The following is a 57,671-nucleotide window of genomic DNA, read 5'->3' as shown; positions in this document are numbered from 1 at the left end:
GCCCTTGAGCAAAATGTACCTGTGTCAGGGCGCCGGCAGCGGCGCAGTTTTTGCCAACGAGGGATTGATTACCCCGCACTTGCTCGGTTTTGTGCCTGTGTCGGAAAACCCTTGGGACGGCACCGAGGTTGCATTGACCATCGACAGGAACCCACTGGACGCGATTGTCGCGACGCCCGCATGGGGTGACCCACAATCATTGGACTCGCCATGGACGCTCGATTGCCCGTTGATCGATGATCAGGTACACGAGTTCACCCTGAGTTTGCGCAACCGTTACACCGCGCAGGCCTTAGAGATCCCGGTATCGCTGGGCAACCACCGGCTGATTTTTCGTGAAGTGCTCGAGGCCGCTTATTACCCGTTGGTTGGGCAAAGTGTCCGCTTGGGTGTGCAAGTGGCGTCGTACTACACCGGCCAGCCGGTCGCCGGGCTCACAGTGAACTGGTCAACCAAAGAGCAGGGGGTGTTGGCGGCTGCCTGTACCGATGAACTAGGGTGGGCTTGTTTCACTTACGAGGCGAAGGCTGCGGCTGAGGTCGTTATTGAGGCATCGGTTATCAGCTGTTATTACGAGCTGGGCGTATGGACGCAGACGTTTGAAGTGGTGGTACTGGCCGAAGACCCGTGGGCAACGTTGATGGTTGTTGAAAACAACGAAGTCAGAGAGTGGATTGAAAACAGTTATCCGAACCGCGGTTCCACACATGCCATCGGTGTAATGCTCACCGCTGACAGTCGTCTGCGAGGCAGCGATTTCTTCCTGCATTGGAGCGGCGACAAACCTGAGCCACTGGGGGTGGTTGTCAGCCCGCCACTGGAAACCGCGGTGCCCATGCCTATAGGCGGGGACGGCACTGCAGCCTGGACACTGGCCTGTGAAGACCGGCGCGACGGGTTGTTCGAGTTGTCATTGCGCTGCTCGAAACTGTTGCTGCCGTCGCCGGGAAAGCGTATGTCGCTGGCCCGCAACAGGATCAGGATCAAAGAGGTGCGACAGGCCGCCAACAGTCCGGTGGTGGAGGATCATGAAAGTGCGTTTCTGCGATTGCAAGTGGTGCATGTCACCGATCTGGGCGACGGCGAGCCGGTGATTGGTGCGCAGGTCGAGTGGCTAACCGATGATGGCCTTGTGCGCAGCGAAACGGGAAGCGGTGGCTGGGGCAGCCTGAAGTTTTACACCCGCGAATCCGGGACTCACACCATCACCGCGACGGTGCGTGCGCACGAAGCGGGCGAGCCGCTTGAGTGCGAGTTTACCGTGAACACGATTGCCAGGAGTTCGTGGAAAGACAAAGTGAGCATCACGCTTGATGGCAGAGAGACTGACATGAAAAACGGTCTCTTCTGCGTTCGAGGTCGAAACCATGTCCTGGAGGTCACGGCTCTTGCCGATAGCCCCCTGATTGGCGAAAAAATCACATTGACATGGGGCGTTGACGATCCAGGCATCGGTCTGGAAGTGAGTGACCTTGGTGTGCCCAGGGAGTTGCGTGAAAATGAGCCGCTGATCTGGACGCTGAGTTCTGAATTCGCAACGAGCCACAGCAGTATGTTTGGACTAAGGCTCGAGACCGAGACACTTGAAAATCGAGAGTTGCTCGCTCGCTTGTTTTCACCGGATATTCACGATGAGTTCACGCTGGTCCTGGATCAAGTGAGCACCACGCGAGGCCAGTCGCTGTATCCCTGCCTGGGCGCCGTACATCGGTACACTTTCAGAACCCATGCGCTGAGCGCTTTGGTGGGTCTCGACATGGATTTAAACTGGAGAGGAACACCAGCGTCAGAATTGGACATCGCCCTAAGCCCTCCTCCAGAAAGCACCAACGTTATTGATGAAAGTGGCATGACCTGGACTCTGGATTGTTCACAGAGCCGGGTGGCCGGGAAGTTCGGTCTTGATTTCTCGACTCGTGCTGGTCCGACCGATGTCACCGAAATGCACTTGGGCCACAACAAACTCAGCATCGAAGCCGTGCGTGAATCCGCGGTGTACCCGGTCGTGGGTCAGGAACCGGCATGGCTGTGGGCGAAGGTACGTTCGGATTTCTCGGAAGATGCCATGGTTCAAGTGCCAACGCTGTGGACGGTTGATGGCAACACTGAATCACATGTCACCGCTGAGGATGGCTGGGTCGGCTTTGCGTATAAGGCAACTACGGACGGGCCGGTAACGGTTGAGGTTTCCGTGACCAGTCCGTATGACGCGGGTACGGATGCTCGTTCGATGGAGATAGATTCGCTGGCCAGCGACCCTTGGGCTCGATTGCAGTTCAGTATGGACTACGGGCCGGCACAGCCATTCGGCCAGGACACCGGTTTTCCGCGTCGCAAACTGACCCACACAATCAATGTGACTGCCCCGGGGGATACCTTTTTGTCCTCCCGCAAATTGACGCTGGGCATGGTCGGGACCGGGCCTGAGGCCCTGGGTGTTCGCTTCACGCAGCCGGTACTCGGTCTGCCAAGGGTTTTCAGTAGCGAGGCGGGATTCTCCGACTCCTTCACGGTCGATGACAAGAATAACGGCAGTTTTGGCTTGTTTCTGGCCTGCGACCAGTTGGCTCGATGGTCACCTGTCAATGCCATGTCGGTGGGCGAAGGCGCGCAAGTGGTGAAAATCGCCGAGCGTTCACGGGTCAGCCAGACGCTGCTTTGGGGCGAGGCGGTGTCTGAACAGATCACCGTTGTTTCGGCCATCAGCGGCAGGCCGATGGTGGGGATGAACGTTGTCTGGCGCAGTCCGGATCTTGGCGAGGTGATCACCACTACCAACTTTTATGGTGAGGCACGGATCCGGTTTGTGCCCACGATCCCCGGGGCGGCGCAACTGACGGCGACGGTGGGGGATGCGCAGTATTCGGAATCGATTTCGCTGCCGTACGTGCTCCATGAACCTCGAGAGATCAAAGAACTGGTCAGCGATGATTTAACGGGATATCCGGGGCAAGAGATTACTGCGCAGGCCTTGGTGGTTTCGGCTGAGACCGGGGAGCCTTTGGCCAATGTTGAAGTGATGTGGGAATACGACAACAGATCGTTACCGACAACGCTGACGGATGCCGAGGGCAAGGCAATGTGTCGTTTTACCTTGGGTGCATCAATCGAGTCTGCTTTATGGGCGTCGGTAAAGGGCGGTTTGGCAGGTTGGGATGTGAAAGCGTTGTGGTTGACCGTCAAAGAGCGTCCGGCGGCGGTGGCGTCCGTCGTTGCCTCGCCGAATCCGGCTTTCGTGAACGACTTTGTAACCATGACTGCATTGATCGTAGACAAGGCTTCTGAAGAGCCGATGCCGAAAAGGAAAATACTTGTCTCCATTAACGGCAGGCCCTCTATTCAGGCCAGTACAGATAACAACGGTGAATACAAAACCTCTTGGAGGGTGATGGACCTGTCGGATACCGTTTCCCTTGACGTCGAAGTCGAGAATCCTGACGGTACCTCGAGCCGCGGATCTGTGCACGTCCGGATCGAGAGATGATCAAAGCGCCGCACTTCTTTTCCAACTGAGATACCGCGTCACCAGTTCGGCCCCCAATTCTGCGGGCCGGACATCCACCACTGGAACGCCATGAGCACTCAACCGCTCATGGAGTTCTGCGCGCTCATTCACGTAGTTCACTGTCCCGCAATAAGCCAACGCTTCGGGCAGCGTTTGCACTGTGGTCTGGCGCAACGTATCCAGGGTTTCTTCGCGCAGACTGGCGACCAGCACCCGATGTTGTGCGCTCAGGCGTTTGACCGCGTTCAGCAGTTCCTCATCGTCCTCATCGCGCAGGTTGGTTACCAGCACCACCAGTGCCCGGCGCTTCTGTCGCGCCAACAGTTGATTGGCGCCAGCCTGATAATCGGCAGGACGCTGCGTGCTGTCGAGGTCATAAACCGTGTTGAGCAGCACGTTCAGTTGCCTGCTGCCCTTGACCGGCGCGAGATGGCGCGGCTGTTCGCTGGCGAAGGTACTCAAACCCACTGCATCACCCTGGCGCAACGCGACATAACTGAGCAACAGGCAGGCGTTGAGGGCATGGTCGAAATGCGACAGTTCATCATCCTGGCTGCGCATGCGTCGGCCGCAGTCGAGCAGGAAAATGATCTGCTGGTCGCGCTCGTCCTGATACTCGCGGGCGATCGGTGTGCGTTGACGGGCGGTGGCTTTCCAGTCGATCTGGCGCAGGCTGTCGCCTTCACGGAATTCGCGCAGTTGATGAAACTCCAGGCCCTGACCGCGACGTTGCCGCTGGCGTACGCCGAGCTGGCTGAGCCAGTTGTCCACCGCCAGCAATTCACCACCATAGAGCCGGGCGAAGTCGGGGTAGACGCGAGTCTGGTCGCTGCCGTTGAGCAGGCGTCTGCCCGACCATAATCCCAAGGGGCTGGGCAGGTTGATTTCGCAGTGGGCGAAGCTGAAATGGCCGCGCTTGAGTGGGCGCAGGCGATAGCCGAGCAGGCTGCGCTGGCCGGGTTGCAGTTCAATCGCCAGCGGCAGATTTTCGAAACTCAGGCCTTCTGGCGGATGGTCGAACAGTTCAATGTGCATCGGCTCAGTGAAGTCATGTTCTACCTCCAGCCGCACCTCACCCCAACGGCCGAGCGCCAGACTGCCGGGCATCTGTCGTGTGATGCGCGGTGTTGGCAGGCGTTGCAGGCGCAGCGCATCAAGCATCGCCAAGGCCAGCAGTGCCAGCAGCAGACCCCAGTTGATCGCTATCAGGCTCGCCGGGATGTCGACTTGCAGTGCGTGCAAAGTGCCCAGCACAAGACTGATGACCAGCAGCAAGGCCAGCCAGATCAACAGCAGGCGCGAGGGTTTCACAGACGTGGCGCCGGAATCTGTTCAAGCAATTGCTGGAGCACTTGATCGACCTGCAGGCCTTCGATGTCCAGCTCCGGGGCGATGCGTACACGATGGCGCAGCACGGCCAGCGCGCAACCCTTGACGTCGTCGGGAATCACGAACTCGCCGCCACGCAGCAACGCTCGGGCACGGGCGCAACGCACCAGGGCAATCGAGGCGCGCGGCCCGGCGCCGAGGGTCAGCCCCGGCCAGGTGCGTGTGCTGCGCGCCAGGCGCACGGCGTAATCGAGCACCTGATCGTCGAGCGGCAAGTCACTGGCGATGCGTTGCAAGGCTTGCACATCCTTGGCCTGCAGCACGGTGCGCAGCGGCTGCACATCGAGCATGTCGGCACGGGTCGAACGGCAGACCTGACGCACCATGTTCAGCTCCTGATCAGCGTCGGGGTAGTCCATGCGCACCTTGAGCATGAACCGGTCGAGTTCGGCTTCCGGCAGGGGATAGGTGCCTTCCTGTTCGATCGGGTTCTGCGTGGCCAGGACCATGAACGGTTGCGCGATCGGCAGGGCGCGACCCTCGAGCGTGACCTGCCGTTCCTGCATCGCTTCGAGCAAGGCTGCCTGGGTTTTTGCCGGCGCGCGGTTGATTTCGTCGGCCAGCAACAGATTGGTGAACAGCGGACCCTTGCGCAATTTGAACTGCTCGGTTTGCAGGTCATACACGGCGTGGCCGGTGACGTCGCTGGGCATCAGGTCCGGGGTGAATTGAATCCGCGCAAACTCGCCACCGAAGCAACGGGCCAATGCCCGCACCAGCAGGGTTTTGCCCAGCCCCGGCACGCCTTCGAGCAGCACGTGACCACCGGCGATAAGCGCCGTCAGCACGTCGTCAATCACCTGGTTCTGGCCGATCAGGGCTTTCTGCAATTCGCCGCGCACTGCCTGCGCCAACTGGCTGGCACGCTGGCGTTGCTGGGCGGCGTGGCTGGCGCTGCCGGGCTCGATCTGTTCAGTCATAGCGTGTTCCTCAAGGTTTGCAGGTGGGCGACCTGGCGGCAGAAATCGGCACTGGATAAACGCCGGTTCGGCACCGGGCTCAGGGCCTGGCTGATAGCGCGGGTGGGTTGCCGGGTCAGGCGTGACAATGCCAGCCACTGTTCGGCAACGTTCAATTGGTCAAAGCCGGGGTGGCGGCGGCGGGCGCGACGCAGCACATCCTGTTGCAGCGCTTGCAGCAACGCTTGCTGGCCGTTGTGGCGCAACAGGAAATCGGCGCTGGCGCGCAGGTGTTCCTGCAATTGTCGCCGTCCGCTAGAGGCCGGCGTCTGAAGTGGGCCGTGGCGTACGCCGACGTGCCAGAGCCACAGGCCGATCAATGCGAGCAGGGCGACGATGGCCTGCGGGAAGTAACGCCAGAGCAAGGTCAGCAGGCCATCATGCTCGGTGTTGTAGATCAACGTGACGTCGGTGTCGGCGCTCAAATACCAGAGCAGCCAGGCGTTGTCGTATTGGTTGATGGTTTTGTTTTTCCACAACTCGGCGTCGGTGACCACGGTGATCGAGCCAAGGCTGTAGGGCAGTTGCATCATATGCGTCGCCTTGGCGCTGTTGGCCCAGGCTTGCGCGAGGTTCTTCGGGTCGTCGAGGTGGAAGTCGGTGTCGAAACCGGCGTAAGCCGGAGCGTCCTCGTCTTCCAGATAGAGTTTGGTCAGTTTCGGGAACCGGTCTGGCTCAACGTCGGCGGGCAAGTCTTTCAGGTCTTTGCTCAGGGATTGATGTATTTGCACCCGATCAAGTAACAGGTCGTTGCTTTGTTTGCTCTGCTCGTCCCACAGCGATTCGGCGACGAACACCAGCCGCCCGCCGGCCCGCGTCCAGTTCAGGATCTGATCGACCTGACGCGGAGTCATGCGAGAGCGGTCGTTGAACAGCAGAAGCGTATGCCGGCGCGGATCGATATCGGGGAGCACCGCAAGGCTTTCGGCATGGCTGACGTTGAGGCCACGCTCACGCAAGAACAGCTCGGCTGCCAGATAAGGATTGGCTTGCGCAGCGGGCGAGGGGCCGTGATCGACTTCTTCCTGATAAGGCTTGGCCTTGAGATAGAGAAAAACGCTTAACGTGCCGAGCAACAGCACGACCAACGCAGCGAGCCAGCACAATGTACGGCGGCTCAACGGGCGGCTCCCTGGCCGAACAAACCGCGCCAGCCATCGCACAACTCTTGTTGCAGAGCTGCCGCCGGTACGCGATGACCGTAAGCCATGTTTTGCCAGTGGGCGGTCAGGCTGCGGCTGAAGGCGAGCAGTTCGGGACGCTGTAATTTCTCGATGTGCGCCAGTACCTCAAGTTCAGTATCGGCGGGCTTCAGGCTCAGATCGAAGTCGTGGAGCAGATGGCTGAGCAGCCCTCGATAGAGCAGGCCCAGCGCTGCACGAGGCTGGCTTTGCCAGAGTTGTTCGGCATGGGCGGCGATGTCGTCAGGCAAGGTATCGCGGTTCAAATCCAGGCCGAAGGCTTGCTGCGGCAACGCTCGTTTCGCCTTGGCAGGCTGTTTCGGACGGTGGCTGACAAAGGCTTGGAGAAACTCGCGATATCGCCAGATCAGCCAGCCCAGCGCAGCAATGACCGCGCTCCACAACAGCACTTCAATGATCTTCGCCAGTCCATTCAAGTGTTGTCCGTCGAGCCAGCCCAGCAGGGTTTTCAGCCACTGCGGCGCTTCACCGGGTTTTTGCGCTTCGGCAGGTTTCGCCGGGTCGTCGCCAAAGCGATAGCGGGTGACGACTTCCTTGTTCTTGAACGGCGGCTGTTCTAGCAGCGCCTTGATATTGTCCCGGGAGGCCTGACTGGTCAGCGGCTGATTCAACAGGCGCGGCGCCAGTGGGCTGTCATCCGGTTCGGCCGCCCAGGTTGACGGCATATTCGGCAGCACCAGACAGACCGCCAGCAGCAACCCCAACACACTGTTGCTCAGACGTTGACGCAAGCGGCGGAACACCAGTTCGATATCCCACGCTTCCAGTTGCGTGCGCCGGTTCAGATAAAGGCTGAAGCCACAGGCGACATAGATCGGCTCCCACACCACCAGCACCAGCGCGTAGAAGGCATTGGTCAGATGTTCGAGCCAACGCCACTCGTTACCTGTCGAGAGAATCAGCGACTGCCAGTCCCAATCCGTTTCGATCTGCTGCGGCAGCAACATGTAGAACAGCACCATCAGGCCGATCCACAGCGCGGTCTCCAGATGCACGCCGATGATGGTCAGCCATTGCGCGGCGCCGGCGTTGCGTTGCAGCAGCACGTGCAGACGTTGTTGCCGGGCGCTGCCGTCGAGGCTTTCGAGTTGCACCACCGGCAGTAAAAAACTGCGGCTCAAACTCAGTCGGCGCCACGTCAAGCTGGCCAGCAGTTGCGGCTTGAGCAGGCGTGGCCATTCGCGCAGGGCTTGCTTGAGTGTTGGCGTTTCGCCAAACAGCGCTTTCGACAGGATGTACAGCGGCAGGCGTTCATACGCCGGTTTCAGCCACCAGAAGATAAACACCGCCAGTGATGGCGAATCCCACAGCAACAGGCTGAGCACGGCGAACAGCGGCAGAGTGACGATTGCCCAACTTGTCATCAGCAGACGCCGATGTTGCTGGCTCATCAGCACGCCGAGGTCCATGGCTTCCCAGGTCGTGCGCGGACGGATCACCACGGTGGCGTCACTCAGGCGCATGACGGGTCCTTCCGGCGAACAACAGATAGACCGCGACCAGTGCCCAAAGCCCGGCGCCAACCAGATATTTGGTCAGTGGCGTGACGCTGGTTTTTGACGACCAATAAGCTTCGATAAACGCCGCAATCAACAGGAACAACATCACCCCGCAGACCAGCAATACGCTTTTGCGCGCCGCCCGCTTCAGCGCTTCGCTGCGGGTCAGCCGTGCGGGCGCGATCAAGGCCCAGCCGAGTTCCAGGCCGGCCGCCCCAGCAAGGGCGATGGCGGTAAGTTCAAAGGCGCCATGGGCGATGACGAACGACCAGAAGGTCTGGCCGAAACCGATCTCGCTGAGATGCCCGGCTACCGCGCCGATGACCATGCCGTTGTAAAACAGAAAGAACGCACTGCCCACGCCCAGCAACAAGCCGCTGGCGAAGGTCTGAAAGGCAATGCCGATGTTGTGCATCACGTAGTACCCGAACATCACCCAGTCTTCGCTGGCCGCGCGTTCGGCGGGGCGCCCGAGGTGGCCGGCGACCGGGTCGTACATGCCTTGCATCTCGCGCACCTGATCGGCGGGGATCAGGTTGTAGACCAGTTCGGGAAACACATACACCAACACGCCGACACTGATAAGGCTGCCGAAGAACAGCAGGCTGGCGACCAGCACAAAAGGCCATTCGGCGCGGACCAGTCTGGGGAAGTCGGCGAGGATGAAGCTCAGCAGATTGGCGCCGAGCCGACTGCGGTGACGGTAGAGCTGTTGATGCCCGCGCAGCACCTGTTGCTGCAATGAGTCGATGAGGAAACTGCTGTAGCCGCGTTCCTCGGCCAACGCCAGATGCTGGCAAAGCCTGCGATAAGCCTTGGGGAAACCGGCGACTTGTGAGGTGTCCTTGCCACGTTCAAGGCGTTCGAGAGCTAGCGCAAAACGCTCCCATTCGGCCTTGTGGTGACTTTCGAAAAGGCTCTGCTTCATGTCGGGCCCAACAAGCCGCGAGCGATGCCATTGAGTTCAACGACAGCTTTGGGCGCGGAAATATGCAGTGGCTGGGCGAGCAGAGCCGCCAGTTCATTGACCCGTGCTGGCGATAATTCACCTTGGCGCTCGGCAAAACCCAATACGGCGCGTTGTTCCGCGAGCGTCAGGGGGACGGGCGAGCGCCGCGGTTCGACTTCAGGTAATTGCGGGCGAGTCAGCGGGCGTTCGCTGTAGACCACCAGTGTGCCGGCAGCGATGTCGCCGAGGCGTTTGAAGGCCGGGTGGTGCAGGCAACTGAGTGTGCCGAGGAAATAGCCGAATGGCAGCAGATCGACAAAACGCAGCAGATTGCGCAGCAACGAGGCCGACCAGCCAATCGGTGTGCCGTCGTCGTGCACCACGCGCAGCCCCATCCATTGTTTGCCCGGCGAGCGGCCCTGACGCAGCACTTCAAACAGCACCATGTACCACCAACTGATCGCAAACAGCAGCAGCGAACCGAGGCCCATACCGAGCTTGCCGAGAAATGCCAGGGCGATGAACAGCACGCCCATGATTACGCCGCGCAGGGCCAGATCGATCGCGAAGGCCACGGCACGCACCATCAACCCGGCGGGACGCAACGGCAGGTCGATGCCTTCCGGCGTTTCGACCTGATGCCGCGTATCCAGCGGCGGGGCCAGCGGTGCTTTCCTTGGCGGTGCTGTGGGCTCGAGCATGGGCTACCTGATGTTCGCCTGTTCGGGGTGCAAGTGAGGCCGATGCTAGCAGCCTCTCGGGGGAAAACGACATAACTATGTATTGCACAGCGAATGCCGCAAGGTATTTGAATGTTTCAAGGCTGGCCGCGACGGCGGTCGAGCGCCTAGACTTCGCCGATCTTCAGTTCAGGAACCGCCCGTGACTTCAATCTTCTGGTACGACTACGAAACCACTGGCATCAATCCGCGCAACGACCGCCCGTTGCAGGTGGCCGGGATTCGCACCGACCATGCGCTCAACGAAATCGACGAGCCGGTCAATCTCTACTGTCAGCCCAGCGAAGACATCCTGCCGCATCCGGCGGCCTGCGCGATAACCGGCATCACCCCGGGCCAGCTCGCCGAAAAGGGCTTGAGCGAGGCGGATTTCATGACGCGGGTCCACGCTCAGTTGGCCGCCCCCGGCACCTGCGGCGCGGGTTACAACACGCTGCGTTTCGACGACGAGATGACCCGTTACAGCCTCTATCGCAACTTCTTCGACCCTTACGCCCGGGAGTGGCAGGGCGGCAACAGTCGCTGGGATCTGATCGATGTGGTGCGCGCTGCCTATGCATTGCGTCCTGACGGACTGGTCTGGCCGACCGATGACGAAGGCCGGGTGACGCTCAAGCTCGAACGCCTGACGGCGGCGAACAATATCGATCATGGTCACGCCCACGAAGCCTTGTCAGACGTGCGCGCCACCATCGCACTGGCGCGGTTGATCCGCGAAAAACAGCCGAAACTGTATGACTGGCTGTTTCAGTTGCGCAGCAAGCAGAAAGTCATGGATCAGATTCGCCTGTTGCAGCCGCTGGTGCATATTTCCGGGCGTTTCTCGGCGGCGCGCAGTTATGTCGGCGTGGTGCTGCCACTGGCATGGCACCCGAAAAACCGCAATGCGCTGATTGTCTGTGACCTGCACCTCGACCCGCAGGGTTTGCTGGATCTCGACGCGCAGACTCTGCGCCAGCGTTTGTACACGCGTCGCGATGACTTGCTGGAAGGCGAGTTGCCGGTGCCGCTCAAGCTGATTCACATCAACCGTTGCCCGGTGGTGGCGCCGCTTGCGGTTTTGCGTGCGCAGGATCAGCAACGTCTGGGTCTGGACATGGCGCTGTATCAGCAGCGAGCACTGCGGCTAACTGACGCACAACAAGTTTGGAAAGATAAAGTTGCGGCAATTTATGCCAGTGAAGATTTCACACCGAGCGAGGATCCGGAACAACAGTTGTACGACGGATTTATCGGTGACCGCGACCGGCGTCTATGTGAGCAAGTGAGGAGTGCCGACCCGGCGCAACTAGCGCAAGAGCAATGGCCTTTCGATGACGAACGTTTGCCCGAATTACTCTTTCGATATCGCGCACGTAACTTTCCCGAGACGTTGAATTTCGAAGAGCAAGAACGCTGGAGAATATTTTGTCAGCAGCGGTTGTGCGAGCCTGAATACGGCGCGCCGAATACCTTGAAGTCTTTTAGCGAGGCGGCAGAGCAATGGTCGCTTAATGCCACGCCGCTGCAGAGTGAGGTGCTCAATGAATGGCAGAATTATGTCCAGGCATTGCGCAAACGTTTGAATCTTTGAAATCGAACATGACCTGGCTTAAATGCCATGCATAAAAAAACGCCAGCATTCGCTGGCGTTTGTTTTTTCGCGGATCGCTCGGCGAAAGCGTTGCGGCTTAGCCCAGCAGGGTAGCCCAGCCTTCAACCACGTCACCGCCCCACTTGGCTTTCCACTCTTTCAGAGTTTTGTGGTTGCCACCTTTGGTTTCGATGACTTCGCCGTTGTGCGGGTTTTTGTATTGTTTAACTTTGCGGGCACGCTTGGTGCCGGTAGTTTTTACTGCGCCGCCGCGTACTGCTTTGGTTTTTGCTTCCGGGTCCAGCAGCGCGATGATGTCACGCAGCGACTTGGAGTATTCGCCCATCAGGGTGCGCAGTTTGCCTTCGAATTCCAGCTCGGCTTGCAGTTTGTCGTCTTGCGACAGGTTCTTCAAACGGGCTTGCAGCTCTTTGATAGCTTCTTCGGTGGCGCGGTATTCGTTGATCAAGGACATGATTACTACCTTAGTAGAGTGCTGAATGGCAGGGGGACAGTGCCGCAATAATAGTCAGGCTGTTTCATCAAGTAAACATTTAACCGGAGTTTTTATTTAAATTAGTTACGAGAAACTGCGTTCTATTGAATATTCAGTTAAATAGTGTGATCCAGTCATCACAGATATTCACAGTTGTCTGATCAAGCGATGCCGCAAAATCAGCGCCAGGTTGACGGTTACTCCATCAAGCACCTGTAGGGCCGGGCCTGTCGTGCAACCGTGTTGATCAATACTGCAGTTTTCCCCCGCAGCCGCTAGAATGGCGGCCTTTGCGAAGTTCTGGAGTTTCCCCCTCATGCGCACTTTTCGGCTGGTGATTTCTTGCCCGGACCGCGTTGGCATTGTTGCCAAAGTCAGTAATTTTCTGGCAGCCCACAACGGCTGGATCACCGAAGCGAGCCACCACTCGGACAATCAAGTGGGTTGGTTCTTCATGCGTCACGAGATTCGTGCCGATTCGCTGCCTTTCGGTATCGAAGTGTTGCGCGAGAAGTTTGCGCCGATCGCCGAAGAGTTCTCGATGGACTGGCGCATCACCGACACCGAGCAGAAAAAGCGCGTTGTGCTGATGGCCAGCCGCGAATCCCACTGCCTCGCTGACTTGCTGCACCGCTGGCACAGCGACGAGCTGGACTGCGAAATTTCCTGCGTGATTTCCAACCACGACGACCTGCGCAGCATGGTCGAATGGCACGGCATTCCTTATTACCACGTCCCGGTCAACCCGCAGGACAAGCAACCGGCCTTCGACGAAGTGTCGCGCCTGGTCAAACAGCACGACGCCGAAGTGGTGGTGCTGGCGCGTTACATGCAAATCCTGCCACCGGACATGTGCCGTGAATACGCACACAAGGTCATCAACATTCACCACAGCTTCCTGCCGTCTTTCGTTGGCGCCAAGCCGTATCACCAGGCTTCCATGCGTGGCGTGAAGCTGATCGGCGCAACCTGCCACTACGTGACTGAAGAGCTGGACGCCGGCCCGATCATCGAGCAGGACGTGGTCCGCGTCAGCCATAGTGACAGCATCGAAGACATGGTGCGTTTCGGCCGTGACGTCGAGAAGATGGTGTTGGCTCGTGGCCTGCGCTACCACCTCGAAGATCGCGTGCTGGTACACGGCAACAAGACTGTAGTGTTCTGATCTAAACCACACAGGCTTGAAAAACGGAGGGTCTGGGCGTTCAATCGTTCCAGGCCCTTCGCCGTTTCTGACTCGAGGAAAAGTTCATGAGCGATCCGCTGGACAAAGCTACCTCCAAAGCCCCGGCGACCCTCGGTGAAGGTTGCCTGAGCCGTTATGACCCGGAGGACATGAGCCCGGATGATGGCACCGAGTTTCCCGGCGCGGCCGAGTTGTGGGAACAACTCAAAGAGGATCAGGACGACGCTAAGAAGCCTGTCTGACGTTCATTATCTTCTTTAACAGTGGCCGTCCCAGCATCAACAAGAACACCGGGCCACCCACCAGCAGATAGAAGTAATACGTCACCACCCGCCAAATCAGAATCGCCGCCGCGGCGGTGGATTTACCGACCATCGGCGCCAGCAGCGCTGCCGACGTCAGTTCCGCCGCGCCCGCACCGCCCGGCAACAGACTGAACTGGCCAGCGCCCAGCGAGAGCATCTGCACCAGAAAACTCCAGGCCCACTGCAAATCAGCGCCCAGGCCACGCAGCGCCAGATACAGCACGCTGTAACGCAGCAACCAATGCACACAGGTCAGGGCGAAGACCTTGATCAATGTTTGCCAAGGCAGCTTCAACGTATCGGTAAACGCCGCGAGAAAGTGCAGCAACTTGCGCGCCCAACGACGCCGGGTGCTGGCCTTGACGTTCATCCTCGCCAACAGGCGTCCGCTCAGGCGAATCAAGGCGCGGTGATAGCGCGCGACCAATACGCAACAGAGCAAACCGCCAAACAACGACACTGCGCTGACCGTCAGCAGCCATTCAAGTCGATCGCTGAGGTGTTGAAACAGTGCATAAATCAGAATCCCGCTCAGAGCGCAGAGAAAGAACAGCAAGTCGCTGAGCTGATCCATGGCAAACACCGCGCTGCCCCGCGCCGGGCGCACGCCCGATCGGGCCAGCAGGGCCATGATCGTCAGCGGCCCGCCACTGCCGCCGGGTGTCGCGCAATAGGCGAATTCGGCGGCCATGACCACGCCAAGACTTTTCAGCGGCGTGACACGGTGGCGTTGATCGCCGAGCAACAAACGCAACCGCAGGGTATTGATGCCCCAGCACAGCAGGATCATGCCGAACATGATCAGCAGCCAGTGCAACGGGAAACTCTGCAGCCGTGCCCAGGTTTCGCTGCCGCCTAGCACAACCGGAATCAGCACCGCCGCGAGCAGGCCGATCAGCAAGAGAATGCCGCGACTCATGCGACGTGTTCCAGTTGACCGCGCTGTTGTGCGAGCCAGTGCATTTTGGTCATCGGTACGCGTCCTTCACTCATTAATCGTTCGAGGGTATGCAGCCAGTAGTCGCGGGAAAAAACGTGACGCATGTCCACAGGATGCAAGCCTAGACGAATCACCGGCGCCTGACGCCAACGCTGTTGACGCTGCTCGCTGACAATCTTCGACAGACCTCTTCGCCAGGCGCTGCGGGCGCTCCAGACCAGGCCTGGCGCATCAATCGCGGTGAAATCCGGCAAACGATAAAGATGCTGCGGATCGCTGGTGTAGCGCAGCGGTGATTCGCGCAGGGCCTGGCGGGTGCCGTCGCTCATCAGCCACGCCGGGGCGACGAATCCGTGCAGCGGCCAGTCGTGGCGCTGGAAGAGGTCGATGCCTTCGCGCAGGCGGGCGAGGGCGGTTTCGCGGGGCAAGCGATAGAACTCGCCTTCATGCGTGTAAACGCGGCGCATGAACCAGTCGCGCGGGTTTGTCGGGCCGGGCTCTTGGTCATCGTGGTAATAACCATGTAACGCCAACTCATCGCCACGGGCAACGCGCGTATCGAGCAGTCGGCAAAATGCCGGGTGCTCATCGAGGGCGTTGTGTCGGTGAAAGTTCGGTACGACCAGCCACGTCATCGGCACGTTGCCCAAAGCGTCGACGGCTTCGACAAACGGTTGGTAATCCGCCCACGTCGACGGTGCTACGTCATGCAGCACCAGCAACAGGGCGGGGCGATTCATCGGCTCAGCCATTGGCAACTTTGGGCAGCGTATGCCCGAGCACGGCGTGATAGTGGCCCAACAGGCTGTCGACCACCGTGTCCCACGCGTAATGGCGCTCGACATGCTGGCGCGCCTGCTGGCCGAGTTTTACGCAACCGCGACTGAACAATTCGCGTACGGCATTGGCCATCGCCTGCGGGTTGTTCGGAGCGCAAAGCAGGCCGCAGGACTCGGTGACGATCTCTTCGAACGCCCCAGCTGCCACTGCCACCACGGGAATGCCGCAGGCCATGGCTTCGAGGATCACCAGGCCGAAGGTTTCCTGATCGCCGGCATGCAGCAATGCATCTGCACTGGCCATCAACTGCGCGACGCGCGGCGCGGGGCAAAATTCGTCGATCACACTGACGTTGTCCGGTACGGCGGTGGGCATCGACGAACCGACCAGCAGCAAGTGATAGCGTGGGCCGAGGCGTTGCATGCACTTGAGCAGTACCGGCAGGTTTTTCTCTTTCGACCCGCGTCCGGCGAAAATCAGCAGGCGTGTGTCCTCGGCGATGCCCAGTTCTGCACGCAGATTGCGGTCGTGGGCATCGGGGTGAAAGGTTTGCAGGTCCACGCCCAAGTGCTGCACGAAGACATTGCGCACGCCAAGTCCGCTGAGCTTGTCAGCCATCACCTGGCTTGGCGCCAGGACCCGGTCGAAGTTGCCGTAGAGCCGGGTGACATACGCCTCGATATTCGGCGTGACCCAATGGCCCATACGATTGCCGACCAGCAGCGGCAAGTCCGAATGATAAAAACCGATCACCGGCACATCCAGTTGTCGCCGCGCATCCAGCGCGGCCCAGGCTGTCAGGTAAGGGTCGCCGACTTCAATCAGATCGGGCTGCAAATCCTGCAGGACATTTCGCCAGGGCGCGAGGCGCAGCGGGAAGCGATAACCTTTGCCGAAGGGCAGGGCGGGGGCGGGGACCGCGTAAACGCCGTCGTGCTCACCGAAGTGCGCGCCGGGAATCAGCAGGCTATGGCGAGTGCCGGGTTTGACTCCCAGCCGGCGATGTTTGGCATCCAGATAAGTACGCACGCCGCCGCTGGCCGGGGCGTAGAACATGGTGATGTCGGCGATATGCACGGTGATCAACCCTCCGCTGCGTGGTTCTCCCTTGGTTGACCTTTATCAAGAATAGATGTTCGGTCGGGATTGCGCGGTAGAGCAGAAGAGCGCCCTCACCCTAACCCTCTCCCAGAGGGAGAGGGGACTGACCGAGGAGGATGTTGGAGGTACGCCGACTTGAGAGACCTGAGTCGAACTCAGGTTCTGAAAAGCATGAAGATCGGCTCCCTTTCCCCTCGCCCCCTTGGGGGCGGTCCGACGTTTCGGGAGGGCTGGGGTGAGGGGGTAAAGCTTTTGATCTTAAATCCGGAAACTACCCACCAACTGCTTCAGACGCGAAGCCTGCTGCTCCAGATCCGAACATGCGCGCAACGTCGCCTGCAAGTTCTCCACGCCTTCCTGGTTCAGCGTGTTGATCTCGGTGATGTCAACGTTGATCGACTCAACCACCGCGGTCTGCTCCTCGGTTGCGGTGGCCACCGACTGGTTCATCCCGTCAATCTCGCCAATGCGCTGCGTCACGCTGTTCAAGCGCTCCCCGGCGAGGTTGGCAATCTCGACGCTGTCCTGACTGTGGCGCTGGCTGTCGCTCATGGTGCTTACCGATTCACGGGCGCCGACCTGCAACTCCTCGATCATGGTCTGCACCTGTTGCGCCGATTCCTGCGTGCGGTGCGCCAGATTGCGCACTTCATCGGCCACCACGGCGAAACCACGGCCGGCCTCACCAGCACGTGCCGCTTCAATCGCGGCGTTGAGCGCGAGCAGGTTGGTTTGCTGGGAAATGCTGGTGATTACCTCGAGAATCTGGCCGATGTTCACGGTCTTGCTGTTCAGCGACTCGATGTTGCTGCTCGACGCGCTGAGCATGCTCGACAGTTGATTCATCGCCTTGATGCTGCGATCCACCACCTGCTGGCCGTCTTCCGCCAGACCGCGAGCATCGCTGGCCTGATTCGACGCTTGTGCAGCATTGCGGGCGATTTCCTGCGCGGCGGCGCCGAGCTGATTGATCGCGGCGGCAACGCTGCTGGTGCGCGAGGCTTGCTGATCGGAGTTGTACATCGACGAGTTCGACGCAGCGACCACCCGCAGCGCGACTTCGTTGACTTGCCCGGTGGCCGACGACACTTCGCGGATCGAGCCGTGAATACGCTCGACGAAGCGGTTGAATGCGGTGCCCAGCACGCCGAATTCATCGTTGTTAACGATGGTCAGGCGTTTGGTCAGGTCGCCTTCGCCATCGGCAATGTCTTCCATGGCGCGAGTCATGACGTGCAGCGGCTGGATCAGAATGCGGATCAGCATGCCAAGCAGCGCGAGGATGATCGCGACTGCGATGACTGTGGCGATGACCGCAGAGGTGCGGAACTGGCTGAGCATCGCAAAGGCCTGATCCTTGTCCACCGACAGACCGATGTACCAGTTCACCGACGGCAGGCCTTTGATCGGCGCGAAGGTGACGATGCGGGTCTTGCCGTCGACGGTGACTTCGCTGAAGTCGCTGCTGATGCGCGGGGTGTCCTGCGGATAGGCTTCTTTCAGGGACTTCATCACCAGTGCCTTGTCCGGGTGGACGAGGATCTTGCCGTCGGCGCTGACCAGGAACACATAACCCATGCCGTCGAAATCCCGGGCGGCGAGGGTGTCGACCAGCGATTGCAGGCTCAGGTCACCGCCAACCACACCGACGCTCTGGCCGGCCTTTTTCGACGCGGTGGCGATGGAAATGATCAACTGGCCGGTGGCGGCGTCGATGTACGGTTCGGTCAGGGTCGAGGTACTGCTGCTCTCGGCACCTTTATACCAAGGGCGCACGCGCGGATCGAAACCGTCCGGCATCTTCGTGTCCGGGCGGATGGTGAAATGCCCGGTGGCATCGCCCAGATAAGTAGCCATGAACGTCGAAGTCAGGGTTTTCTGTTCCAGCAGGCTGGCGACGTTGGCAGGTTCGGGGTTGATCGAAATGTTCTGGGCGGCGTTCTCGATCAGCAGAATGCGACCGTTGAGCCAGGTCTGGATATTGCCGGCGGTGACTTCGCCCATCTCGTTGAGATAGTTGTTCAGGTCATCGCGGATCGCATTGCGCTGTAGCCAGTCGTTGTACAAGGTAAACGAGGCGAAGGCGGCGATGACGATGAGGGCGGCGGCAAGCAAAATTTTATGGCTGAAGCGCAGATTTTTGTTCATGGCTTGGGGTTCCGCTAAGGTCTTAATGTCCAGGGCGTGCTTTTATAGAGGCGCGCGAAATGGGCAACGGTGAAAACAAGCTGATATTTCCGTCTCTCCTTAGGGAAATGTCCGGCCTGACTTGTGGTCGGGCTCTCACCTTTGTGTATCGGCCAAGCGGAATCAAAGATTAACCATTGGGTGACAAAATGCCTGACTCATCGCAACTCGTAATCGGCGCCGACCTCGCGGGGCAACAGATTGCTCAGGCCATGCGCCTGGCGAACCGCCACGGGCTGGTTGCCGGCGCCACCGGTACCGGTAAAACCGTTACTTTGCAGCGTCTGGCCGAGGCATTCAGCGACGCTGGCGTGGCGGTGTTTGCCGCTGACATCAAGGGCGATCTGTGCGGCCTCGGTGCGGCCGGCAACCCGCAGGGCAAGGTTGCCGAGCGCATTGCCGGGATGCCGTGGCTCAACTACAAAGCGCAGGCTTATCCGGTGACACTGTGGGATATCCACGGCGAGTCCGGTCACCCGTTGCGTACCACGTTGAGCGAAATGGGGCCGCTGCTGATCGGCAGTCTGCTGGAGCTGACCGACAGCCAGCAGTCAGCGCTCTACGCAGCGTTCAAGGTCGCCGATCGCGAAGGCCTGTTGCTGCTGGACTTGAAGGATCTGAAAGCGCTGCTCAATCACCTCAAGGAAAACCCGCAGCTGTTGGGCGAAGACGCGGCTTTGATGACCACCGGTTCAAGTCAGGCGCTGTTGCGCCGCCTGGCGACGCTGGAGCAGCAGGGCGCCGAAGCCTTGTTTGGCGAACCGGCACTGCAACTCGAAGACATTCTGCAACCGGCGGCGGATGGCCGTGGGCGCATTCATTTGCTCGACGCCAGCCGACTGGTGCACGAGGCGCCGAAAGTCTATGCAACATTCCTGTTGTGGCTGCTGGCTGAGCTGTTCGAGCAGTTGCCCGAGCGCGGCGATGCCGATAAACCGTTGCTGGCACTGTTTTTCGATGAGGCGCATTTGCTCTTTGGCGATACGCCCAAGGCATTGCAGGAGCGGCTGGAGCAAGTAGTACGCTTGATTCGTTCCAAAGGTGTGGGCGTGTATTTCGTCACCCAGTCGCCGGCGGACTTGCCCGATGACGTATTGGCGCAGCTTGGCCTGCGAATCCAGCATGGCTTGCGCGCCTTTACCGCCAAAGAGCAGAAATCCCTGCGCGCGGTAGCGGACGGCTTCCGGCCGAATCCGGCGTTTGACAGCCTGTCGGTGCTGACCGAGTTGGGGATTGGTGAGGCGCTGGTCGGCACGCTGACCGAGAAAGGCACGCCGGAGATGGTTCAGCGCGTGCTGGTCGCGCCACCGCAATCACGAATCGGGCCGCTGACCGAGACCGAACGAACCGTGCTGATTGCCGGATCGCCGTTCAAGGGCCGCTATGACAAGCCGATCGATCGTGAGTCGGCGTATGAAATTCTCATGGGGCGTAAAGGCCTGGCGTCTGAGGCTGAAGCGCCAGCGGGTAAGCCAGCAGATGAAGAGCCTAGCCTGGCGGACAGGGCAGGGGAGTTTCTCGGGACGGCCGCCGGGCAGGCGCTGAAGTCGGCGATGCGCCAGGCTGCCAATAACCTGGGCAAACAATTGGTGCGCGGTTTGATGGGCTCCTTACTCGGTGGCAGCAAACGCCGCTGATCTAATGTAGGAGTGAGCCTGCTCGCGATTGCGGTATGCCAGTCACGACAATGTCGACTGTTTCACCGCTATCGCGAGCAGGCTCACTCCTACAATTATTGATAGCTGTCAGGATTTGTTTTTGGCGTGCGCCGCCAGGCGCTCCAGCGCTGCGCGCAAACCTGGATCAGTGATCCCGTCCGCCGTGGCCTGAATCGTCGCCGCCGCATCCGTGGACAAATCCATGGTGTGCCCGGCCGCCCCACGTTGAACCGTCGGCGGCTGCACCTTGAACAGTATCCGCGTCAGACTGGTGAACTCGTCGAACATCTGCAATTGCCGCTGCAGGCGTTTTTGCTGGTAACGCAGGCGTGTGGCCCAGTGGCCATCAGTGACGATCAGCAACAGACTGCCTTCGCGCCACGACGCTACATGGCAGTGTTCACGGGCTGCAGGTTGCAATTGGCTTTCGAGCAGGCGTTGCAAATGACCCAGTCGCTGGGCGTGGCCGAGGATGGCTTTGAGCGGCTTGGCTTCGCGCAGGAGAACGGCGGGTGCTCTGGCCGTAAGAGGGCGAAATGCCATGATCGAACACCTGAAGTAACAGAAACGCCATGGTAGCAGAAAGGCCGAAATCACTCGCCCATTGCTTTTGCCCCCGCTTTACCCATTAAATCAACGACTAACTTCTGCCTTGTATGACTTGAAGTTGAGCAAAACGCCCCTATTTTAAGTGAGCCCCGTCAAAGCGCAGTGCCAGCATCGTGGAACATCGCCACTTTCCTCACTTCCGTTTCCGGGTAGAATGCTCGTTCGCATGCGGCCATGAGGGCTGCACGGGCGACGCTCACGGGGCCGCCCTCCATCCCTTTAGTGTGGAAGATCCTGCCGATATGTTTGCGCCTTTGTTAAAGAAACTTTTTGGAAGCAAGAACGAGCGTGAAGTCAAACGCATGCTCAAGACGGTGCAGCTCGTCAATGCCTTCGAAGAGCAAATGGTGGCCCTTTCGGACGATCAATTGCGCGCCAAGACCGATGAGTTCAAGGCCCGCATCGCCAAGGGGGAAACCCTCGACAAGCTGTTGCCAGAAGCCTTTGCGGTCGCCCGCGAAGCCGGCAAGCGCATCATGGGTATGCGCCACTTCGACGTGCAACTCGTCGGTGGCATGACCTTGCACGAAGGCAAGATCGCCGAAATGCGCACCGGTGAGGGTAAAACCCTCGTGGCAACGCTGGGCGTTTACCTCAACGCACTGTCCGGCAAGGGCGTGCACGTTGTGACGGTGAACGACTACCTGGCGCGTCGTGACGCCAACTGGATGCGTCCGCTGTATGAATTCCTCGGCCTGACCGTCGGCGTCGTGACGCCGTTCCAGCCCCCGGAAGAGAAACGTCTGGCGTACGCCGCCGACATCACCTACGGCACCAACAACGAATTCGGTTTCGACTACCTGCGCGACAACATGGCGTTCAGCATGGAAGAAAAATTCCAGCGCGAACTCAACTTTGCCGTGATCGACGAAGTCGACTCCATCCTCATCGACGAAGCGCGTACCCCGCTGATCATCTCCGGTCAGGCCGAGGACAGCTCCAAGCTGTACATGGAGATCAATAAACTGATCCCGCAGCTGGAACTGCACGTTGAAGAAGTTGAAGGCGAAGTCACCAAGGCTGGCCACTACACCGTAGACGAGAAGACCCGCCAGGTCGAACTCAACGAAGCCGGTCACCAGTTCATCGAAGACATGCTTACCCGCGTCGGCCTGCTGGCTGAAGGCGAGAGCCTGTACTCGGCGCATAACCTGGGCCTGCTGACCCACGTGTATGCCGGTCTGCGTGCGCACAAGCTGTTCAATCGCAACATCGAATACATCGTGCAGGACGGCCAGGTCGTACTGGTCGACGAACACACCGGCCGTACCATGCCGGGTCGCCGTCTGTCCGAAGGTCTGCACCAGGCCATCGAAGCCAAGGAAGGTCTGAACATTCAGGCCGAGAGCCAGACCCTGGCCTCGACTACCTTCCAGAACTACTTCCGTCTGTACACCAAGCTGTCCGGCATGACCGGTACCGCTGACACCGAAGCGTTCGAATTCCACCAGATCTATGGTCTGGAAGTGATGGTCATTCCGCCGAACAAACCATTGGCGCGTAAAGACTTCAACGACCTGGTGTTCCTCACCGCCGAAGAGAAATACGCGGCGATCGTTACGGACATCAAGGAAAGCATGGCGGCCGGTCGTCCGGTGCTGGTGGGTACTGCCACCATCGAAACTTCCGAGCACATGTCCGCATTGCTGGTGAAGGAAGGCATCGAACACAAGGTTCTCAACGCCAAGTTCCACGAAAAGGAAGCCGAGATCATCGCGCAGGCCGGTCGCCCGGGCGCACTGACCATCGCCACCAACATGGCCGGTCGTGGTACCGACATCCTGTTGGGCGGTAACTGGGAAGTTGAAGTCGCCTCGCTGGAAGACCCGACCCCTGAGCAAATCGCTCAGATCAAGGCCGACTGGCAGAAACGTCACCAGCAAGTACTGGAATCCGGCGGTTTGCAGGTGATCGCTTCCGAGCGTCACGAATCGCGCCGTATCGACAACCAGCTGCGTGGCCGTGCCGGCCGTCAGGGCGATGCCGGTTCGAGCCGCTTCTACCTGTCGCTGGAAGACAGCCTGATGCGCATTTTCGCCTCTGACCGGGTGAAGAACTTCATGAAAGCCCTGGGCATGCAGCCGGGCGAAGCGATCGAGCACCGCATGGTGACCAACGCGATCGAGAAGGCGCAGCGCAAGGTTGAAGGCCGTAACTTCGACATCCGTAAGCAACTGCTCGAGTTCGACGACGTCAACAACGAACAGCGTAAAGTGATCTATCACATGCGTAACACGTTGCTGGCCGCTGACAACATCGGTGAAACCATCGCCGATTTCCGTCAGGACGTGCTCAACGCCACCGTCAGCGCGCACATTCCGCCGCAGTCGCTGCCAGAGCAGTGGGACGTGGCCGGTCTGGAAGCTTCGATTGCCAGCGACTTCGGCGTGACACTGCCGATCCAGCAGTGGCTCGACGAAGACGATCACCTGTACGAAGAAACCCTGCGCGAGAAGCTCATGACCGAGCTGATGGCGGCGTACAACGAGAAAGAAGACCAGGCCGGTGCCGACGCACTGCGCTCGTTCGAGAAGCAAATCGTACTGCGCGTGCTGGACGACCTGTGGAAAGACCACCTGTCGACCATGGATCACTTGCGTCACGGCATCCACCTGCGTGGCTACGCCCAGAAGAACCCGAAGCAGGAATACAAGCGCGAGTCGTTCACGCTGTTCTCCGAGCTGCTCGATTCGATCAAGCGCGACTCGATCCGTGTGCTGTCGCACGTTCAGGTGCGCCGCGAAGATCCGGAAGCCGAAGAGCAACGTCTGCGTCAGGAAGCCGAAGCACTGGCCGCCCGCATGCAGTTCGAACACGCCGAAGCGCCAGGTCTGGAGCAACCGGAAGTATTGGGTGAGGAGGTCGATGTGGCCCTCGCCACCGCGCCGGTGCGCAACGAGCAGAAGCTGGGCCGCAACGAACTGTGCTACTGCGGTTCGGGCAAGAAATTCAAGCATTGCCACGGGCAGATCCAGTAAAACCCGTTTCAATCGCTGAAATACCCGCGCCGCGACCGGCTCCTGCCGTCGCGGCGTTTTGCCATTTAAACCACCGTCACTGCGCGTGGCGGTGCTGACATCATTGAGTAAGGAGCGCATTCATGGCTGTTGGTCTTGGTCCTTTGCCAACGTTGCACCCGGTTGCCGGTTTTGAACTCGGTATCGCCTCGGCCGGCATCAAGCGCCCCGGGCGCAAGGATGTCGTTGTGATGCGCTGCGCCGAAGGTTCGACCGTGGCCGGTGTGTTCACCCTGAACGCCTTTTGTGCCGCGCCGGTGATCCTGGCGAAGAAACGCGTACAGAATGACGTGCGTTATCTGCTGACCAACACTGGTAATGCCAACGCCGGGACCGGCGAGCCTGGCCTGGCCGCCGCCGAGCGCACCACCGCCAGACTGGCCGAGTTGACCGGCGTTGCTGCCGAGCAGATCCTGCCGTACTCCACCGGTGTGATTGGCGAGCCACTGCCGGTCGAGAAGATCGAAGGCGCGCTGCAAGCCGCACTGGATGATCTGTCGGAAAACAACTGGGAAGCTGCCGCTACTGGCATCATGACCACCGACACCCTGCCGAAGGGCGCCAGCCGCCAGTTCGAGCATGACGGCGTGACCCTCACCGTCACAGGCATCAGCAAAGGCGCGGGCATGATCCGTCCGAACATGGCGACCATGCTTGGCTACATCGCCACTGACGCCAAAGTCTCCCGCGAAGTGCTGCACAACCTGATGCTCGACGGCGCCAACAAGTCGTTCAACCGCATCACCATCGACGGCGACACCTCGACCAACGACTGCTGCATGCTGATTGCTACCGGTAAAGCTGCACTGCCGGAAATCACCCGCGCCGAAGGCGAGTTGTTCGCCAAGTTGAAGCAAGCGGTGTTCGAAGTGTGCATGGACGTGGCCCAGGCCATCGTGCGTGACGGCGAAGGCGCAACCAAGTTCGTCACCGTGGAAGTGAATGGCGGCGGCAACCACCAGGAATGCCTCGACGTCGGCTACACCGTGGCGCACTCGCCGCTGATCAAAACCGCGCTGTTCGCCTCCGACCCGAACTGGGGCCGCATCCTCGCCGCAGTCGGCCGTGCTGGCGTGCCGGATCTGGACGTGAGCAAGATCGACGTATTCCTCGGCGAAGTGTGCATTGCCAGCCGTGGCGCCCGTGCGGCGACCTACACTGAAGCACAAGGCTCGGCGGTGATGCAGCAGGAGGAGATCACTATCCGCATCGAACTGGGTCGCGGCGATTGCAGCGAAACCATCTGGACCACTGACCTGTCGCATGAATACGTGAAGATCAACGCTGAATACCGCACCTGATCCAAAAGGTGGAGCGGGCTGCCGGCCTCATCGCGGGCAAGCCCGCTCCCACAGGGTTCTGTGGTGTACACAAAATTTGTGAGCGACCTCAATCACTGTGGGAGCGGGCTTGCCCGCGATGACGGACGAACAGACGCCAGACATTCTGGATTGTTTCCCTGACAAGAAGGTACTCACCCATGTCCCTGCACCTGATCATCGGCGATAAACTGCTTTCCTCCTGGTCCCTGCGCGCCGCCCTGGCGCTCGAACTGACCGGCGCACCCTACAGCGAAGAACTGATCAAACTCGGCAAGCCCGACACCCGCGCGCTGCTGCTCAAGCATTCGCCGACCGCTAAAGTCCCGCTGCTGCAAACGGCGCGCGGCACCATTGCCGACTCACTGGCCATCGCCGAATACCTCGCCGAACAGTTCCCGTCCGAGCAACTCTGGCCGAGCGATATTTTCGCCCGTGCTCAGGCGCGATCCGCTTGCGCGCAAATGCACAGCGGCTTCTTCGCCATGCGTAATCACATGCCCTTCAACCTCAACCACGACGCGCCGCTGAACCCGGTGCCGCCTGAAGTCAAGGTTGATATCGAACGCATGCTCGCGCTGTGGGCCGAATGCCGCGCCGCCGCGACCGAGAGCGGGCCGTACCTGTTCGGTCGGGTAAGCCTGGCCGATGCCTTCTTCGCACCGATTGCCGTGCGTCTGCGCACTTATCAGGTACAACTGCCGGCCGCCGACGAAGCCTATGTTGAAACCGTCTACCAATGGCCCGCCTTCAAAGCGTGGCAAAAGGCTGGACTGGAGGAGTTGAATCCGTGAAACGTGTACACGTCGCCGCTGCCGTCATTCGTGACGACAGCGGCAAAATCCTCATCGCCCGCCGCGCCGACACCCAGCATCAGGGTGGTCTGTGGGAGTTTCCCGGCGGTAAGGTCGAGGCCGACGAGTCGGTCGAAAGCGCACTGGCCCGTGAGCTGCACGAAGAGTTGGGCATCGTCGTTGGCTCAGCCCGCCCGCTGATCAAAGTGCGTCACGATTATCCCGACAAACAGGTATTGCTGGATGTCTGGGAAGTCTCGGCCTTCACCGGCGAGCCGCATGGTGCCGAAGGGCAGCCGTTGGCCTGGGTCACGGCGAAGGAACTGGCGAGCTACGAGTTCCCGGCCGCCAACCAGCCGATCGTTGCGGCGGCGCGTTTGCCGGCGGAGTACCTGATTACCCCTGAGGATCTGGAAACCCCGGCTCTACTGCGCGGTATCCAGAAGGCGATTGCCGGTGGGATCAAACTGATCCAGTTGCGCGCGCCGAACGGCTATGACCCCAAGTATCGCGATCTGGCTGTCGATGCGGCCGGGCTGTGCGCGGGCAAGGCGCAGTTGATGATCAAGGGGCCGTTCGAGTGGCTCGGCGATTTCCCGTCTGCCGGCTGGCACATCACCTCTGCACAGCTGCGCAAATACGCGGCGGCGGGACGGCCGTTACCGGCGGAGCGCTGGTTGGCGGCGTCGTGCCACAACGCTGAAGAACTGGCGCTGGCGGAACAGATGGGCGTGGACTTCGTTACGCTGTCGCCGGTGCAGCCGACCTTGACGCACCCGGATGCGCAGCCGCTGGGCTGGGAGCAGGCTGGGGCGTTGATTGAAGGCTTCAGTAAACCGGTGTTTCTGTTGGGCGGAGTTGGCCCGGCGGAGCGGCACAAGGCCTGGAATGTTGGCGCGCAGGGTGTCGCGGGAATCCGAGCATTCTGGCCTGATTCTTTGTAAAGGCTGCTGGCCTCATCGCTGGCAAGCCAGCTCCCACAGGGTTTTGTGCCGTTCACAAATGTTGTGTACACCACGAAACCTGTGGGAGCTGGCTTGCCAGCGATGGCGGCCGATCAGGCGCTACATCTCTGTGGGTTTTGGGGCCGGCTGCCAGAGAATCTCCGCAACCCCCTGCCGCCGCGCAATCAACCGCGCTGCGACGAACAACAAATCCGACAACCGATTGATATACGCCAACCCAACCCCGGCCAACGGTTCCAGCGCATTCAAATGCTGACAGCGGCGCTCGGCGCTCCGCGCCAGACTCCGGCACACATGCGCCTGCGCAATCAGCAACGACCCGCCCGGAAGAATGAAATTCTCCAGCGGCCCCAATTCCTCGTTCCACACATCAATCGCCGCTTCCAGCCGTTCGATTTCCGCCGCGTTCAACGCCTGATACGCCGGCATCGCCAGCTCGCCACCCAAATCAAACAAGCGATGCTGACAAGGCGCCAAGACCTCGATCAGTTCATTCAGTCCCGGATACGTCTCGCGTTCGGCTATCAGCCCGGCCAGCAACACGCCGACCTGACTGTTCAACGTATCGACTTCGCCAATCGCTTCGATGCGTGGATGATCCTTGGGCACACGGCGGCCATCGCCCAGGCCGGTTTCGCCTTTGTCACCGGTGCGGGTGTAGATTTTCGACAGGCGAAAGCCCATGGGTTACCTCGATAGTTGATTGGTTTCGGCAGCGATGGGCAGCGGTTGCGTCAACGGCAGGCGCAAGGTGAAACAGGTGCCTTGACCCGGTGCTGACTGCACCTCCATCTGTCCTTTGTGATTATTGGTGATGATGAAGTACGACACCGACAAGCCAAGGCCGGTGCCCTGACCGATTTCCTTGGTGGTGAAGAACGGCTCAAAGGTGCGTTTGCGCACGCTCTCGCTCATGCCGATGCCGTTGTCCTCGACCTGAATCTCGGCCCACGGTGGATTGAGCCTGGTGCGCAGGATGATCCGCCCCGGCTCGCTGTCGTCTTCGCGCTGATGAATGGCCTGCGCGGCGTTCTTCAACAGGTTGAGCAGCACTTGCTCGAGTTCGTTGGCGGTACCTGGCACCGGCCCGAGCGCCGGGTCGAACTGGCGAATAATCGCCTGGCCCTTGAAGTCGAAGCCGATGGCCAGATCGAAGTCGTTGCCGGCGATGTCCACAGCTTGGTCGATCAGTGCCGGTAAGTCGCACGGCGCCATTTGTCGGGTGCTGCGACGGCTGAAGCTGAGCATGTGCGTGACGATTTTCGCCGCGCGGGCGCCGGCCTGTTGGATGCCGTCGAGCAGTTGCGGCACTTCGCGGCCCTGCAGGTAGCGGTTCACCGTGTCCAGTTCGATGCCCAGTTGCTCGGCGGTTTCGAGGTTCTTCGGCAGATCGGCGGACAGGCGTCGCCGGATGTTTTGCACGTTGTGCAGGATCGCGCCCAACGGGTTGTTGATTTCATGGGCCATGCCGGCGGCAAGGCCGCCGACCGAGAGCATTTTTTCCGACTGCACCATCATTTCTTCCAGCGACAGACGCTGGGTGATGTCATCGATGCGGATCACCACGCCACGCCCGGCACCGCCCATCAATGGATAGAACGTCAGCGCGTAATGCTTCGGTTCTTCATCCTTGAACCAGGTTACCCGCTCGATTTTCGCTACGGTGTGCTGTTCGACGGTCTGCTTGAGTTGCGGCAGAAACGGCTTGAGCGGTTCGAAGGCGAGAAAGATCGGCTGGTTCAGCGCTTCGTCCAGTCGCGTGCCGGAGAGGGCGCTAGCCTCCTGATTCCATTGGGTGACGTAAAGTTGCTCGTCGAGGGCGATCAGCGCCGAGGGCATCGAGTCGATGATGCTGTTGAGGTAGTTCTGGAAACCGGTGAGCTTCTTCTCGATCTTGCTGCGCACCTGCACTTCCAGTTCCAGTTTGCGGTTGGTGTGGCGGGTTTCCTCGGCCAGACCCTGCGCCTGATCGTAAGCGGCTTGCGAGTCATCGCGGGCGCGTTTGAGCTGCTGCTCGCGGGCTTCGATGCGCGAGAGCATGGTGTTGAATGCCTCGGCGAGGCTGCCGATTTCGTCGTGATTGCCGCGCGATGCACGCAGGGCGTAGTTCTCCTCGCGGGTGACCTGGCGGGACAATTCCTCAAGCTGATGAATCGGTCGGGTAATCAGGCGTTTGATCTGCCGGGCAATTACCAGCCACAGCAACACACTGAAAATCAGGATGCCGAGGCTTGCAGTCAACGTGCCGGTGTAGAAGGCCATCGGCAGCTCGCTGCTGGCGACCAGCAACAGATGGCCCGGCGCAGTGCCGGGGCGGGGCAGGGTGATCAACTGGTTACTGCGAAATTCGGTCAGTTGCCAGGCTTCGATATGCCGATAGCGTTCCGGCAGGCTGAGTTTGTCGCCGCGCTGGACTTGCGCCAGGCGTTCGCCCTTGCCGTCATACAACGCGGCGGCGCGCAGTGGTGAATAACTGTCGAGTTCTTTGAGCAGGCGCTCGGCGCTTTGCGGTGACTGCAGGGCTTCACTGACCAGACTCGGGTTGGAAATCAGCCGGCCGATAGTCTGCAAGGCCTGCGGTGCCATGCTTTCCTGAGAGATGTAGTAGGCGGCGCTGATAAAGGTCAGGTTGGCGACCAGCAGAACAGTGGTCAACAGCACCAGCAGGGCGGCCAGCAGTTTCTGGCCGACCGGCAGGTTTTCGAGACGCTGGCGCAATGGCATCAGGTTTATCGCAGCAAAGGAACAAGTGGCCAGCGTAGCCGCTGCTCAGTCGCTGGGCAATCCGAGGCTGTGCAGATGCGTGATCAGTCGTTGCTGCAATTGCTTGAGGTGCGGCAGGTTCAACTGGTGGCGCGCGGCGACTTTGCAGGCATAGCCCAATAGATAGCTGATTTCGGTGCGGCGCTGGTTGGCGACGTCCTGATACATCGATGAGTAATTGGCGGCGGTGGCGTGGATCACCCTTTCGACTTCCTGTTGCAGGTTGTCGGCGGCGGCGGGTTGGCCGCAGCGCTCGAGCAATTCGGCGAGTTCGGCGCACAGGGTGGCGACTTCGCAATGGTGCTCCTGCAAGCCACCGTTGCGGCAATGGTGCAGCACGGTCAGCGGATTGATCGCGCAGTTGAGCGCCAGTTTGCGCCACAACCGCGTAAGGATATCGGTGCTCCATTCGTGGGGGATCTTTGCCGCGTCCAGATCGTCCAGCCAGATCGGCGCGACCGGATGGCCCGCGTCGCCCAGCCAAGTGAATCCGTGACCGGCGAACACCACACGCCAGTCGCCATCGCGAAACGCACCCTCGGTACTCGAAGCGCTGATGCAGTGTGCCAGCGGCACCCGATTGGCGACGGCGTCCTGACTGCCGAGGCCGTTTTGCAGGAGGATCAGTTCGGCGTCCGCTGTCAGCCGTGGGGCGAGGCGGGCGACGGCGCTTTCGGCGTCGTAGGCTTTGCAGGCCACCAGCAAACGGCGGATCGGCTCGGGGCTGTCGGGTGTTTCGCCAGGAACCGCATAGGTGCTCGCCACACCGTGCTCCACCAGCGTCAAGCCGCCCGCGGCCTGATAGCTTTGCAAACGTTCGGCATCGCGCACGATCAGCCTGACCGGCAAACCGGCGCGAGCCAGACGTGTGGCCCACAGTGTGCCGAGACTGCCGGCGCCGAGAACATGCCAGGGGGTGGACATCAGTTTTTTGCTCGATTGCGTACAGGCATGTGCGGCTCGCCGTGTCGGTGGGAAAAGACCCGTTATAATGAGCCCGATTTTAACCGCAAGCCAAGCGCGCTCCATCCACATCGAGCGCGCCTTTTTATTGGAGAGATTACATGCCGTCGTTCGACGTGGTATCCGAACTGGACAAACACGAACTCACCAACGCGGTCGAGAACGCCGTGAAGGAACTCGATCGTCGTTATGACCTGAAAGGCAAAGGCAGCTTTGAGTTCAAGGAAAAGGACCTCACCGTCAGCCTGACCGCTGAAGCCGGGTTCCAGCTTGAAGCGATGATCGAAATTCTCAAACTGGCGCTGGTCAAGCGCAAGATTGACGTGCAGTGCCTTGAAGTCAAAGACGCCTACGCATCGGGCAAGCTGATGAAGCAGGACGCCGTGCTCAAGGAAGGCATCGACAAGGAACTGGCGAAGAAAATCGTCGGCCACATCAAGGACGCAAAACTCAAAGTACAGGCCGCCATTCAAGGCGAGCAAGTGCGCGTGACCGGCAAGAAGCGTGATGACCTGCAAGAGGCCATCGCGGCACTGCGGGCCAAGGAATTCGGCATGCCACTGCAGTTCAACAACTTCCGCGACTAAGCTTTCCGGTCGGGGAACCTCTCGGCGTTTTCAGCGTCCGAGGCCCAAGCAACGGCAGAAACGATTGAACTCAGCGGGTTCGGTCTTTCTGCCGCTGATTTTTTACAGCCCGGGAAGCCGGAAATCAGGAGATAGAACATGGATTTGAATGCTGAGGTGGACAACCTGGTCAAGGCATCCCAGGCGTGGATCCCGATGATCATGGAATACGGCAGTCGTGTGCTGCTGGCAGTGATTACCCTGGCCATCGGCTGGTGGCTGATCAACAAAGTCACGCAAAAGCTCGGTGGTCTGCTGGCCCTGCGCAACGCCGATCTGGCACTGCAAGGTTTTATCAGCAGCCTGGCGAACATCATTCTCAAAGTGCTGCTGATCGTCAGCGTCGCTTCGATGATCGGCGTTGAAACCACCTCGTTCGTTGCTGCGATCGGTGCTGCCGGCCTGGCCATCGGTCTGGCCTTGCAGGGCAGCCTGGCGAATTTCGCCGGCGGCGTGTTGATTCTGCTGTTCCGTCCGTTCCGGATCGGTGACTGGATCGAAGCGCAAGGTGTGTCGGGTACGGTCGACAGCATCCAGATTTTCCACACCGTGCTGCGTACTGGCGACAACAAAACCATCATCGTGCCAAACGGCAACCTGTCGAACGGCATCATTACTAACACCAACCGTCAGCCGACTCGCAAAGTCGTATTTGATGTAGGCGTGGATTACGAAGCCGATCTGCAGAAGGCCCGTCAGGTGCTGCTGGATCTGGCCAAGGATGAGCGTGTGTTGCAGGATCCTGCACCTCAAGCCGTCATTTCGACCTTGGGCGACAGTTCGATCACTGTTTCCCTGCGTGTGTGGGTTAAAACTGCAGATTACTGGGACGTGATGTTCATGTTTAACGAACAGTCGCGTGATCGTTTAAAGACTGCCGGTATTGATATTCCGTTTCCACAGCGGGTGATTCGTGTGGTGCAGGAATCGGCAACACAATGATAGGTTGCTAATTAATTGCCTGACTTGTCGGTCAAGCAACTATTGCAAGTGACAGGCAATAAAAAAGGCCCATCGCAAGATGGGCCTTTTTGTTGTTACCGCAAACTAAATGTTGGCGATTACAGGATCGACAGTGGGTAGTCGACGATCAGGCGGAACTCGTTGATATCGCCTTCAGCCTGGTCGGCGTTGCCACGGTGCCATGCTTGACGAATACGGAAGGACAGGTCTTTGGCAGGGCCGGCCTGAACTACGTATTTGGCTTCAAGGTTGGTTTCGTGATGCTTGCCATCTTCGCCGTAACCGTAAGAGTTGTATGGGCTGCTGGCGTCCATTTTGGTGCCGTCGATGTCCCAACCTTTTACGTAACGGGTCATGAAGCTCAGGCCCGGAACGCCGTACTCGGCCATTTTCAGGTCGTAACGAATCTGTGCAGATTTTTCGTTAGGGCCGTTGAAGTCGGAGTACTGGATGGAGTTAGCCAGGAAGATCGAGTCGCCACCACGGTTGTTGTCACCCACGCCGACGTAGTCGAACGGCGTATCACCATTGACCTTCTGGAAGGCCAGAGTCACGGTGTGTGCTTTCAGGAACGAGAGCGCAGTTGCCAGAGAGAACGTGGTGTTGCTGATGTCACCGGCTTTGGAATCGCCACTATCAGTGGTGCGGTAGATATTGAAGTCGGTGTTCAGCGAAGTGTCACCACTGATCGGGGTGGTGAGGTTCACGTTGCTGTAGTACTGGTTCCAGATATCCTTGAACTTCGAACCGTAGAGCGAGACGCTCAGGTTCTCGGTGATGCCGTATTTACCACCGGCAAAGTCCATGGTTTTGCCTGTGACAGGATTTTCACCGGTGCTGGAGTACTGCGAGTGCAACTCACCATCGCTGTTCATCTCGTCCTGGCTGGAGGCCGAGTAGAAGTGGCCTGCTTCCAGATCCAGGTTGTCGATTTCGCTGCTTTGCAGTTGGAAACCGGTTGCGGTCTGAGGAATCAGACGGGAGCCGCCAACGGCGAAGACTGGAGCGGTGCTTGGCTGGAACTCGCCGAATTTCAGCTCGGTCTTGGAGATGCGGGCCTTGATCGCTGCGCCTGCTTTACCGAGGGAGTCGTTGGCATGACCTTGGGAGTCGAGGCTGGTGTTGCCCGAACCTGTGGTGCCATCGCCACCATCCAGTTTGATGCCCAGGTAGCCGAACGCATCAACACCCACGCCGACGGTACCTTGGGTGTAACCGGAGCTGAAGTTGCTCAGGAAACCTTGAGTCCAGTCTCGCTGATCGTTTGATCCGGCTTTTCTGTCTCGGTTGAAGTAATAGTTGCGCAGCAACACATCAAACTTCGCGTCTTCAACAAAACCTTTGGCTTCAGCCTGGTCACTTACAAACGGTGCGGCCGTAGCCACTTGAGTACTGGCGGCTGCAGCAACTGCCAGTGCGATCATGCTCCACTTCATCACGCGCATCGTGATTTGCTCCTTTGGTTTTAGAAGAGTACTGCCGTCCCACCTGTTTTATTATCTGGGCGGCTCTTTCTTTTTGTGTCGGCGCAAACTTATATCACGCCGACAATGTTGGCGATACTTGCTGATCCAACCTTTCAGCATCTTTACGACGTTGTCGCAAATGGCGTGGTGGATGTCGCAAATTCACAGTACCAATGCAGCCGGACTGACAACTTTATCGCTGTTTCTGGGCCTTTTTGCATCGGTAAAAAAGAGTCCCTGGCAAAACACTTGAATCTCCATCGGGCAACCCTGCCACTGTTCTTATGGGGCTTAAGGCATCCACTTCCCGTGGTGCGCTTATAGTCCATATGGGTACGAATGCAACAAGCGTGCACAAACCGCAATTTCGTTGCGGTTATTTTTCTGAACACCCGCCTGCGCTTGTGAAAACCTCGTGAAAGCTGGGCTTCAAGTCTGATTTTTTCAGTGCTTGACGCCATTTCTCCTATGGTGTTGCCTCGCAGAAAAGCGCGCGTGACAACCAAAAACGTTACCGGTTCACCCCTCCAGTGAGTATTTGGCGGATGCCCGACGCAGTGAGCGTAGACGCACTGTGCGGTTTTGGTGCAAAAAAATTTACAACTGTTCTGAATTCATACAGCTTGCGCGGGCCATGTCGCTGAGCGTCGCTGAGGCTTTCGGTCATTTTGTCGAGCTGAACATCGATGTTGGTTCCGTGCTGGTGCGTCGCGCTCGCAAATGTCACATCTCGGGGCGTTGGCAGGGCGATGGGGTTGCCGTCGTCGTGAAGGCTGACGCATTCGCAGGTATGCTGCCGTCCTGTCGCTTGGTGCGCTGTCCATAAAGGATCGCCGCTAAGCTGAATTATGAAGATCAGCCGGGAGTGCGCGCAGTGTTTGCTTTAGATTCACGACTTCAACAGGACACGCTGACCATCGGTGATTTCCCACTCTGCCGACTGCTGCTGTCCAATGATGCCAACTACCCGTGGTTTATCCTGGTGCCTCGTCGCGACGATATCAGTGAGTTGTTTCAGTTGGATGTCGCCGATCAACAGCAGTTGTGGCAGGAAACCACTGCATTGGCTGAGTTGCTCAAGGATTTGTTTGACGCTGACAAGATGAACGTCGCGACCCTGGGTAACGTTGTCAGCCAGATGCACATGCATGTGATTGTGCGTAAGCGCGATGACGCGGCCTGGCCTGCGCCGGTCTGGGGCAAACACCCGGCCAGGCCTTACAGTTCCGAGCAGGTCGCCACCATTCGCGAGCGGTTGCGACTGGTCCTGACCGAGCATTTCACCTTTTTGGAGGGCTGAGTCATGAGCCTGGAAGAACGCGTTACCGATCTGGAAAGCCGTCTGGCGTTTCAGGATGACACCATTCAGGCGTTGAACGACGTACTGGTGGCCCAACAGCGCGTAGTCGAGCGTCTGCAATTGCAGATGGCTGCGCTGCTCAAGCGCCAGGAAGAAATGGTCGGCCAGTTCGAATCCTTTGAGGATGAGGCACCACCGCCGCACTACTGAGGCGGGCACTTTTCATCAGGCGTAAAAAAACCGCGAACAGCAGGCTGCTCGCGGTTTTTTATGCCTGGATCAGCGTCGCGGCAGGGCGGCGATCACGTCCTCGGCTTGCAGGCCTTTGTCGCGGTTCATCACCGAGAACTCCACGCGCTGGCCTTCGACCAGTACACGGTGGCCTTCGCCACGGATCGCGCGAAAGTGCACGAAAATATCATCGCCGGAATCCCGGGAGATAAAGCCGAAGCCTTTGGAGGTGTTGAACCACTTGACGGTGCCGGTATCACGATTGGTCATGTCATAGCTGGTTGGAGCGGCAGCAGGCGAAGAACGATAGAAACTGACGGCCAGGTGCAGAACCACCGCAACCAGTGCGATCACCAGGGTGAACAACACGGCTGGCTGGCCGGCGATGACGGGCATCGGCGCGATCAGGGTCAGGGTTTGCAGGACTACGGTCAGCACCAGAAGAGCGCTGACGAGGTTTTGCAGATGCTGACGAGGGCCTTTGTTCCAGTAAGGAATCACTGGGGCAATCACCAGGTTCAGCAGGCCGAAAAAGGCCAGGTAAAGTGCATCGGGTTGTTGCAGGTAGGGAACGGCTTCGGATTTCAAGCTGGGTATGAACGACAGCAGCAAGGCCGCTGCGCCCATTAGCAGGTGGACGATTTTCAACATTTTGATTGGCTCACGTTTATGACGGCTCACAAGGAAGAGCTGAAGGCGCACGGTTCGCTTCGGAACAAAATAAGAGGCGGTGGACACGTTCACGGCATCAGCCTATGCGCAACGCCCCGAAAAATGGGGCATGGCGACACACTGCCTATTTAACAGCAAAGCCTGCGGCTACTCAAATCAGCCCGGCCGGCGGCATGGCGTCGGTCGATTTGTCGCAGCGTTTGCAGCCAATCAGGGCTGCGGGGTGTCGGTTGCCTTGCTAGAGTGGGTCTGCACCTGTTGGATGAATTCAATCGCCGTTAGGGGGTAAACATGGCAATCGATATCGGTATCAGTGAAGAAGATCGCAAGTCCATCGTCGAAGGACTATCCCGTCTGTTGTCGGACACCTACGTGCTGTATCTGAAAACCCACAACTTCCACTGGAACGTCACCGGCCCGATGTTTCGCACGCTGCACTTGATGTTCGAAGAACAATACAACGAGCTGGCGCTGGCCGTGGACTCGATCGCCGAGCGTATTCGTGCACTGGGCTTTCCGGCACCGGGCGCCTATGCCACGTACGCTCGCCTTTCTTCCATCAAGGAGGAGGTCGGGGTGCCAAGTGCCGAAGACATGATCAAGCAATTGGTCGATGGTCAGGAAGCCGTGACCCGCACGGCGCGCGGCATTTTTCCACTGCTCGACAAGGTCAGCGATGAACCGACCGCTGACCTGCTGACCCAACGCATGCAGGTTCACGAGAAAACCGCGTGGATGCTGCGCGCGTTGCTGGAAGCGTAATCGTCCCGGCGCGCGAGCCAGTCGGTCGAAGTTCGCGCGCTGTCCGAAATCTTACTTGTGTCGTTGGCTTATCCTACGGTGACGGTCAATAAGTCGTCTGGATATAACTTTGTGTCTGCGCTTTTATGAAAGCCACAGGATGTGACTTTTCAAACAAGCAGAGATGGCAAAGGAGTGTCACCGATATGGTAGAGGGAGACAGGCGAGGCGACAGGATTGTCGGCTTGCCGCACGAATTGAAAGTCGATCCGTTCGTCGACGAATTTGACATGGCGCTGGTTCAGCCATCGTCGCGATCCGTACGTCTGAACGGTTATGCAACCTGCCTGCGGCTTGAGCAGGTTTACTGGAACATCCTCGGCACGATGGCCGCGCAAAATTGCTGTTCGGTCAGTTCGCTGTTGTCCCACGTCGATCGTGAAGTGCATCTGCGGCATGGCGGGGTGAAGAATTTCAGCGCGCTTGTGCGGGTGGTGTGCGTCATGAACGGCATCAAGGAAGCGGCAACGACCGATTCGCTCTGAATCGGCGTTTACAACCGAGGTCGCGGCCTGTGCAGTCTTACGGCTGCACAGGCAGCATTTAATCGATATAATCCCGCTCTTTCGCCGCAAAGCCCTGCGCGCGGTGGCAATCTGATCGCCGAGACACCCCCATGCCGATGTACGATTACCAATGTGCTTCCTGTGGTCATCAGTTGGAAGCCATTCAAAAGATCAGCGATGCACCGCTGGTCGACTGCCCTGCCTGCCAGGCGCCAGAGCTCAAGAAACAGCTGTCCATGCCGGGTTTTCGCCTCAGCGGCGGCGGCTGGTACGAAACCGATTTCAAGACCGGCGCCAAGAAGAACCTGGCCGGTGGCGACAAATCTGACTAGGGTTCAGGCCCAGGTCGAACGACACGCGTGAGTTTTCCGATGCCGCACCCAGCTTGAGTGCGACGGGATCTCTACCGAATTTCGAATTACGAGAAGCGAACCACTACCATGATGCGCAGCCACTATTGCGGCCAACTGAACGAAAGCCTGGAAGGTCAGGAAATTACCCTTTGCGGATGGGTTCACCGTCGTCGCGACCACGGCGGGGTGATTTTCCTCGATATCCGTGATCGTGACGGTCTCGCTCAGGTGGTTTTCGATCCGGATCGCGCCGAGAGCTTCGCCGCTGCCGACCGCGTGCGCAGCGAATACGTTGTGAAGATCACCGGTAAGGTGCGTCTGCGTCCGGCCGGTGCCACCAACGCCAACATGGCATCGGGCATGATCGAAGTGCTGGGCTACGAACTGGAAGTGCTGAACGAGTCGGAAACTCCGCCGTTCCCGTTGAACGAGTTCTCCGACGTCGGCGAAGAAACCCGTCTGCGTTATCGCTTCCTCGACCTGCGTCGTCCGGAAATGGCCGAGAAGCTGCGTCTGCGTTCGCGCATGACCACCAGCATCCGTCGCTTCCTCGACGAAAACGGCTTCCTCGACGTCGAAACACCGATCCTGACCCGTGCCACCCCAGAAGGTGCGCGTGACTATCTGGTGCCGAGCCGTACCCACGCCGGTTCGTTCTTTGCGCTGCCGCAATCGCCGCAGCTGTTCAAGCAACTGCTGATGGTGGCGGGTTTCGACCGTTACTACCAGATCGCCAAGTGCTTCCGCGACGAAGACCTGCGCGCTGACCGCCAGCCAGAATTCACCCAGATCGACATCGAGACCAGCTTCCTCGATGAAAAAGAGATCATGGGCCTCACCGAAGAAATGATCCGCAACCTGTTCAAGGAAGTGCTGGGTCTGGAATTCGGCGACTTCCCGCACATGACTTTCGAAGAAGCCATGCGCCGCTACGGTTCCGACAAGCCAGACCTGCGTAACCCGCTGGAACTGGTCGACGTTGCCGATCAACTCAAAGAAGTCGATTTCAAAGTGTTCAGTGGACCGGCCAACGATCCGAAATGCCGTATCGCTGCTCTGCGCGTTCCAGGCGGGGCGAGCATGCCACGCAAGCAGATCGACGATTACACCAAGTTCGTCGGCATCTACGGTGCCAAGGGCCTGGCGTACATCAAGGTCAACGAGCGCGCTGCCGGTGTTGATGGTCTGCAATCGCCGATCGTGAAAAACATCCCGCTGGAAAACCTCAACGCCATCCTCGATCGCGTGGGTGCAGTTGACGGCGACATCGTGTTCTTCGGCGCCGACAAGGCCAAGATCGTCAGCGAAGCCCTGGGCGCGCTGCGTATCAAGCTCGGTCACGACCTCAAGCTGCTGACCTGCGAGTGGGCGCCAATGTGGGTCGTCGACTTCCCGATGTTCGAAGAAAACGACGACGGCAGCTTCTCGGCGCTGCACCACCCGTTCACCGCACCGAAGTGCACGCCGCAAGAGCTCGAAGCCAACCCGGCTGCCGCTCTGTCCCGCGCGTACGACATGGTCCTGAACGGCACTGAGCTGGGCGGCGGTTCGATCCGTATCCACCGTAAAGAGATGCAACAGTCGGTCTTCCGTCTGCTGGGTATCAACGAAGCGGAACAGGAAGAGAAGTTCGGCTTCCTGCTTGATGCGCTGAAGTACGGTGCACCGCCGCACGGTGGTCTGGCTTTCGGTCTGGACCGTCTGGTGATGCTGATGACCGGCGCCCAGTCGATCCGTGAAGTGATCGCCTTCCCGAAAACCCAGAGTGCTGCCGACGTGATGACGCAAGCGCCGGGTGTGGTGGATGCCAAGGCGCTGCGCGAGCTGCACATTCGTTTGCGCGAAACGCCAAAGGCTGAGTAAGACGGGCCTGAAGGCGCATCTTCGGATGCGCCTTTTTTCTATCTATAGAGAGCAGGTCGAGATTTTTTTGTTTGCTGGCCGCTGCATGAGCAGGGCGGGCAACGTTTCAAAGAGAATTCGGAGCGAGTTATGGCTGGTCATTCCAAGTGGGCGAACATCAAGCACCGCAAAGAACGTCAGGATGCCAAAAGGGGCAAGATCTTCACCAAGTGGATCCGCGAACTGACCGTTGCGGCCCGTCAGGGCGGCGGTGATCCGGGCTCCAACCCGCGTTTGCGTCTGGCCTTGGACAAGGCGCTGAGCGCGAACATGAGCCGCGATATCATTGATCGTGCTGTCGCGCGCGGCGCCGGTGCGACCGAAGCGGACAACGTTGAAGAGCTGACTTACGAAGGTTACGGTCCGGGCGGCGTAGCGGTGATGGTCGAGTGCATGACCGACAACCGCAACCGTACCGCCGCAGCCGTGCGTCATGCGTTCAGCAAATGTGGTGGCAACCTCGGTACCGACGGCTCGGTCGCCTATCTGTTCGAGCGCAAAGGCCAGATCAGCTTCGCGCCGGGCGTTGATGAAGACGCACTGACCGAAGCGGCGCTGGAAGCCGATGCCGATGACGTGGTCAGCCACGAAGACGGTTCGATCGACGTGTTCACCTCGTTCACCAGTTTCTATGCCGTGCGTAACGCGCTGGAAGCCGCTGGGTTCAAGGGCGATGACGCGGAAATCGTCATGCAGCCGACCACCAGCGCCGAACTGGATCTGGAAGGGGCGGAAAAAGTGCTCAAGCTGATCGACATGCTTGAGGATCTGGATGACGTGCAGAACGTCTATTCCAACGCGGACATTCCGGAAGACGTGGCCGCTCAGCTCGGTTAAGAGCGACTACGATTCAATGTGGGAGCGAGCCTGCTCGCGAAGGCGGATTTTCAGGCAACATCGTTGCTGATGATGAAACCGCTTTCGCGAGCAGGCTCGCTCCCACATTTGTTATGGGTTGATTTCAAAATCGTGCTTCTACCGAATCTGCAGGCGTTATGACTTTAATTCTTGGTATCGACCCCGGTTCGCGTATCACCGGTTACGGGATTGTTCGCGATACCGGGCGTGGCGGCTGTATTTATGTGGCTTCGGGCTGCATTCGTACCGGCGCGGGCGAATTGCATGAGCGTTTGCAAATCGTCTATCGCGGCGTGCGCGAAATCATCCAGACGTACGGCCCGGTGACTATGGGCATCGAAAAAGTTTTCATGGCGAAAAACGCCGATTCGGCGCTGAAACTCGGTCAGGCTCGCGGCGCTGCAATCGTGGCTGGCGCTGAAGAGAGCCTGGAGATTGCCGAGTACACGGCCACTCAGGTTAAACAGGCGGTTGTGGGCACAGGCGCCGCCAATAAAGAACAAGTGCAGATGATGGTCATGCACATGCTCAAGCTGACCAGCAAACCGCAAATCGATGCCTCGGACGCCCTGGCTATTGCCATTTGCCATGCGCACACCCGTTCCAGCCTGCTGCCGCACGGCTTGGGAACGGCACGCAGTCGTGGCGGGCGCCTGCGTCTCTGATAGCATCAGCATCAATTTTCCTGAAAGCGGATTTCCTGCGCCTGGGTCGTCGGCCCGGAATCCGCCTTTCGACAGTCGCCAGCCCACGGCTGGCCAACGCTCAAGGATCTGAAACGTGATTGGACGCTTGCGCGGCACCCTGGCTGAGAAACAGCCGCCGCACCTGATTCTGGATGTAAACGGCCTCGGGTATGAGCTGGAAGTGCCCATGACCACCCTTTATCGCCTGCCGTCGGTCGGTGAACCGCTGACCCTGCACACCCATTTGGTCGTACGCGAAGACGCGCAATTACTCTACGGTTTTGCCGGCAAGCGTGAGCGAGACTTTTTTCGCGAGTTGATCCGTCTCAATGGTGTCGGGCCGAAACTGGCCCTGGCCTTGATGTCGAGCCTGGAAGTCGACGAACTGATCCGCTGCGTGCAGTCTCAGGACACCTCGGCGCTGACCAAGGTGCCGGGTGTCGGCAAGAAAACCGCTGAGCGTCTGCTGGTCGAGCTGAAAGACCGCTTCAAGGCCTGGGAAACGACGCCGGCCATGTTCGCGCTCGTCCCGAATCAGCCGGACGGGCCGGCGCCGGTCAATACCGCCGAAAACGATGCGGTCAGCGCGCTGATTTCCCTGGGCTACAAACCGCAGGAAGCGAGCAAGGCAATTACCGCCATCAAGGACAAGAATTTGAGCAGTGAAGACCTGATCCGCCGCGCCCTGAAGGGAATGATTTAAGTGATTGAAGCTGATCGTCTGATCGCCGCCGCGCACAGTCCGCGCGAGCGCGAAGAAGTCCAGGACCGCGCGATTCGTCCGGTCAGTCTGGCCGACTATATTGGCCAGCCGACCGTGCGCGAGCAGATGGAGCTGTTCATCCAGGCTGCCCGTGGCCGTAGCGAATCCCTCGACCACACGCTGATCTTCGGCCCGCCGGGTCTGGGCAAGACCACGCTGGCCAACATCATTGCCCAGGAAATGGGCGTGTCGATCAAGAGCACGTCCGGCCCGGTACTTGAGCGTCCGGGTGATCTGGCCGCATTGCTGACCAATCTTGAGCCGCACGACGTACTGTTTATCGACGAAATCCATCGCCTGTCGCCGATCGTTGAAGAAGTGCTGTACCCGGCGATGGAAGATTTCCAGCTCGACATCATGATTGGCGAAGGGCCGGCAGCGCGTTCGATCAAACTCGATCTGCCGCCATTCACCTTGGTGGGCGCAACGACTCGCGCCGGTATGCTGACCAATCCGTTGCGTGACCGCTTCGGTATTGTCCAGCGTCTGGAGTTCTACAGCACGGCCGATCTGGCGACGATTGTCAGTCGTTCGGCGGCTATTCTCGGTCTGCCGCTGGATCCGGAAGGTTCGTTCGAGATCGCCCGTCGCGCCCGGGGCACGCCGCGAATCGCCAACCGTTTGCTGCGCCGAGTGCGTGACTTCGCCGAAGTGCGCGCCAAGGGCCACATCACCAAAGCGGTGGCGGATCTGGCGCTGAACCTGCTGGATGTCGACGAACACGGTTTCGATCATCAGGACCGGCGTCTGCTGCTGACCATGATCGAGAAGTTCGATGGCGGCCCGGTCGGTATCGACAGCCTCGCCGCTGCGATCAGTGAAGAACGTCACACCATTGAGGATGTGCTGGAACCGTATCTGATTCAGCAGGGTTACATCATGCGCACGCCACGGGGCAGGGTGGTGACGCGGCATGCGTATCTGCATTTCGGTTTAAACATTCCGTCACGAATGGGTGAAATGCCCGTGGCAGACGAGTTTCTCGATGCCGTGGACGACTAATACACATTTGTTGTCGATTTATTCAGGGTTTGTACTGTCAGAGGACGGTACTTTTACGGTAAAGCTCTGAAACCATGAAAAACAGTTGCCTGGCCGGATTGGCAACCTGAGGAGTAAGCACTAGAGTATGCGCGCGCAAAACGGGCTTGAGCCGTTCGCACATCGTTGTCGCGTTTATTACGAGGACACCGATGCGGGCGGCATCGTGTATTACGTTAATTACCTCAAGTTTATGGAACGGGCTCGAACCGAGCGGCTTCGCGAGCTGGGCTTTGCCCAATCGCAGCTGGCAGGGGAGGATCTGTTGTTTGTCGTGCACTCCAGCGAAGCGCGTTACCACGCGCCGGCGCGACTGGACGACGAACTGCTGGTAAGCGCTGAAGTAATCGAATTGAACCGTGCCAGCCTGCGCTTTAAACAGCAGGTCAGGCGGGCAACGGATAATGTGCTGCTCTGCGAAGGGCAGTTTTTGGTGGCCTGTGTGCGCACTAACAGTTTGAAACCCCGGGCCCTTCCCGAAGACTTGCGTGCGGCCTTCGCCGACGCGGTCGGCCCGGGTACACACTCAAAGCAGGAGATAAAGCGTGGAAGCTAACGTCGTCGACCATTCCTCCATGTGGAGCCTGGTCAGCAATGCCAGCATCGTGGTGCAGTTGGTAATGTTGACCCTGGTGGCCGCATCGGTGACCTCATGGATCATGATCTTTCAGCGCAGCAATCTGCTGCGTGCCGGTCGACGCGCCCTGGAGAGCTTCGAAGAGCGCTTCTGGTCGGGTATCGATCTGTCCAAGCTGTACCGTCAGGCGGGCAGCAACCCGGATCCGGATTCGGGTGTAGAGCAGATTTTCCGTGCCGGTTTCAAGGAGTTCTCCCGTCTGCGTCAGCAGCCTGGTGTCGATCCTGAAGCGGTGATGGAAGGTGTGGCCCGTGCCATGCGTGTTGCCATCTCCCGCGAGGAAGAGAAGCTCGAGCAGAGCCTGCCGTTTCTCGCCACTGTCGGTTCGGTCAGCCCGTACATCGGTCTGTTCGGTACCGTGTGGGGCATCATGAACTCGTTCCGCGGTCTGGCCAGCGCCCAGCAAGCAACCCTGGCCACTGTGGCCCCGGGTATCGCCGAAGCCCTGATCGCCACCGCGATCGGTCTGTTCGCCGCGATCCCTGCGGTTATCGCTTACAACCGTTTCGCCGCTCGCAGCGAAACCTTGCTGGGCCGCTACTACACCTTCGCCGATGAATTCCAGGCGATCCTGCACCGCAAAGTGCACACCAGCGAAGAATAAGCAGGTAATTTCCAATGGCTTTAATCGCTCGAGCTCGCAAAAAGCGCAAGCCGGTCGCCGAGATGAACGTGGTGCCTTACATCGACGTGATGTTGGTGCTGCTGGTCATCTTCATGGTGACCGCGCCGATGCTCAATCAGGGCGTGAAAGTTGATCTGCCCAAGGTTTCCAGCGAAGCCTTGCCGCAGGACAACAACACTCAGGTCCTGACCATTTCGATCAAGGCTGACAAGACCTACTACTGGAACCTTGGCAGCGAAGTCGATACAGAGAAGCAACAGGACAGGGCCATGACCCTGCCGCAAATGACCGACGCGGTGACCAAGATCATTCGTGCCGGCACTGAAGGCGGCAAGCGTACTCAGGTCTTTATCCGCGGTGACAAGACCGTCGACTATGGTTCCGTCATGGGCGCCATGGGCGGGTTGCAGAAAGCCGGGGTCGGTAATGTTGGTTTGATTACCGAGGCCCCCTGATGCAGCAACAGCGAGAGCCGTCCGCCTCGGAAAGCTACTTCTGGCCTAGTGTTCTGGCAATTGTCCTGCACGTGCTGGTGTTCGGCATGCTGTTCGTCAGTTTTGCCTTTACACCAGAGCTGCCGCCGGCCAAACCGATCGTCCAGGCGACCCTGTACCAGCTGAAATCGAAAAGTCAGGCAACCACCCAGACCAATCAGAAGATTGCGGGTGAGGCGAAGAAATCCGCCGCGCGCCAGACCGAAGTCGAGCAGATGGAACAGAAGAAGGTCGAGCAGGAAGAGATCAAGGCCGCTGCGGAACAAAAGAAAGAAGAAGCGGCTCAAAAAGCCGAGGAAGCCAAGAAGGCCGACGAGTCGAAAAAAGCGGACGAGGCGAAAAAGGCTGATGAAGCCAAAAAAGCCGATGAAGCGAAGAAGACCGCCGAAGCCAAGAAGGCCGAAGAGAAACAATTGGCTGATATAGCCAAGAAGAAATCTGAAGAAGAAGCGAAAAAGGCTGCTGAAGAAGAGGCCAAGAAAGCCGCCGCTGAAGAAGCCAAGAAGAAGATCGTCGAAGACGCGAAGAAGAAAGCCGCCGAAGACGCCAAGAAAAAAGCTGAAGCTGAAGAGGCGAAGAAGAAAATCGCCGACGAAGCGAAGAAGAAAGCTGCTGCCGATGCTGCGAAGAAGAAAGCGCAGGATGCTGCACGTAAATCGACCGAAGACAAAAAGGCTCAGGCCTTGGCCGATCTGCTTTCCGATACGCCTCAGCGTCAGCAAGCCTTGGCCGATGAGCAGGGTGACGAAGTCGCGGGCAGTTTCGATGACCTGATTCGTGCGCGAGCAGCAGAGGGTTGGGCTCGTCCACCTTCGGCACGCAAAGGCATGACGGTCGTGCTGCAAATCGGCATGTTGCCGGACGGTACGGTGACTTCGGTCAGCGTGGCCAAGTCCAGCGGTGATGGTCCGTTCGATGCGTCGGCAGTCGCGGCAGTGAAGAATATTGGACGTTTGACAGAAATGCAGGGAATGAAGCCGAGCGATTTCGCTCCGTATCGTTCATTCAAGATGACATTCACACCTGAGGATCTAGCCTTGTGAGAAACCTTCTTCGAGGAATGCTGGTCGTGATCTGCTGCATGGCAGGGATCGCGATGGCGGATGAAAAGAACATTCTGGTTACCAGCGGCAGCGATCGGGCTACCCCGATCGCCGTTGTACCGTTCGGTTTCCAGGGCGGTGCAGTACTGCCGGACGACATGGCTGAAATCATTGGTAACGATTTACGCAACTCGGGTTACTACTCGCCGATCCCTAAGCAAAACATGATCAGCCAGCCAAGTCAGCCGAGCGAAATCATCTTCCGTGACTGGAAGGCGGTGGGCGCTCAATACATGATGGTCGGCAGCATTGTTCCAGCGGGCGGTCGTCTGCAGGTGCAGTGGGCATTGTTCAACGTGGCCACCGAACAGAAAGTGGCTGACGGCAGTGTTTCCGGTACTACCGAGCAACTGCGCGACATGGCGCACTACATCTCTGACCAGTCGTTCGAAAAACTCACCGGTATCAAAGGTGCGTTTTCGACCCGTCTGCTGTACGTGACGGCCGAGCGCTTCTCCGAGAAGAACACGCGCTACACCCTGCAACGTTCGGACTATGACGGTGCCCGCGCGGTGACTCTGCTGCAATCGCGCGAACCAATTCTGTCGCCGCGTTTTGCTCCGGATGGCAAACGTATCGCTTACGTATCGTTCGAGCAGAAGCGTCCACGGATCTTCATGCAGAACATCGACACCGGTCGCCGCGAGCAGATCACCAACTTCGAAGGCCTGAATGGCGCGCCAGCCTGGTCGCCGGATGGCAATCGCCTGGCGTTCGTACTGTCGAAAGACGGTAACCCGGACATCTATGTGATGAACCTCGGTTCGCGTCAGATCACTCGCGTAACTGCGGGTCCTGGCATCAACACCGAACCGTACTGGGGCAAGGATGGTTCGACCATCTACTTCACGTCCGACCGTGGCGGCAAACCACAGATCTATAAAACCAGCGCCAGTGGCGGTGGTGCCGAGCGTGTGACGTTCATTGGCAACTACAACGCCAACCCGAAACTGTCGGCTGATGAAAAGACTCTGGTGATGATCCATCGTCAGGATGGCTTCACCAATTTCAAGGTGGCGGCCCAGGATTTGCAGCGAGGTAGTGTAAAGATCCTCACTGATAGCACTCTGGACGAGTCACCTACTGTTGCGCCCAACGGCACCATGGTAATCTACGCCACCCGCCAGCAGGGCCGGGGAGTCTTGATGCTCGTGTCCATTAATGGACGCGTGAGGCTCCCGCTTCCTACCGCTCAAGGCGAAGTCAGAGAACCGTCCTGGTCCCCTTACCTGAACTGACGCGGCGCTACACGTTTTACTTAACACACTGGGGTTCATTAGGAGTTTCACGATGGAAATGCTGAAGTTTGGTAAATTTGCTGCGCTGGCTCTGGCCATGGCTGTAGCTGTAGGTTGCTCGTCCAAAGGCGGCGACAACGCCGGTGAAGGCGCTGTTGATCCAAACGCTGGTTACGGCGCAAACACTGGTGCCGTTGACGGTTCCCTGAGCGAAGAAGCTGCTCTGCGCGCAATCACCACCTTCTACTTCGAATACGACAGCTCGGACCTGAAGCCAGAAGCCATGCGCGCTCTGGACGTTCACGCCAAAGACCTGAAAGCAAACGGCGCTCGCGTTGTTCTGGAAGGCAACACCGACGAACGTGGTACTCGTGAGTACAACATGGCACTGGGCGAGCGTCGTGCGAAAGCCGTTCAACGCTACCTGGTACTGCAAGGTGTTTCCCCAGCTCAGCTGGAACTGGTTTCCTACGGCGAAGAGCGTCCAGTTGCTACCGGCAACGACGAGCAGTCCTGGGCTCAAAACCGTCGCGTCGAACTGCGTAAGTAATTCGATATGCGAACGTGCCGTCGTGCTGTAACTGTTCTGGCTCTCAGCCTCGCGCCGCTTGCGGCGTGGGCTGCGGTTCCTGTGGTCGATGACAACTCCGGTTATAACAATAGCGGGAGCAGTTATCCGCCTGCAGGTTACGGTACGAACGGCGCCTATGCCGGGGGAGCGGCTTCGGCCCCTGCCTCGGCACAAGGCATGCTGTTCAACCAACTGCAACAAATGCAGGATCAGATTTCGCGCCAGCAAGGCGTTATTGAAGAACTGCAGAATCAAGTTGCGCGCATGAAGCAGGAATCCCTGGAGCGATACCAGGATCTTGATCGGCGCATAGGATCCGGTGTTGCACCTGCCGCGACTCCTGAGAATTCTTCTGCCGGTGGCGATGCAAGTGCTGCTGCCGGTGCTGCCGCAGGTGCCGGGGTTGCTGCCCAAGCCCCTGCAGCCAGTAGCGAACCGGGTGATCCGGCCAAGGAAAAGCTGTATTACGATGCTGCTTTCGACCTGATCAAAGCCAAGGATTTCGACAAGGCCAGCCAGGCTTTTGCCGCTTTCCTGCGCAAATACCCGAACAGCCAATACGCGGGCAACGCCCAGTACTGGTTGGGTGAAGTGAATCTGGCCAAAGGTGATCTGCAAGGTGCAGGTCAGGCTTTTGCCAAGGTTTCGCAGCTGTATCCCAAGCACGCCAAAGTGCCGGATTCGCTGTACAAACTGGCTGATGTAGAGCGCCGCCTCGGTCATACCGACAAGGTCAAAGGCATTCTGCAGCAGGTGGTGGCCCAATACCCGGGCACGTCCGCCGCTCAGTTGGCTCAACGCGATCTGCAACGCATGTAAGCACGCTTGACCCGTTTGGAAGAAACCCGCGCTTGTCGCGGGTTTTTTCGTTAGAATTCACGCCCTTTTTCTGAACACGCTTCTTGTGGTCTACGCGTTGGCGGGATTACCTGAAGTGCCTGACGGAGGCGGACAGCCTGTTTAGCTGTTACGCCCGTGGCGACTATGCAAGACACATTGAGAATCACCGAAGTTTTCTACTCTTTACAGGGGGAAACGCGGACTGCCGGGCTGCCCACTGTTTTTGTGCGCCTGACCGGTTGTCCATTGCGTTGCCAATACTGCGACAGCGCCTATGCCTTCAGTGGCGGCACCGTGCGTACCCTCGACGACATCCTCAAGCAAGTGGCCGGATTTCGTCCGCGCTACGTCTGTGTCACCGGCGGTGAGCCGTTGGCACAGCCGAATGCCATTCCTTTAATTAAACAGTTGTGTGATGCCGGTTACGAGGTCTCGCTGGAAACCAGCGGTGCCCTCGATATTTCGGCTGTCGATCCGCGCGTCAGTCGCGTGGTCGATCTGAAGACGCCGGATTCGAAAGAAGCCCATCGCAACCGTTACGAGAACATCGAACTGCTGACGCCCAACGATCAGGTGAAGTTTGTCATCTGCTCGCGGGACGACTATGACTGGGCCGTCTCCAAACTGATTCAGTACGGTCTTGATCGGCGTGCCGGCGAAGTGCTGTTTTCCCCAAGTCACCATGACCTCAATGCTCGCGATCTGGCGGACTGGGTGGTGGCGGACAACCTGCCGGTGCGGTTGCAATTGCAGTTGCATAAATATTTGTGGAATGACGAGCCGGGGCGCTGATATGACCGAACAACTGAACACCACTGAAAAGCGTGCGGTCATCCTGCTGTCCGGTGGCCTGGATTCGGCGACCGTTGTAGCCATGGCTCGCGCGCAAGGCTACAGCTGCTACACCATGAGCTTCGATTACGGCCAGCGTTCCCACGCCGAATTGCACGCCGCCGCACGCGTCGCCCGCGACCTGGGTGTGGTTGAGCACAAAGTGATTGGTCTGAACCTCAATGGCATGGGCGGCTCGGCCCTGACTGACACCAGCATCGACATCCCCGAAGAGCTGGGCGAAGGCATTCCAGTAACGTACGTGCCGGCGCGTAACACGGTGTTCCTGTCGCTGGCATTGGGTTGGGCGGAAGTACTTGGTGCCCGCGATATCTTCATTGGTGTCAACGCGGTGGACTATTCCGGTTACCCGGATTGCCGTCCCGAGTTCATTGAGTCGTTCGAGCGCATGGCCAATCTGGCGACCAAGGCCGGTGTTGAAGGCAACGGCTTCCGCATTCAGGCGCCGTTGCAGAACCTGAGCAAGGCGCAGATCGTTCAGGCGGGCGTGAAGCTCGGCGTTGATTATGGCCTCACCGTTTCCTGCTATCAGGCCGACGATGACGGCCGTGCGTGCGGTAAATGCGACAGCTGTCGCCTGCGCGCAGAAGGCTTTGCGGCCGCTGGTGTGGACGATCCAACACCTTATTTTTGATTATTTTCAAAAAGGTGTTGAATAGTCCTTAAAAATCAGTATTATACGCGCCACCACACAGCGGGTCGTTAGCTCAGTTGGTAGAGCAGTTGGCTTTTAACCAATTGGTCGTAGGTTCGAATCCCACACGACCCACCATATTTGGCGGTTTAGAAAATCCGGAAGGCCCACGAAAGTGAGGATTTCCGGGTTTTTTTTTGCCTGCAATTCGGGCTTGCGTCGTTTCCGTACCTGCAGCGCTGACGCAGGTCAGAATCATCTTTTGTATCAACGGGATATTCTGTAGCCTTGCGCAGCTTCAATGCTGTCCGTGCCTGATAATACTCACTCTCCCGGCGGTACCCTCAAGCGGTCCGGAGCCGGGTGTATACTCGACTTTCGCGCGAACGCGCCTGCAGGTCTTGCGAACATGACGCAGATTTCCGAACGCCTTCTGGTTCAAGCCCACCTCGATGCCAAACAGCCCAAACCGCTGACGGCTGAGGAAGAGGCTTATTACCGTTCCGCTATCGCCGCCGAGCTCAAGGCTCAGGACGCGGTGCTGGTGGCCCACTTTTATTGCGACCCGGTGATTCAGGCTCTGGCCGAAGAAACCGGTGGCTGTGTCTCTGACTCCCTGGAAATGGCCCGCTTCGGCAACGCTCACCCGGCCAAAACCGTGGTGGTCGCCGGCGTGAAGTTCATGGGCGAGACCGCGAAGATTCTCAACCCGGAAAAACGCGTGCTGATGCCAACCCTGGAGGCGACCTGCTCGCTGGACCTGGGTTGCCCGGTCGACGAGTTCTCGGCGTTCTGTGATCAGCACCCGGAGCGCACGGTGGTGGTGTATGCCAACACTTCCGCTGCTGTGAAAGCACGCGCCGACTGGGTGGTGACATCGAGTTGCGCGCTGGAGATCGTCGAAAGCCTGATGGACAACGGCGAGACAATCATTTGGGGCCCTGACAAGCACCTGGGCACCTACATTCAGCGCAAGACCGGCGCCGACATGCTGCTCTGGGACGGTGCCTGCATCGTTCACGAAGAGTTCAAGTCCAAGCAGCTCGAAGACATGAAAGCGCTGTATCCGGATGCCGCGATTCTGGTGCACCCGGAGTCGCCGACGTCGGTGATCGAACTGGCAGATGCCGTTGGCTCGACCAGTCAGCTGATTGCCGCTGCACAGTCGTTGCCAAACAAGACGCTGATCGTGGCGACCGACCGCGGCATCTTCTACAAGATGCAGCAGTTGTGCCCGGACAAGGTCTTTATCGAGGCGCCAACTGCCGGTAACGGCGCAGCATGCCGCAGTTGCGCGCATTGCCCGTGGATGGCCATGAACACCCTTGAGCGCACGCTGAAGAGCTTGAAGGAAGGCACGAACGAGATCTTTGTGGATCCGGCGCTGATTCCGCAGGCGATCCGGCCGCTGAAGCGCATGCTCGACTTCACCCAGGCCGCACGGATGAAGCTGGCCGGTAACGCCTAAGGCCATTCAGGCAACAAATGAACCTGTAGGAGTGAGCCTGCTCGCGATAGCGGTGTGTCAGATAACCATTATGTTGATTGACACACCGCTATCGCGAGCAGGCCCACTCCTACAGTGGTATTTGGTGTCTGGTAGTTATTTGGTCTTCTTCGGGATTCGTACGACGCGGGTATCGGAATAGATGTCATGCCACGTGCGCTTCTGCTTGTCGTACAGCGACCAGAAGAATCCCAGCCCGACGCACAGCCACGACGCAATCGACACCATGAACCGCAACAGCGCTTGCCACAGGCTGATCGCGGTGCCATTGGCGTTCTGCACGCGAATGCCCCACACCTGCATGCCCAGCGTCTGCCCGCCGTGGGTCCAGAACTTGGCGAAGAATGCGAACAACACCAGCAGCAGCACGGTGGAGTAGAGCGGGTCGCCGTCCATTTTTCCGGCATCAGTCAGCACACGCAGGCGTTCTTCGCCAATGATCGCGGCCTGGATCAGTTTGTAAACGAAACCGGTGACGATCAGCAGCGCTGTGCACAACAGAAAGTCATAGAACATCGCGGCCAGACGACGGCCCAGGCCAACGGCAGGAAAGTCGCCCTGTGGGGTGAGCAGGTTTTTCGACATGGCAGCCTCTGGACGCAAAGTGAAGCGCCATTTTACGGATTCGCGCGCACAAAAAAGCCCCTGATATCAATATCAGGGGCTTTTTCGTAACAGAAATCAGGCTTCTGCTTGTACTTCGTCAGCCTGCATGCCTTTCTGGCCTTGCACAGCAACGAAGGTCACTTTCTGGCCTTCTTTCAGGCTTTTGAAGCCGTTGCCCTGAATGGCGCGGAAATGCACGAACAGATCCGGACCGCTTTCTGGAGTGATAAAACCAAAACCTTTCTCGTCGTTAAACCACTTGACGGTACCGCTCTGACGTGTGGACATTTCTTATTTCCTTTGACGCAAAAATTGATGACAGTCTCTTTCTCATGAAAGAGTACTGGGGCTGGTTGCAGGAGAGTAAGAAGACGTCGAACGGGATGTAGCTAACTTGTAGGCTACTGCCCAGGTCACGATTCCAAGCTGACCCATGCAAACACAGTGGACAAACTCTACGCCAACTACGGGAGAAAAAACAAGCCCCGTGAAGGCCCCGGATTTGCTGCGCTTGCTGGCAGTTAGTCATTCCACTAGTGCGGCTTAGACGATTCGCTTGTTCAATTGTTTTCGAACGTTATAAGCAAAGTTCATATCCGAATCGGATGTTAGAAAATGCACTTTTTTGTGGCGATTGCGTGACACATTAGTGCACGCGTTACGCAATCGCGTTACTTATAGAAACAGTCAATCAACCGCGATAGTAGCGTTGTGGAACAAATGGCATTTTGCTTACAAGCATTTGCACCTTTTTCCCACGTACGATTGCCCAGACCGCTGTATCGAGCGTGACATAAGCACTATCGAGGTAACCCATTGCCAGCGGCCCGCCCAAAGTCGGACCGAAACCGCCACTGCACACGTTGCCGATGATTTCGCCGGCCTCGTTGACGATTTCTGCACCTTCACGCACGGGTGTGCGCTCCTGCGGCAGCAGGCCGACACGTTTGCGTGTGACGCCATTCTGTTGCTGGGCGAAGATGTTCTCCGCGCCCGGGAAACCGCCGGCGCGCGCGCCATCAGCGCGACGCGGCTTGGAGATTGCCCACAGCAGGCTCGCTTCGATTGGCGTGGTCTCGGTGTTCATGTCGTGGCCATACAGGCACAGGCCGGCTTCCAGACGCAGCGAATCGCGAGCGCCAAGGCCGATCGCCTGGACTTCCGGTTCGGCAAGCAGGGCGCGGGCAAGTTTTTCCGCGTCAGCGGCAGGAACGGAGATTTCAAAACCGTCTTCACCGGTGTAGCCCGAACGGCTGACGAAGCAATCCACGCCCAATAACGACACGCGGGCGAACTGCATGAAGGTCATCTTCGCCACTTCTGGTGCAAGACGCGCCAGCACGGTAACGGCCGCCGGACCTTGCAATGCCAACAGCGCACGCTCTTCGAACAGCGCCGTAATGGTGCACTGCTCGCCGATATGTTTTTGCAAGTGAGCCAGATCCTGATCCTTGCACGCGGCGTTGACCACCAGGAACAGTTCGTCGTTGCCGAGATTGGCGACCATCAGGTCGTCGAGAATGCCACCGGCCTCGTTGGTGAACATCGCGTAACGCTGCATGCCCACCGGCAGATCGATGATGTCGACCGGTACCAGGGTTTCCAAGGCTTTGGCGGCATTGGCGCCGGTCAGGCGGATCTGACCCATGTGCGAGACATCGAACAGCCCGGCCTGCTCACGGGTGTGCTGGTGTTCTTTCATCACGCCGAGTGGATATTGCACCGGCATGTCGTAGCCGGCGAATGGCACCATGCGGGCGCCGAGTTCGATGTGCAGAGCGTGCAGCGGGGTTTTCGACAGTTGTTCGGTGGACATGCGTGGCTCCTTGAAAATTTGAGTTTGGGATAAGGGCGAGATCAAAAGCCCCTCACCCCAGCCCTCTCCCGGAGGGAGAGGGAGTTAGTTACGTTTCTCTCCCCAGAGGGAGAGGGGGCTGGTTACGGGGCTGATCAGCATTCGATAATGTTGACCGCCAGACCGCCACGGGCGGTCTCTTTGTATTTGCTTTTCATGTCGGCGCCGGTCTGGCGCATGGTGCGGATGACTTTGTCGAGGGAGACGAAATGCTGGCCATCGCCACGCATGGCCATGCGCACCGCGTTGATGGCTTTCACCGAGCCCATCGCATTGCGCTCGATGCACGGCACTTGCACCAGTCCGCCAATCGGGTCGCAGGTCAGGCCGAGGTTGTGCTCCATGCCGATTTCCGCAGCGTTCTCGACTTGCTGCACGCTGCCGCCGAGCACTTCACACAAGGCGCCGGCGGCCATCGAACAAGCGACGCCGACTTCACCTTGGCAGCCGACTTCGGCGCCGGAGATCGAAGCGTTTTCCTTGTACAGAATGCCGATGGCGGCTGCTGTCAAAAGAAAGCGTACGACGCCGTCGTCATTCGCACCGGGGATAAAGCGCATGTAGTAATGCAGCACCGCCGGAACAATCCCCGCCGCGCCGTTGGTTGGCGCCGTGACCACGCGGCCGCCGTTGGCGTTTTCTTCGTTGACTGCCAAGGCATACAGGTTGACCCAGTCCAGCACCGACAGCGGATCGCGCAGCGCTGATTCCGGGTTCTTGCACAGCTGTCGATGCAACGCCGCCGCCCGACGTTTGACCTTCAAACCGCCTGGCAAAATACCTTCATTACGGCAACCCGCAGCCACGCAGTCCTGCATCACCTGCCAGATTTTCAGCAGGCCGGCACGGGTCTCCGCTTCCGGGCGCCAGGCGCTTTCGTTGGTCAGCATTAACTGACTGATCGACAGACCGTAAGTGGCGCAATGACCGAGCAAGTCCTTGGCACTTTTGAACGGGAAGGTCAGTGGCGTGGCGTCCTCGACGATGCGGTCGGCACCGGCCGCGTCTTCATCGACGACAAAACCGCCGCCAACCGAGTAGTACTCGCGGCTGCGAATCTGCAGGCCTGCCGCATCGAAGGCGCGGAAGATCATGCCGTTGGGGTGATAGGCCAACGGCTTGCGGATCATCGCCAGGTGTTCTTTCTCGTTGAACGCAATGCTGTGTTCACCGAGCAGGTTAAGCCGGCCGTTGCCGCGAATTTCTTGCAGACGCGCGGCGACGGTTTCGGTATCGACGGTGTCCGGATGTTCGCCTTCGAGGCCGAGCAGCACGGCTTTGTCGCTGCCGTGGCCTTTACCGGTGGCGCCGAGGGAACCGTACAGCTCGACGCGAACGCTGGCGGTGGCTGTCAGCAGGTTTTCACGGCGCAAACCTTCGGCGAAACGCGCAGCTGCACGCATCGGGCCGACGGTGTGGGAGCTGGAAGGGCCGATGCCAATCTTGAACAGGTCGAACACGCTTAACGACATGAGGGGGGCTCCTGCGGAGCAGTTGTGAGCTTCAAGTTGCAAGCTACAAGTAAAAGCGGATCGGGTTTTTCCTTGCGGCTTCTATAAGGCCGCAGTGCATGCGGCGAGACACAAGCCGCAAGTAAAAAGCAGATCAGCCCTTACTTGCAGCTTGTTGCTCAAAGCTCGCAGCTGCTTTCCTTAAACGTAGCTTTCGATCGACGGGCAGGCGCACACCAGGTTGCGATCACCGAACACGTTGTCGACACGACCGACCGGCGGCCAGTACTTGCCTTCGATCAACGACGCAACCGGATAAACGGCTTGCTCGCGGCTGTATGGGTGAGTCCACTCGCCAACCAGCTCCGCCGCCGTGTGCGGTGCGTTTTTCAGCGGGTTGTCGTCCTTGTCCAGTGTGCCGTTTTCCACCGCGCGGATTTCTTCGCGGATGCGGATCATGGCGTCGCAGAAGCGATCCAGTTCTTCTTTGGATTCGCTTTCGGTCGGCTCGATCATCAGCGTGCCGGCGACCGGGAACGACATGGTTGGCGCGTGGAAGCCGAAGTCGATCAGGCGCTTGGCGACGTCATCAACGCTGATGCCGCTGCTGTCTTTCAACGGACGCAGATCAAGGATGCACTCGTGCGCCACCAAGCCGTTGCTGCCGGTGTACAGCACTGGGTAGTGCTCTTCGAGGCGACGGGAAATGTAGTTGGCGTTGAGGATCGCCAGTTGCGAAGCACGCTTCAGACCGGCGCCGCCCATCATGCGAATGTACATCCAAGTGATCGGCAGAATACTTGCGCTGCCGAACGGTGCCGCGCAGACCGCACCTTCCTTGCGTTCCATCTGGCCGTGGCCCGGCAGGAACGGGGTCAGGTGCGATTTCACGCCAATCGGGCCGACGCCCGGACCGCCACCGCCGTGGGGGATGCAGAAGGTTTTGTGCAGGTTCAGGTGCGACACGTCGCCGCCGAACTTGCCCGGTGCGCAGAGGCCGACCATCGCGTTCATGTTGGCGCCGTCGATGTACACCTGGCCGCCGTTGTCATGAATGATCCCGCAGATTTCGCGGATGCCTTCTTCGAACACGCCGTGGGTCGACGGGTAAGTGATCATCAGCGCGGCGAGGTGCTCGCGGTGCTCGATGGCTTTGGCGCGCAGGTCTTCGATGTCGACGTTGCCGCGCGCATCGCACGCGGTGACGACAACGCGCATGCCGGCCATGTTGGCGGTGGCCGGGTTGGTGCCGTGGGCAGACGACGGGATCAGGCAGATGTCGCGACGCTCATCGCCACGGCTCTGGTGGTAGGCACGGATGGCCAGCAGGCCAGCGTATTCACCTTGCGAACCGGCGTTCGGTTGCAGCGAGATCGCGTCGTAACCGGTGGCGGCGCAGAGCATCGCTTCCAGTTCGTCGGTCAGTTGCTGGTAACCGGCACTTTGTGCGGCCGGGGCGAACGGGTGCAGCGCACCGAATTCAGCCCAGGTCACCGGGATCATTTCGCTGGCGGCGTTGAGTTTCATGGTGCACGAGCCCAGTGGGATCATGGTGCGATCCAGGGCCAGATCCTTGTCGGCCAGTTTGCGCAGGTAGCGCATCAGCTCGGTTTCCGAGTGATAGCGGTTGAACACCGGGTGGCTGAGGATTGGCGACTGACGTACCAGCGACGCAGGAATGGTGCTCTGTATCGAAGCGGCCAGCGCAGCGAAGTCCGGCAGAGTCTTGCCGTCAGCGAACAGGCCCCACAGGGTTTCGATGTCCGCCTGCGTGGTGGTTTCATCGACCGACAGGCCCAGACGCTGAGCGTCGATCACGCGCAGGTTGATCTGCGCAGCGTGCGCCTTGTCGTGCAGTGCGGCGGTTTGCGCGCCGGTAGCCACGGTGAGGGTGTCGAAGAAGTTCGCTTGTTCGACGTTAGCGCCCAGTGCGCTCAGACCTTTGGCCAGAATCGCGGTCAGGTGATGCACGCGGTTGGCGATCTGCGTCAGGCCTTTCGGGCCGTGGTAGACGGCGTACATGCTGGCGATGTTGGCCAGCAGCACCTGCGCGGTGCAGATGTTCGACGTGGCCTTCTCGCGACGGATGTGTTGCTCGCGGGTCTGCATCGCTAGACGCAGCGCCGGCTTGCCGAAACGATCAACCGAGACGCCGACCAGACGGCCCGGCATGTCGCGCTTGAACGCATCC

The 57,671-nt window shown here is 59.0% G+C and carries 53 protein-coding genes, 1 tRNA gene and 1 pseudogene (2 of these 55 cut by a window edge); 32 read left to right on the top strand and 23 right to left on the bottom strand.

Going from position 1 to position 57,671, the window contains the following annotated elements; translation table 11 throughout:
* On the top strand, positions 1–3,484 hold the 3' portion of the coding sequence (locus U6037_RS22605) for a hypothetical protein (RefSeq protein WP_322844590.1). Its footprint begins 557 nt before the window's first position; 3,484 of the gene's 4,041 nt are visible here — the last part of the coding sequence; its start codon lies beyond the left edge, outside the window; its stop codon occupies positions 3,482–3,484.
* Here U6037_RS22605 and U6037_RS22600 read toward each other — a convergent pair whose 3' ends face one another.
* Genes U6037_RS22600 through U6037_RS22575 form a run of 6 tightly spaced genes read right to left on the bottom strand, consistent with a single transcriptional unit; the run spans position 3,485 to position 10,204 of the window.
* Entirely contained in the window at positions 3,485–4,816 is a 1,332-nt protein-coding gene (locus U6037_RS22600) for a DUF58 domain-containing protein (RefSeq protein ID WP_322844589.1), read from the bottom strand. It abuts the gene before it with no gap.
* Positions 4,813–5,814, bottom strand: a complete 1,002-nt coding sequence (locus U6037_RS22595) for a MoxR family ATPase (RefSeq protein WP_322844588.1) — start codon at positions 5,812–5,814, stop codon at positions 4,813–4,815. Before U6037_RS22595 ends, U6037_RS22600 begins: the two co-directional genes overlap by 4 nt.
* Positions 5,811–6,974, bottom strand: a complete 1,164-nt coding sequence (locus tag U6037_RS22590; protein ID WP_322844587.1) for a DUF4350 domain-containing protein — start codon at positions 6,972–6,974, stop codon at positions 5,811–5,813. The genes U6037_RS22595 and U6037_RS22590 overlap by 4 nt, the downstream gene beginning before the upstream one ends.
* Positions 6,971–8,518, bottom strand: coding sequence for a DUF4129 domain-containing protein (locus U6037_RS22585; protein ID WP_322844586.1), 1,548 nt, complete (start codon positions 8,516–8,518; stop codon positions 6,971–6,973). Before U6037_RS22585 ends, U6037_RS22590 begins: the two co-directional genes overlap by 4 nt.
* Positions 8,505–9,482 carry a stage II sporulation protein M gene (locus U6037_RS22580; protein ID WP_322844585.1) on the bottom strand — a complete coding sequence of 326 codons (978 nt, stop codon included), beginning with the start codon at positions 9,480–9,482 and terminating at the stop codon, positions 8,505–8,507. The genes U6037_RS22585 and U6037_RS22580 overlap by 14 nt, the downstream gene beginning before the upstream one ends.
* Positions 9,479–10,204 (bottom strand): RDD family protein, encoded by a 726-nt coding sequence (locus U6037_RS22575; RefSeq protein ID WP_322844584.1) that lies wholly within the window; start codon positions 10,202–10,204, stop codon positions 9,479–9,481. The genes U6037_RS22580 and U6037_RS22575 overlap by 4 nt, the downstream gene beginning before the upstream one ends.
* A 181-nt stretch (positions 10,205–10,385) precedes the next feature.
* Here U6037_RS22575 and sbcB point away from each other — a divergent pair, with 181 nt between their 5' ends.
* On the top strand, positions 10,386–11,816 hold the full coding sequence (gene sbcB, locus U6037_RS22570; protein ID WP_322844583.1) for an exodeoxyribonuclease I: 1,431 nt from the start codon (positions 10,386–10,388) through the stop codon (positions 11,814–11,816).
* 97 nt (positions 11,817–11,913) lie between these two features.
* Here the strand turns inward: sbcB and mvaT are convergent, their stop codons facing one another.
* Complete coding sequence (gene mvaT / locus U6037_RS22565; protein WP_007912775.1) at positions 11,914–12,291, bottom strand: histone-like nucleoid-structuring protein MvaT; 378 nt, start codon at positions 12,289–12,291, stop codon at positions 11,914–11,916.
* Positions 12,292–12,628: 337 nt separating this feature from the next.
* Here mvaT and purU point away from each other — a divergent pair, with 337 nt between their 5' ends.
* Together purU and U6037_RS22555 are read left to right on the top strand one after the other, a co-directional pair.
* On the top strand, positions 12,629–13,477 hold the full coding sequence (gene purU / locus U6037_RS22560) for a formyltetrahydrofolate deformylase (protein WP_011335666.1): 849 nt from the start codon (positions 12,629–12,631) through the stop codon (positions 13,475–13,477).
* An 86-nt stretch (positions 13,478–13,563) separates the two neighbouring features.
* Positions 13,564–13,740 carry a hypothetical protein gene (locus U6037_RS22555; protein ID WP_322844582.1) on the top strand — a complete coding sequence of 59 codons (177 nt, stop codon included), beginning with the start codon at positions 13,564–13,566 and terminating at the stop codon, positions 13,738–13,740.
* Here U6037_RS22555 and U6037_RS22550 read toward each other — a convergent pair.
* The 5 genes and pseudogenes from U6037_RS22550 to U6037_RS29540 all read right to left on the bottom strand — a co-directional run.
* Entirely contained in the window at positions 13,724–14,722 is a 999-nt protein-coding gene (locus U6037_RS22550; protein WP_322844581.1) for a lysylphosphatidylglycerol synthase transmembrane domain-containing protein, read from the bottom strand. The genes U6037_RS22555 and U6037_RS22550 overlap by 17 nt on opposite strands.
* The gene (locus U6037_RS22545; RefSeq protein ID WP_322844580.1) at positions 14,719–15,495 is read right to left on the bottom strand and encodes a polysaccharide deacetylase family protein; all 777 of its coding nucleotides are present in this window, start codon (positions 15,493–15,495) and stop codon (positions 14,719–14,721) included. Before U6037_RS22545 ends, U6037_RS22550 begins: the two co-directional genes overlap by 4 nt.
* On the bottom strand, positions 15,488–16,600 hold the full coding sequence (locus U6037_RS22540; protein ID WP_322844579.1) for a glycosyltransferase family 1 protein: 1,113 nt from the start codon (positions 16,598–16,600) through the stop codon (positions 15,488–15,490). Before U6037_RS22540 ends, U6037_RS22545 begins: the two co-directional genes overlap by 8 nt.
* Positions 16,601–16,882: 282 nt before the next feature.
* The gene (locus tag U6037_RS29545; protein WP_371043227.1) at positions 16,883–17,647 is read right to left on the bottom strand and encodes a methyl-accepting chemotaxis protein; all 765 of its coding nucleotides are present in this window, start codon (positions 17,645–17,647) and stop codon (positions 16,883–16,885) included.
* A gap of 141 nt (positions 17,648–17,788) precedes the next feature.
* Positions 17,789–18,628, bottom strand: a pseudogene (locus U6037_RS29540) (cache and HAMP domain-containing protein); the annotation flags it as partial.
* Positions 18,629–18,960: 332 nt separating this feature from the next.
* On the opposite strand from U6037_RS29540, the gene U6037_RS22530 reads away from it, so the two are divergent.
* Positions 18,961–20,448 (top strand): helicase HerA-like domain-containing protein, encoded by a 1,488-nt coding sequence (locus U6037_RS22530; protein ID WP_322844577.1) that lies wholly within the window; start codon positions 18,961–18,963, stop codon positions 20,446–20,448.
* Between the two features lie 108 nt (positions 20,449–20,556).
* Here the strand turns inward: U6037_RS22530 and U6037_RS22525 are convergent, their stop codons facing one another.
* Positions 20,557–21,012, bottom strand: a complete 456-nt coding sequence (locus U6037_RS22525; RefSeq protein ID WP_322844576.1) for a DUF721 domain-containing protein — start codon at positions 21,010–21,012, stop codon at positions 20,557–20,559.
* A 308-nt stretch (positions 21,013–21,320) separates the two neighbouring features.
* Here U6037_RS22525 and secA point away from each other — a divergent pair, with 308 nt between their 5' ends.
* From secA to U6037_RS22505, 4 genes are all read left to right on the top strand, one after another.
* Positions 21,321–24,056 (top strand): preprotein translocase subunit SecA, encoded by a 2,736-nt coding sequence (gene secA / locus U6037_RS22520; protein WP_322844575.1) that lies wholly within the window; start codon positions 21,321–21,323, stop codon positions 24,054–24,056.
* A gap of 122 nt (positions 24,057–24,178) precedes the next feature.
* Positions 24,179–25,396 carry a bifunctional glutamate N-acetyltransferase/amino-acid acetyltransferase ArgJ gene (gene argJ / locus U6037_RS22515; RefSeq protein WP_322844574.1) on the top strand — a complete coding sequence of 406 codons (1,218 nt, stop codon included), beginning with the start codon at positions 24,179–24,181 and terminating at the stop codon, positions 25,394–25,396.
* A gap of 179 nt (positions 25,397–25,575) precedes the next feature.
* Positions 25,576–26,208, top strand: coding sequence for a glutathione S-transferase family protein (locus tag U6037_RS22510; protein WP_116029985.1), 633 nt, complete (start codon positions 25,576–25,578; stop codon positions 26,206–26,208).
* A complete protein-coding gene (locus U6037_RS22505) occupies positions 26,205–27,152 on the top strand; it encodes a Nudix family hydrolase (protein WP_322844573.1) in 948 nt (315 codons plus the stop codon). Before U6037_RS22510 ends, U6037_RS22505 begins: the two co-directional genes overlap by 4 nt.
* Before the next feature lie 120 nt (positions 27,153–27,272).
* Here U6037_RS22505 and U6037_RS22500 read toward each other — a convergent pair whose 3' ends face one another.
* Genes U6037_RS22500 through U6037_RS22490 form a run of 3 tightly spaced genes read right to left on the bottom strand, consistent with a single transcriptional unit; the run spans position 27,273 to position 30,860 of the window.
* On the bottom strand, positions 27,273–27,857 hold the full coding sequence (locus tag U6037_RS22500; protein WP_322844572.1) for a cob(I)yrinic acid a,c-diamide adenosyltransferase: 585 nt from the start codon (positions 27,855–27,857) through the stop codon (positions 27,273–27,275).
* A 3-nt stretch (positions 27,858–27,860) separates the two neighbouring features.
* A complete protein-coding gene (locus U6037_RS22495) occupies positions 27,861–29,897 on the bottom strand; it encodes an ATP-binding protein (RefSeq protein ID WP_322844571.1) in 2,037 nt (678 codons plus the stop codon).
* 45 nt (positions 29,898–29,942) lie between these two features.
* Positions 29,943–30,860 (bottom strand): putative 2-dehydropantoate 2-reductase, encoded by a 918-nt coding sequence (locus U6037_RS22490; protein ID WP_322844570.1) that lies wholly within the window; start codon positions 30,858–30,860, stop codon positions 29,943–29,945.
* Between the two features lie 140 nt (positions 30,861–31,000).
* Here U6037_RS22490 and U6037_RS22485 point away from each other — a divergent pair, with 140 nt between their 5' ends.
* Both U6037_RS22485 and U6037_RS22480 read left to right on the top strand, forming a co-directional pair.
* Positions 31,001–31,486 carry a YajQ family cyclic di-GMP-binding protein gene (locus U6037_RS22485; protein WP_007912755.1) on the top strand — a complete coding sequence of 162 codons (486 nt, stop codon included), beginning with the start codon at positions 31,001–31,003 and terminating at the stop codon, positions 31,484–31,486.
* A gap of 138 nt (positions 31,487–31,624) precedes the next feature.
* On the top strand, positions 31,625–32,467 hold the full coding sequence (locus U6037_RS22480) for a mechanosensitive ion channel family protein (RefSeq protein ID WP_034153426.1): 843 nt from the start codon (positions 31,625–31,627) through the stop codon (positions 32,465–32,467).
* A 119-nt stretch (positions 32,468–32,586) separates the two neighbouring features.
* On the opposite strand, the gene U6037_RS22475 is transcribed toward U6037_RS22480, so the two are convergent.
* Positions 32,587–33,933 carry an OprD family porin gene (locus U6037_RS22475; protein WP_150774433.1) on the bottom strand — a complete coding sequence of 449 codons (1,347 nt, stop codon included), beginning with the start codon at positions 33,931–33,933 and terminating at the stop codon, positions 32,587–32,589.
* Between the two features lie 895 nt (positions 33,934–34,828).
* Between U6037_RS22475 and U6037_RS22470 the strand changes: the two genes are divergently transcribed.
* Entirely contained in the window at positions 34,829–35,254 is a 426-nt protein-coding gene (locus U6037_RS22470) for an HIT domain-containing protein (protein ID WP_322844569.1), read from the top strand.
* Positions 35,255–35,257: 3 nt separating this feature from the next.
* On the top strand, positions 35,258–35,464 hold the full coding sequence (locus U6037_RS22465) for a SlyX family protein (RefSeq protein WP_038366649.1): 207 nt from the start codon (positions 35,258–35,260) through the stop codon (positions 35,462–35,464).
* Positions 35,465–35,533: 69 nt separating this feature from the next.
* Here U6037_RS22465 and U6037_RS22460 read toward each other — a convergent pair whose 3' ends face one another.
* Complete coding sequence (locus tag U6037_RS22460; RefSeq protein WP_008080216.1) at positions 35,534–36,136, bottom strand: cold-shock protein; 603 nt, start codon at positions 36,134–36,136, stop codon at positions 35,534–35,536.
* 312 nt (positions 36,137–36,448) lie between these two features.
* Between U6037_RS22460 and U6037_RS22455 the strand changes: the two genes are divergently transcribed.
* The 19 genes from U6037_RS22455 (at position 36,449) to nadA (ending at position 51,529) form a co-directional block, all read left to right on the top strand.
* The gene (locus tag U6037_RS22455) at positions 36,449–36,919 is read left to right on the top strand and encodes a Dps family protein (protein WP_034153422.1); all 471 of its coding nucleotides are present in this window, start codon (positions 36,449–36,451) and stop codon (positions 36,917–36,919) included.
* A gap of 185 nt (positions 36,920–37,104) precedes the next feature.
* Complete coding sequence (locus U6037_RS22450) at positions 37,105–37,443, top strand: ribbon-helix-helix domain-containing protein (RefSeq protein ID WP_242208172.1); 339 nt, start codon at positions 37,105–37,107, stop codon at positions 37,441–37,443.
* A gap of 131 nt (positions 37,444–37,574) precedes the next feature.
* Positions 37,575–37,796: an FmdB family zinc ribbon protein gene (locus U6037_RS22445; protein WP_085730262.1), complete on the top strand. Its 222-nt coding sequence runs from the start codon at positions 37,575–37,577 to the stop codon at positions 37,794–37,796.
* 108 nt (positions 37,797–37,904) lie between these two features.
* Entirely contained in the window at positions 37,905–39,680 is a 1,776-nt protein-coding gene (gene aspS / locus U6037_RS22440; protein ID WP_322844568.1) for an aspartate--tRNA ligase, read from the top strand.
* 129 nt (positions 39,681–39,809) lie between these two features.
* Complete coding sequence (locus U6037_RS22435) at positions 39,810–40,556, top strand: YebC/PmpR family DNA-binding transcriptional regulator (protein WP_007912738.1); 747 nt, start codon at positions 39,810–39,812, stop codon at positions 40,554–40,556.
* A gap of 158 nt (positions 40,557–40,714) precedes the next feature.
* Complete coding sequence (gene ruvC, locus U6037_RS22430) at positions 40,715–41,242, top strand: crossover junction endodeoxyribonuclease RuvC (protein ID WP_007951206.1); 528 nt, start codon at positions 40,715–40,717, stop codon at positions 41,240–41,242.
* A 115-nt stretch (positions 41,243–41,357) separates the two neighbouring features.
* Positions 41,358–41,966, top strand: coding sequence for a Holliday junction branch migration protein RuvA (ruvA, locus tag U6037_RS22425; protein ID WP_034153418.1), 609 nt, complete (start codon positions 41,358–41,360; stop codon positions 41,964–41,966).
* Positions 41,967–43,028, top strand: coding sequence for a Holliday junction branch migration DNA helicase RuvB (gene ruvB / locus U6037_RS22420; RefSeq protein WP_016983825.1), 1,062 nt, complete (start codon positions 41,967–41,969; stop codon positions 43,026–43,028).
* Positions 43,029–43,155: 127 nt separating this feature from the next.
* The gene (ybgC, locus tag U6037_RS22415; RefSeq protein WP_064119107.1) at positions 43,156–43,623 is read left to right on the top strand and encodes a tol-pal system-associated acyl-CoA thioesterase; all 468 of its coding nucleotides are present in this window, start codon (positions 43,156–43,158) and stop codon (positions 43,621–43,623) included.
* A complete protein-coding gene (tolQ, locus tag U6037_RS22410) occupies positions 43,613–44,308 on the top strand; it encodes a protein TolQ (protein ID WP_008080223.1) in 696 nt (231 codons plus the stop codon). Before ybgC ends, tolQ begins: the two co-directional genes overlap by 11 nt.
* 23 nt (positions 44,309–44,331) lie before the next feature.
* The gene (tolR, locus tag U6037_RS22405; protein WP_161806672.1) at positions 44,332–44,784 is read left to right on the top strand and encodes a protein TolR; all 453 of its coding nucleotides are present in this window, start codon (positions 44,332–44,334) and stop codon (positions 44,782–44,784) included.
* On the top strand, positions 44,784–45,866 hold the full coding sequence (tolA, locus tag U6037_RS22400; RefSeq protein WP_016983827.1) for a cell envelope integrity protein TolA: 1,083 nt from the start codon (positions 44,784–44,786) through the stop codon (positions 45,864–45,866). Before tolR ends, tolA begins: the two co-directional genes overlap by 1 nt.
* A 17-nt stretch (positions 45,867–45,883) precedes the next feature.
* Positions 45,884–47,164 carry a Tol-Pal system beta propeller repeat protein TolB gene (gene tolB, locus U6037_RS22395; protein ID WP_171057245.1) on the top strand — a complete coding sequence of 427 codons (1,281 nt, stop codon included), beginning with the start codon at positions 45,884–45,886 and terminating at the stop codon, positions 47,162–47,164.
* Between the two features lie 52 nt (positions 47,165–47,216).
* The gene (gene pal, locus U6037_RS22390; protein ID WP_003178634.1) at positions 47,217–47,714 is read left to right on the top strand and encodes a peptidoglycan-associated lipoprotein Pal; all 498 of its coding nucleotides are present in this window, start codon (positions 47,217–47,219) and stop codon (positions 47,712–47,714) included.
* Between the two features lie 6 nt (positions 47,715–47,720).
* Complete coding sequence (ybgF, locus tag U6037_RS22385; RefSeq protein ID WP_322844567.1) at positions 47,721–48,554, top strand: tol-pal system protein YbgF; 834 nt, start codon at positions 47,721–47,723, stop codon at positions 48,552–48,554.
* Between the two features lie 165 nt (positions 48,555–48,719).
* Entirely contained in the window at positions 48,720–49,367 is a 648-nt protein-coding gene (gene queE / locus U6037_RS22380; RefSeq protein ID WP_322844566.1) for a 7-carboxy-7-deazaguanine synthase QueE, read from the top strand.
* Position 49,368: 1 nt separating this feature from the next.
* Positions 49,369–50,061 carry a 7-cyano-7-deazaguanine synthase QueC gene (queC, locus tag U6037_RS22375; protein WP_322844565.1) on the top strand — a complete coding sequence of 231 codons (693 nt, stop codon included), beginning with the start codon at positions 49,369–49,371 and terminating at the stop codon, positions 50,059–50,061.
* Between the two features lie 62 nt (positions 50,062–50,123).
* Positions 50,124–50,199: transfer RNA gene (locus tag U6037_RS22370), tRNA-Lys, on the top strand.
* 271 nt (positions 50,200–50,470) lie between these two features.
* Positions 50,471–51,529 (top strand): quinolinate synthase NadA, encoded by a 1,059-nt coding sequence (gene nadA / locus U6037_RS22365; protein WP_016773509.1) that lies wholly within the window; start codon positions 50,471–50,473, stop codon positions 51,527–51,529.
* A 135-nt stretch (positions 51,530–51,664) separates the two neighbouring features.
* Here nadA and U6037_RS22360 read toward each other — a convergent pair whose 3' ends face one another.
* The 5 genes from U6037_RS22360 to gcvP all read right to left on the bottom strand — a co-directional run.
* The gene (locus U6037_RS22360) at positions 51,665–52,153 is read right to left on the bottom strand and encodes an RDD family protein (protein ID WP_322844564.1); all 489 of its coding nucleotides are present in this window, start codon (positions 52,151–52,153) and stop codon (positions 51,665–51,667) included.
* Between the two features lie 96 nt (positions 52,154–52,249).
* Positions 52,250–52,462, bottom strand: a complete 213-nt coding sequence (locus U6037_RS22355) for a cold-shock protein (RefSeq protein WP_003227496.1) — start codon at positions 52,460–52,462, stop codon at positions 52,250–52,252.
* Between the two features lie 403 nt (positions 52,463–52,865).
* Entirely contained in the window at positions 52,866–53,990 is a 1,125-nt protein-coding gene (gene gcvT, locus U6037_RS22350; protein WP_322844563.1) for a glycine cleavage system aminomethyltransferase GcvT, read from the bottom strand.
* Positions 53,991–54,124: 134 nt separating this feature from the next.
* The gene (locus U6037_RS22345; protein WP_322844562.1) at positions 54,125–55,501 is read right to left on the bottom strand and encodes an L-serine ammonia-lyase; all 1,377 of its coding nucleotides are present in this window, start codon (positions 55,499–55,501) and stop codon (positions 54,125–54,127) included.
* Positions 55,502–55,681: 180 nt separating this feature from the next.
* Positions 55,682–57,671, bottom strand: the 3' portion of a protein-coding gene (gene gcvP / locus U6037_RS22340; protein WP_322844561.1) for an aminomethyl-transferring glycine dehydrogenase. It continues 863 nt past the right edge of the window; 1,990 of the gene's 2,853 nt are visible here — the last part of the coding sequence; the start codon falls outside the window, past its right edge; the stop codon is at positions 55,682–55,684.

The organism is Pseudomonas sp. B33.4 (assembly GCF_034555375.1).
Taxonomy (GTDB): domain Bacteria; phylum Pseudomonadota; class Gammaproteobacteria; order Pseudomonadales; family Pseudomonadaceae; genus Aquipseudomonas.
The sequence above is the reverse complement of the archived record's forward strand: the minus strand, read 5'-3'. Positions and strand labels throughout refer to the sequence as shown.

Coding starts and splice junctions, on each gene's coding strand:
- U6037_RS22595 (WP_322844588.1), bottom strand. CDS start 5,814: ATGACTGAACAGATCGAGCCCGGCAGCGCCAGCCACGCCGCCCAGCAA.
- U6037_RS22585 (WP_322844586.1), bottom strand. CDS start 8,518: ATGCGCCTGAGTGACGCCACCGTGGTGATCCGTCCGCGCACGACCTGG.
- U6037_RS22580 (WP_322844585.1), bottom strand. CDS start 9,482: ATGAAGCAGAGCCTTTTCGAAAGTCACCACAAGGCCGAATGGGAGCGT.
- U6037_RS22575 (WP_322844584.1), bottom strand. CDS start 10,204: ATGCTCGAGCCCACAGCACCGCCAAGGAAAGCACCGCTGGCCCCGCCG.
- mvaT (WP_007912775.1), bottom strand. CDS start 12,291: ATGTCCTTGATCAACGAATACCGCGCCACCGAAGAAGCTATCAAAGAG.
- purU (WP_011335666.1), top strand. CDS start 12,629: ATGCGCACTTTTCGGCTGGTGATTTCTTGCCCGGACCGCGTTGGCATT.
- U6037_RS22555 (WP_322844582.1), top strand. CDS start 13,564: ATGAGCGATCCGCTGGACAAAGCTACCTCCAAAGCCCCGGCGACCCTC.
- U6037_RS22550 (WP_322844581.1), bottom strand. CDS start 14,722: ATGAGTCGCGGCATTCTCTTGCTGATCGGCCTGCTCGCGGCGGTGCTG.
- U6037_RS22545 (WP_322844580.1), bottom strand. CDS start 15,495: ATGGCTGAGCCGATGAATCGCCCCGCCCTGTTGCTGGTGCTGCATGAC.
- U6037_RS29545 (WP_371043227.1), bottom strand. CDS start 17,647: ATGTACAACTCCGATCAGCAAGCCTCGCGCACCAGCAGCGTTGCCGCC.
- U6037_RS22530 (WP_322844577.1), top strand. CDS start 18,961: ATGCCTGACTCATCGCAACTCGTAATCGGCGCCGACCTCGCGGGGCAA.
- U6037_RS22525 (WP_322844576.1), bottom strand. CDS start 21,012: ATGGCATTTCGCCCTCTTACGGCCAGAGCACCCGCCGTTCTCCTGCGC.
- secA (WP_322844575.1), top strand. CDS start 21,321: ATGTTTGCGCCTTTGTTAAAGAAACTTTTTGGAAGCAAGAACGAGCGT.
- argJ (WP_322844574.1), top strand. CDS start 24,179: ATGGCTGTTGGTCTTGGTCCTTTGCCAACGTTGCACCCGGTTGCCGGT.
- U6037_RS22510 (WP_116029985.1), top strand. CDS start 25,576: ATGTCCCTGCACCTGATCATCGGCGATAAACTGCTTTCCTCCTGGTCC.
- U6037_RS22500 (WP_322844572.1), bottom strand. CDS start 27,857: ATGGGCTTTCGCCTGTCGAAAATCTACACCCGCACCGGTGACAAAGGC.
- U6037_RS22495 (WP_322844571.1), bottom strand. CDS start 29,897: ATGCCATTGCGCCAGCGTCTCGAAAACCTGCCGGTCGGCCAGAAACTG.
- U6037_RS22490 (WP_322844570.1), bottom strand. CDS start 30,860: ATGTCCACCCCCTGGCATGTTCTCGGCGCCGGCAGTCTCGGCACACTG.
- U6037_RS22485 (WP_007912755.1), top strand. CDS start 31,001: ATGCCGTCGTTCGACGTGGTATCCGAACTGGACAAACACGAACTCACC.
- U6037_RS22480 (WP_034153426.1), top strand. CDS start 31,625: ATGGATTTGAATGCTGAGGTGGACAACCTGGTCAAGGCATCCCAGGCG.
- U6037_RS22475 (WP_150774433.1), bottom strand. CDS start 33,933: ATGCGCGTGATGAAGTGGAGCATGATCGCACTGGCAGTTGCTGCAGCC.
- U6037_RS22465 (WP_038366649.1), top strand. CDS start 35,258: ATGAGCCTGGAAGAACGCGTTACCGATCTGGAAAGCCGTCTGGCGTTT.
- U6037_RS22460 (WP_008080216.1), bottom strand. CDS start 36,136: ATGTTGAAAATCGTCCACCTGCTAATGGGCGCAGCGGCCTTGCTGCTG.
- U6037_RS22455 (WP_034153422.1), top strand. CDS start 36,449: ATGGCAATCGATATCGGTATCAGTGAAGAAGATCGCAAGTCCATCGTC.
- U6037_RS22450 (WP_242208172.1), top strand. CDS start 37,105: ATGGTAGAGGGAGACAGGCGAGGCGACAGGATTGTCGGCTTGCCGCAC.
- U6037_RS22445 (WP_085730262.1), top strand. CDS start 37,575: ATGCCGATGTACGATTACCAATGTGCTTCCTGTGGTCATCAGTTGGAA.
- aspS (WP_322844568.1), top strand. CDS start 37,905: ATGATGCGCAGCCACTATTGCGGCCAACTGAACGAAAGCCTGGAAGGT.
- U6037_RS22435 (WP_007912738.1), top strand. CDS start 39,810: ATGGCTGGTCATTCCAAGTGGGCGAACATCAAGCACCGCAAAGAACGT.
- ruvC (WP_007951206.1), top strand. CDS start 40,715: ATGACTTTAATTCTTGGTATCGACCCCGGTTCGCGTATCACCGGTTAC.
- ybgC (WP_064119107.1), top strand. CDS start 43,156: ATGCGCGCGCAAAACGGGCTTGAGCCGTTCGCACATCGTTGTCGCGTT.
- tolA (WP_016983827.1), top strand. CDS start 44,784: ATGCAGCAACAGCGAGAGCCGTCCGCCTCGGAAAGCTACTTCTGGCCT.
- tolB (WP_171057245.1), top strand. CDS start 45,884: ATGCTGGTCGTGATCTGCTGCATGGCAGGGATCGCGATGGCGGATGAA.
- pal (WP_003178634.1), top strand. CDS start 47,217: ATGGAAATGCTGAAGTTTGGTAAATTTGCTGCGCTGGCTCTGGCCATG.
- ybgF (WP_322844567.1), top strand. CDS start 47,721: ATGCGAACGTGCCGTCGTGCTGTAACTGTTCTGGCTCTCAGCCTCGCG.
- queE (WP_322844566.1), top strand. CDS start 48,720: ATGCAAGACACATTGAGAATCACCGAAGTTTTCTACTCTTTACAGGGG.
- queC (WP_322844565.1), top strand. CDS start 49,369: ATGACCGAACAACTGAACACCACTGAAAAGCGTGCGGTCATCCTGCTG.
- nadA (WP_016773509.1), top strand. CDS start 50,471: ATGACGCAGATTTCCGAACGCCTTCTGGTTCAAGCCCACCTCGATGCC.
- U6037_RS22360 (WP_322844564.1), bottom strand. CDS start 52,153: ATGTCGAAAAACCTGCTCACCCCACAGGGCGACTTTCCTGCCGTTGGC.
- U6037_RS22355 (WP_003227496.1), bottom strand. CDS start 52,462: ATGTCCACACGTCAGAGCGGTACCGTCAAGTGGTTTAACGACGAGAAA.
- gcvT (WP_322844563.1), bottom strand. CDS start 53,990: ATGTCCACCGAACAACTGTCGAAAACCCCGCTGCACGCTCTGCACATC.
- U6037_RS22345 (WP_322844562.1), bottom strand. CDS start 55,501: ATGTCGTTAAGCGTGTTCGACCTGTTCAAGATTGGCATCGGCCCTTCC.